At 69.0% G+C, this 47,936-nt stretch carries 43 protein-coding genes; 18 read left to right on the top strand and 25 right to left on the bottom strand.

The window, feature by feature from the left end:
• The 4 genes from ACHWVH_RS05635 to ACHWVH_RS05620 form a co-directional block, all read left to right on the top strand.
• A partial coding sequence (locus ACHWVH_RS05635) for a hypothetical protein (RefSeq protein WP_394686826.1) occupies positions 1-262 on the top strand: 262 nt, incomplete at its 5' end.
• A 131-nt stretch (positions 263-393) separates the two neighbouring features.
• Positions 394-1,209, top strand: a complete 816-nt coding sequence (locus ACHWVH_RS05630; RefSeq protein WP_394686825.1) for a L,D-transpeptidase — start codon at positions 394-396, stop codon at positions 1,207-1,209.
• Positions 1,206-2,501 carry an APC family permease gene (locus tag ACHWVH_RS05625; RefSeq protein ID WP_010341638.1) on the top strand — a complete coding sequence of 432 codons (1,296 nt, stop codon included), beginning with the start codon at positions 1,206-1,208 and terminating at the stop codon, positions 2,499-2,501. Before ACHWVH_RS05630 ends, ACHWVH_RS05625 begins: the two co-directional genes overlap by 4 nt.
• Positions 2,502-2,588: 87 nt before the next feature.
• Positions 2,589-3,086, top strand: coding sequence for a hypothetical protein (locus ACHWVH_RS05620; RefSeq protein ID WP_295926147.1), 498 nt, complete (start codon positions 2,589-2,591; stop codon positions 3,084-3,086).
• A 120-nt stretch (positions 3,087-3,206) separates the two neighbouring features.
• Here the strand turns inward: ACHWVH_RS05620 and ACHWVH_RS05615 are convergent, their stop codons facing one another.
• Positions 3,207-3,713 (bottom strand): hypothetical protein, encoded by a 507-nt coding sequence (locus ACHWVH_RS05615; protein ID WP_394686824.1) that lies wholly within the window; start codon positions 3,711-3,713, stop codon positions 3,207-3,209.
• A 170-nt stretch (positions 3,714-3,883) separates the two neighbouring features.
• On the opposite strand from ACHWVH_RS05615, the gene ACHWVH_RS05610 reads away from it, so the two are divergent.
• Positions 3,884-4,192, top strand: a complete 309-nt coding sequence (locus tag ACHWVH_RS05610; RefSeq protein ID WP_017916324.1) for a hypothetical protein — start codon at positions 3,884-3,886, stop codon at positions 4,190-4,192.
• Between the two features lie 226 nt (positions 4,193-4,418).
• On the opposite strand, the gene ACHWVH_RS05605 is transcribed toward ACHWVH_RS05610, so the two are convergent.
• The 8 genes from ACHWVH_RS05605 to tsaD all read right to left on the bottom strand — a co-directional run bounded on the left by ACHWVH_RS05605 (position 4,419) and on the right by tsaD (position 14,315).
• On the bottom strand, positions 4,419-5,561 hold the full coding sequence (locus ACHWVH_RS05605; protein ID WP_295930118.1) for a PQQ-dependent sugar dehydrogenase: 1,143 nt from the start codon (positions 5,559-5,561) through the stop codon (positions 4,419-4,421).
• A 135-nt stretch (positions 5,562-5,696) separates the two neighbouring features.
• The gene (gene yiaA, locus ACHWVH_RS05600) at positions 5,697-6,140 is read right to left on the bottom strand and encodes an inner membrane protein YiaA (protein ID WP_017908676.1); all 444 of its coding nucleotides are present in this window, start codon (positions 6,138-6,140) and stop codon (positions 5,697-5,699) included.
• A 454-nt stretch (positions 6,141-6,594) separates the two neighbouring features.
• Positions 6,595-8,769: a glycoside hydrolase family 3 N-terminal domain-containing protein gene (locus ACHWVH_RS05595; protein ID WP_394686823.1), complete on the bottom strand. Its 2,175-nt coding sequence runs from the start codon at positions 8,767-8,769 to the stop codon at positions 6,595-6,597.
• A 254-nt stretch (positions 8,770-9,023) separates the two neighbouring features.
• On the bottom strand, positions 9,024-9,965 hold the full coding sequence (locus ACHWVH_RS05590) for an alpha-E domain-containing protein (RefSeq protein WP_043094377.1): 942 nt from the start codon (positions 9,963-9,965) through the stop codon (positions 9,024-9,026).
• Positions 9,965-11,413, bottom strand: a complete 1,449-nt coding sequence (locus ACHWVH_RS05585; protein WP_010341631.1) for a circularly permuted type 2 ATP-grasp protein — start codon at positions 11,411-11,413, stop codon at positions 9,965-9,967. The genes ACHWVH_RS05590 and ACHWVH_RS05585 overlap by 1 nt, the downstream gene beginning before the upstream one ends.
• 79 nt (positions 11,414-11,492) lie before the next feature.
• Positions 11,493-12,812 carry a mechanosensitive ion channel family protein gene (locus ACHWVH_RS05580; RefSeq protein WP_043094374.1) on the bottom strand — a complete coding sequence of 440 codons (1,320 nt, stop codon included), beginning with the start codon at positions 12,810-12,812 and terminating at the stop codon, positions 11,493-11,495.
• Positions 12,809-13,162, bottom strand: a complete 354-nt coding sequence (folB, locus tag ACHWVH_RS05575; protein WP_017912042.1) for a dihydroneopterin aldolase — start codon at positions 13,160-13,162, stop codon at positions 12,809-12,811. Before folB ends, ACHWVH_RS05580 begins: the two co-directional genes overlap by 4 nt.
• 70 nt (positions 13,163-13,232) lie before the next feature.
• Positions 13,233-14,315 (bottom strand): tRNA (adenosine(37)-N6)-threonylcarbamoyltransferase complex transferase subunit TsaD, encoded by a 1,083-nt coding sequence (tsaD, locus tag ACHWVH_RS05570; protein WP_148829651.1) that lies wholly within the window; start codon positions 14,313-14,315, stop codon positions 13,233-13,235.
• Between the two features lie 122 nt (positions 14,316-14,437).
• Between tsaD and rpsU the strand changes: the two genes are divergently transcribed.
• The 4 genes from rpsU (at position 14,438) to dnaG (ending at position 18,214) form a co-directional block, all read left to right on the top strand.
• Positions 14,438-14,653 (top strand): 30S ribosomal protein S21, encoded by a 216-nt coding sequence (gene rpsU, locus ACHWVH_RS05565; RefSeq protein ID WP_003465342.1) that lies wholly within the window; start codon positions 14,438-14,440, stop codon positions 14,651-14,653.
• Positions 14,654-14,897: 244 nt separating this feature from the next.
• Positions 14,898-15,344: a GatB/YqeY domain-containing protein gene (locus ACHWVH_RS05560; protein WP_010341627.1), complete on the top strand. Its 447-nt coding sequence runs from the start codon at positions 14,898-14,900 to the stop codon at positions 15,342-15,344.
• A gap of 141 nt (positions 15,345-15,485) precedes the next feature.
• Complete coding sequence (locus ACHWVH_RS05555) at positions 15,486-16,400, top strand: YihY/virulence factor BrkB family protein (protein WP_394686822.1); 915 nt, start codon at positions 15,486-15,488, stop codon at positions 16,398-16,400.
• A gap of 71 nt (positions 16,401-16,471) precedes the next feature.
• Positions 16,472-18,214 (top strand): DNA primase, encoded by a 1,743-nt coding sequence (dnaG, locus tag ACHWVH_RS05550; RefSeq protein ID WP_295924941.1) that lies wholly within the window; start codon positions 16,472-16,474, stop codon positions 18,212-18,214.
• A 128-nt stretch (positions 18,215-18,342) separates the two neighbouring features.
• Here the strand turns inward: dnaG and ACHWVH_RS05545 are convergent, their stop codons facing one another.
• A complete protein-coding gene (locus tag ACHWVH_RS05545) occupies positions 18,343-19,515 on the bottom strand; it encodes a hypothetical protein (RefSeq protein WP_295918171.1) in 1,173 nt (390 codons plus the stop codon).
• Positions 19,516-19,757: 242 nt separating this feature from the next.
• Here ACHWVH_RS05545 and ACHWVH_RS05540 point away from each other — a divergent pair, with 242 nt between their 5' ends.
• Both ACHWVH_RS05540 and ACHWVH_RS05535 read left to right on the top strand, forming a co-directional pair.
• A complete protein-coding gene (locus ACHWVH_RS05540; RefSeq protein WP_295918168.1) occupies positions 19,758-20,747 on the top strand; it encodes a bile acid:sodium symporter family protein in 990 nt (329 codons plus the stop codon).
• Positions 20,748-20,949: 202 nt separating this feature from the next.
• The gene (locus tag ACHWVH_RS05535) at positions 20,950-22,536 is read left to right on the top strand and encodes a thioredoxin family protein (protein WP_295924935.1); all 1,587 of its coding nucleotides are present in this window, start codon (positions 20,950-20,952) and stop codon (positions 22,534-22,536) included.
• Positions 22,537-22,704: 168 nt separating this feature from the next.
• Here ACHWVH_RS05535 and ACHWVH_RS05530 read toward each other — a convergent pair whose 3' ends face one another.
• From ACHWVH_RS05530 to ACHWVH_RS05510, 5 genes are all read right to left on the bottom strand, one after another.
• Positions 22,705-24,441, bottom strand: coding sequence for a PAS domain-containing methyl-accepting chemotaxis protein (locus ACHWVH_RS05530; protein WP_295924933.1), 1,737 nt, complete (start codon positions 24,439-24,441; stop codon positions 22,705-22,707).
• An 88-nt stretch (positions 24,442-24,529) separates the two neighbouring features.
• Positions 24,530-25,423, bottom strand: coding sequence for a heme o synthase (gene cyoE, locus ACHWVH_RS05525; protein WP_017907662.1), 894 nt, complete (start codon positions 25,421-25,423; stop codon positions 24,530-24,532).
• Entirely contained in the window at positions 25,420-26,583 is a 1,164-nt protein-coding gene (locus tag ACHWVH_RS05520; protein ID WP_017914359.1) for a heme A synthase, read from the bottom strand. The genes cyoE and ACHWVH_RS05520 overlap by 4 nt, the downstream gene beginning before the upstream one ends.
• A 10-nt stretch (positions 26,584-26,593) precedes the next feature.
• Positions 26,594-27,169, bottom strand: a complete 576-nt coding sequence (locus ACHWVH_RS05515) for a hypothetical protein (protein ID WP_043094366.1) — start codon at positions 27,167-27,169, stop codon at positions 26,594-26,596.
• A gap of 27 nt (positions 27,170-27,196) precedes the next feature.
• A complete protein-coding gene (locus tag ACHWVH_RS05510) occupies positions 27,197-27,955 on the bottom strand; it encodes an SURF1 family protein (protein WP_295936378.1) in 759 nt (252 codons plus the stop codon).
• Between the two features lie 30 nt (positions 27,956-27,985).
• Between ACHWVH_RS05510 and ACHWVH_RS05505 the strand changes: the two genes are divergently transcribed.
• Positions 27,986-28,204 (top strand): twin transmembrane helix small protein, encoded by a 219-nt coding sequence (locus ACHWVH_RS05505; protein ID WP_010341612.1) that lies wholly within the window; start codon positions 27,986-27,988, stop codon positions 28,202-28,204.
• A 95-nt stretch (positions 28,205-28,299) separates the two neighbouring features.
• On the opposite strand, the gene ACHWVH_RS05500 is transcribed toward ACHWVH_RS05505, so the two are convergent.
• Genes ACHWVH_RS05500 through ACHWVH_RS05475 form a run of 6 tightly spaced genes read right to left on the bottom strand, consistent with a single transcriptional unit; the run spans position 28,300 to position 33,050 of the window.
• Positions 28,300-29,181: a cytochrome c oxidase subunit 3 gene (locus ACHWVH_RS05500; RefSeq protein ID WP_010341611.1), complete on the bottom strand. Its 882-nt coding sequence runs from the start codon at positions 29,179-29,181 to the stop codon at positions 28,300-28,302.
• Positions 29,182-29,200: 19 nt separating this feature from the next.
• Positions 29,201-29,791 (bottom strand): cytochrome c oxidase assembly protein, encoded by a 591-nt coding sequence (locus ACHWVH_RS05495; RefSeq protein WP_017914171.1) that lies wholly within the window; start codon positions 29,789-29,791, stop codon positions 29,201-29,203.
• The gene (locus tag ACHWVH_RS05490; protein ID WP_017914172.1) at positions 29,788-29,919 is read right to left on the bottom strand and encodes a hypothetical protein; all 132 of its coding nucleotides are present in this window, start codon (positions 29,917-29,919) and stop codon (positions 29,788-29,790) included. Before ACHWVH_RS05490 ends, ACHWVH_RS05495 begins: the two co-directional genes overlap by 4 nt.
• Positions 29,919-31,529 (bottom strand): cytochrome c oxidase subunit I, encoded by a 1,611-nt coding sequence (gene ctaD / locus ACHWVH_RS05485; RefSeq protein ID WP_153753398.1) that lies wholly within the window; start codon positions 31,527-31,529, stop codon positions 29,919-29,921. The genes ACHWVH_RS05490 and ctaD overlap by 1 nt, the downstream gene beginning before the upstream one ends.
• Positions 31,530-31,560: 31 nt before the next feature.
• Positions 31,561-32,553: a cytochrome c oxidase subunit II gene (gene coxB, locus ACHWVH_RS05480; RefSeq protein ID WP_152236360.1), complete on the bottom strand. Its 993-nt coding sequence runs from the start codon at positions 32,551-32,553 to the stop codon at positions 31,561-31,563.
• A 20-nt stretch (positions 32,554-32,573) separates the two neighbouring features.
• Complete coding sequence (locus tag ACHWVH_RS05475) at positions 32,574-33,050, bottom strand: DUF2244 domain-containing protein (protein ID WP_019796200.1); 477 nt, start codon at positions 33,048-33,050, stop codon at positions 32,574-32,576.
• 263 nt (positions 33,051-33,313) lie between these two features.
• Between ACHWVH_RS05475 and putA the strand changes: the two genes are divergently transcribed.
• Entirely contained in the window at positions 33,314-36,508 is a 3,195-nt protein-coding gene (putA, locus tag ACHWVH_RS05470) for a bifunctional proline dehydrogenase/L-glutamate gamma-semialdehyde dehydrogenase PutA (protein WP_394686827.1), read from the top strand.
• 141 nt (positions 36,509-36,649) lie between these two features.
• Here the strand turns inward: putA and ACHWVH_RS05465 are convergent, their stop codons facing one another.
• The gene (locus ACHWVH_RS05465) at positions 36,650-37,990 is read right to left on the bottom strand and encodes an outer membrane protein transport protein (protein WP_267102313.1); all 1,341 of its coding nucleotides are present in this window, start codon (positions 37,988-37,990) and stop codon (positions 36,650-36,652) included.
• 245 nt (positions 37,991-38,235) lie between these two features.
• Here ACHWVH_RS05465 and ACHWVH_RS05460 point away from each other — a divergent pair, with 245 nt between their 5' ends.
• Genes ACHWVH_RS05460 through ACHWVH_RS05450 form a run of 3 tightly spaced genes read left to right on the top strand, consistent with a single transcriptional unit; the run spans position 38,236 to position 40,275 of the window.
• Positions 38,236-38,928 (top strand): rhomboid family intramembrane serine protease, encoded by a 693-nt coding sequence (locus tag ACHWVH_RS05460; RefSeq protein WP_043094361.1) that lies wholly within the window; start codon positions 38,236-38,238, stop codon positions 38,926-38,928.
• A gap of 35 nt (positions 38,929-38,963) precedes the next feature.
• Positions 38,964-39,284: a DUF1820 family protein gene (locus tag ACHWVH_RS05455; protein ID WP_017908048.1), complete on the top strand. Its 321-nt coding sequence runs from the start codon at positions 38,964-38,966 to the stop codon at positions 39,282-39,284.
• Between the two features lie 4 nt (positions 39,285-39,288).
• The gene (locus ACHWVH_RS05450; RefSeq protein WP_295924921.1) at positions 39,289-40,275 is read left to right on the top strand and encodes a D-2-hydroxyacid dehydrogenase family protein; all 987 of its coding nucleotides are present in this window, start codon (positions 39,289-39,291) and stop codon (positions 40,273-40,275) included.
• Between the two features lie 66 nt (positions 40,276-40,341).
• Here the strand turns inward: ACHWVH_RS05450 and ACHWVH_RS05445 are convergent, their stop codons facing one another.
• Together ACHWVH_RS05445 and ACHWVH_RS05440 are read right to left on the bottom strand one after the other, a co-directional pair.
• On the bottom strand, positions 40,342-41,871 hold the full coding sequence (locus ACHWVH_RS05445) for a S41 family peptidase (RefSeq protein WP_394686821.1): 1,530 nt from the start codon (positions 41,869-41,871) through the stop codon (positions 40,342-40,344).
• A gap of 104 nt (positions 41,872-41,975) precedes the next feature.
• Positions 41,976-43,286, bottom strand: coding sequence for a murein hydrolase activator EnvC family protein (locus tag ACHWVH_RS05440; RefSeq protein WP_394686820.1), 1,311 nt, complete (start codon positions 43,284-43,286; stop codon positions 41,976-41,978).
• A gap of 103 nt (positions 43,287-43,389) precedes the next feature.
• Here ACHWVH_RS05440 and ACHWVH_RS05435 point away from each other — a divergent pair, with 103 nt between their 5' ends.
• Together ACHWVH_RS05435 and ACHWVH_RS05430 are read left to right on the top strand one after the other, a co-directional pair.
• Positions 43,390-44,052 (top strand): hypothetical protein, encoded by a 663-nt coding sequence (locus ACHWVH_RS05435; RefSeq protein WP_017908044.1) that lies wholly within the window; start codon positions 43,390-43,392, stop codon positions 44,050-44,052.
• 81 nt (positions 44,053-44,133) lie between these two features.
• Positions 44,134-45,876 carry a M28 family metallopeptidase gene (locus ACHWVH_RS05430; RefSeq protein WP_267097762.1) on the top strand — a complete coding sequence of 581 codons (1,743 nt, stop codon included), beginning with the start codon at positions 44,134-44,136 and terminating at the stop codon, positions 45,874-45,876.
• Between the two features lie 314 nt (positions 45,877-46,190).
• On the opposite strand, the gene ACHWVH_RS05425 is transcribed toward ACHWVH_RS05430, so the two are convergent.
• Positions 46,191-47,258, bottom strand: coding sequence for an NAD(P)-dependent alcohol dehydrogenase (locus ACHWVH_RS05425; RefSeq protein ID WP_267082660.1), 1,068 nt, complete (start codon positions 47,256-47,258; stop codon positions 46,191-46,193).
• Between the last annotated feature and the right edge of the window lie 678 nt (positions 47,259-47,936).

Below are 47,936 nucleotides of genomic sequence, written 5' to 3'. Positions count from 1 at the left end.
GGGGCATCCTGCCCCTGCCGCGAACGGCGCACATCCATGTGCGCCGCCCCTTCGGGGTTTTTCCCCGGGCCGGCCGCCGCTTCGGAAGGGAACCCGGCAAGTCAAAAGCCGGAGCAACGGCAACGGCAACGGCAACGGCAACGGCAACGGCAACGGCAACGGCAACGGCAACGGCAACGGCAACGGCAACGAGCATCTTGCTCGGTGCGGAAACAAGCAATCGAAAAAATCAGACCGACGGCGACGCGTTGCCAACGCCTAGTTCCCTGCCACCCACCGCATCGGCCAAGTCGTCGACAAGATCGCCGCACCAGCGCGCACCATCCGCCTCGCAACTGCGCTACCTTGCACTCAAGGCGCGCCCTCGCGCCCAAGTCGCCCCCGGAGATCCCCATGCCTCTGCTCCATCGATCCCCTGCCGCGCCACTACACACCAGCCGCCATCGCGCCTGGCGCATCGGCTTGGCCCTGCTGTGCGCCCTGATCGGCGCGCCCGGCATGGCAGCCGACACCACCGTGCCGGCCGTGCAGCGCGCGCAGCAACTGATCTTGGTGCTGGCGCCTGACTGGGACAGCCCGCAGGGCACCTTGCAGGCGTTCGAGCGTGATGCACAAGGCTGGCGTGCGCAGGGCAAGGCCTTCGACGTGAGCCTCGGCCGCCACGGCAGCGCCTGGGGCCTGGGCCTGCATCCGGCACAAGACGACGGCCCGCAGAAGCGCGAAGGCGATGGCCGCAGCCCGGCCGGCGTGTTCACCATCGGCGAAGCCTTCGGCTATGCGTCGCGCATCGACAGCGCCATGCCCTACCAGGCGATGCAGCAGAGCAACTACTGCATCGATGTGCCCGGATCGCCGCTGTACAACCAGATCGTCGATGCCGACAAGGTCGGCAGCGCCGCGGTGGCCGGGTCCACCGAACCGATGCGCCTGGACCTGCAACACGCCGGCGATCAGCGCTACCGCGAAGGCTTCGTGATCCAGCACAACGCGCAGGCCACGCCGGGCGCCGGCAGTTGCATCTTCGCCCACCTGTGGCGCGCGCCCGGCGCGCCCACCGCCGGCTGCACCGCGATGCAGCCGGCCGACATGCAGCGGCTGCTGGCGTGGTTGCGGCCGTCCGCCGCGCCGCTGTTCGTGCTGCTGCCGCGCAGTGCCTACCGGCGCCTGCAGACCGAGTGGGCGCTGCCGGCCGTGGAGCCGGCATCGTGAGCCAGGCACCCGCACCCGGACTGGTCCGCGCGGTCAGCCGCTGGCAGATCGTCGGGTTGTCGATCAACGACGTGATCGGCAGCGGCATCTACCTGCTGCCGGCCGCCACCGCCGCCCTGCTCGGGCCGCTGAGCCTGTGGGCGGTGCTGCTGGCCGGCGTGGCGGTGGCCCTGCTGGTGCTGTGCTACGCGCAGGCGGCCAGTTACTTCGACGAACCGGGCGGCAGCTACCTGTACGCGCGCGAGGCGTTCGGCCGCTTCGCCGGCTTCGAGATCGGCTGGATGATCTGGCTGACCCGCATCAGTTCGGCGGCGGCGCTGAGCAACGGCCTGGCCGATGCGGTAGTGCGCTTCTGGCCGGCCGCGGCCGGGGGCGGCGCGCGCCTGGCCATCGTGGTCGGCTCGCTCGGCCTGCTCACCGCGATCAACGTGATCGGGGTGAAATCGGCCGCGCGCACCGGCGTGGCGTTGGTGATCGGCAAGCTGGTGCCGCTGTTGTTGTTCGTGGCGATCGGCGTGTTCTACGTGGACTGGTCGTGGGCGTTCTCCGGCAAGACCCCGGACCCGCGCGATGTCGGCAACCTCGGCGAGGCGGCGTTGCTGCTGCTGTTCGCCTATGCCGGCTTCGAGAACATCCCGGCCGCCGCCGGCGAATACCGCAATCCGCGCCGCGACGTGCCGTTCGCGCTGATCACCATGATCGTCACTGTCACCCTGATCTATGCCGCGGTGCAGGTGGTGGCGCAGGGCACGCTGCCCAACGTGGCGCAATCGGCGACGCCGTTGGCCGATGCCGCCAGCGGCTTCGGCGGCGAAGCGCTGGCGCTGATCCTCACCGTCGGCGCCACCATCTCCATCCTCGGCACCACCAGCAACACGGTGATGCTGGGGCCACGCTTCCTGTTCGCGCTGGCCAAGGACGGCTACGGCCCGGCGTTCCTGGCGCGGGTGCATCCGCGCTTCCGCACGCCGGCCGCTGCGATCCTGCTGCAAGGCGTGCTGTCGCTGGCGTTGGCCCTGTCCGGCTCGTTCGTGCAACTGGCGCTGCTGTCGATGGTCACCCGCCTGTTCGCCTACATCGGCACCGCCGCGGCGGTGCTGGTGCTGGCACGGCGCTATCGCGACCGGCCCGGCGCGCTGCGGCTGCCGGGCGGGCCGCTGATTCCGCTGGCGGCGCTGTTGCTGGCGCTGGCACTGTTGCTCAGCGCCAGCTGGCAGAACCTGGCCGCCGCGGGCGTGGCGCTGCTGGTGGGCGCGCTGTTCTATCGGTTCCCGCGCAAGGACGCGGCATGAACGCCTTCACGCCGCCTTGCGCGCAGGTCACGCGCGGATAACCGCGGCGCCCGGACGCTGGACGCCCACCAGCGAGAGCCGCCCGCCATGAAACGACGCCGCGTCTACAGCGCTCCGGATCTGCCCACCGCCACGCGCGCACTGCAGGCCGCGCGCGGTGCCGGCCTCGACAACGACGACCTGTCGCTGGTCGCACGCGGCGACATCGAGCTGGACGCCATCCCCGACGACCGCAAGGAAGGCAAGACCGACACCGTACCGGCCGCGGCGCGCGGCGCCCTTGGCGGCGGTGCGGCCGGACTGCTGGCCGGGCTGGCGGCGATCGCGGTGCCGCCGCTGGGCATCACCCTGGCCGGCGCCGGGGTCATGGCCATCGCCGGCGCCCTGGTCGGCAGTTGGTCCTCGGCACTGGTCGGTTCCACCGTGCCGGATCCGGTGCGGCGCAACTTCGAAGAGGAAATCGAGGCCGGGCGCATCCTGGTGGTGATCGAAGGCGAGCCGGAGCTACTGGACGCCGCCGATGCGCCGATGCGCGCGGTCGGCACCACGGCCTTGCCTTACGAAGCGGCGGCTGCCGCGCACTGACATCACGCCAGCTAGGCCAGGCCTGGCGCGAGACGCTCTCCGTTGCGCAGTTCCGTACTGACGCGGTTGCACGGCCCGAAGGCCCGCCGCCATGGCGTCGTCATCGGCAGGCGCGTTTCGTCAGGCGGCTGGCGTCAGCGACCGCATGCGTACCAACAGACCCGCGGCGTACACCAGCCCATAGGCGATCAGCGCCGCGGCAATGCTCATGGTCAGCGGACTGGCGTTCTGCAGGGTCTCGGCACTGCCGCCGGCGAAGGCGCCGCTGGCCCAGCGCCAGGCCAGGCGCCCGAGCAACAGCACGCTCAGCGCGGCGCCGATCCAGGGATTTGGCGTATACCAGCGCGCGCCGTCCTGCAGCTCGATGCGGGTGTGGTGCAGGGCGAAGGCGCCCAGCGCGGCGCCGCCCACGGCGCCCAGCGCCATGCCCAGGCGCACGGCCGGCAACTGGACGGCCAGCCAGGTCAGCAGGACCGCGACCAGCAGCAGGAACCCCAGCCGCACGCCGGTGCGCCGCGGCTGCCAGGGCTGGCGGCCGAAATAGCGGCGGATGCGTCGGTAATACAGCCAGCCGACGCCGGCGGTGGCCAGGTACGGGGTCAACAAGGCGATGCCGTTGGCGGCCATGGGATTTGCCGGAAGAGAGAGGGCGTAGCGGCGGATCGTAAGCCACCCTGAGCGCCGGCGCAGCCTGCCAGAAGGCATGAATGTTTCATATCGCGATCACACCGCGCAGGGGCGGGTTTAACGCCGGCGTGGCTAGCTTTAAGCGCATTCATCGCCCACGGAGAACCATCATGAGCGTTCCGTATCAGATTCCCGGCCGTGCGCCCAACGACGAGGACCGCAACAGCGTCTCGCAGTACTGGCGCGATCGTTTCGCCGACGAGCCCTATTACAGCGAAGGCGAGCGGTTCGAGGACTACGAACCCGCCTACCACGCCGGCCACGAGGCGCGCATCCGCGACTTCAACCGCGCCTACGAGCAGGTGGAAGCGGAACTGCACCGCGACTGGGACAACAACAAGGGCTCGCAGACGCTGAGCTGGAGCAAGGCCCGCCACGCGGTGCGCCGCGCCTGGGAGCGTGCCGGCAACGGCGAATAAGGCGACACGCCACGTTCCCACCTGTAGAAGCGGCTTCAGCCGCGACAGGCTTTCTCAGTAAAGACCGTCCTCAGTAAAGCCCGTCGCGGCTGAAGCCGCGCCTACGAAGGCAGCACGGCGATGTTCCTGATCGCACCCACGCCGCCAGCACCGACGCATCGGCAGGCGCGTGCGCCCCACGCCGCTCACCCGGCAGCGGCGCAACCGCCGCTGCCGGGTGTACTCCTCAACTCTCCAGCGGCTGGAGCTTCAGCAACCGCCCACCGGCGCCATCCTCCAGCAGCCACAGCGCGCCATCCGGCCCCTGCTCCACCTCGCGGATGCGCTTGCCCATGTCGTAGCGGGCGGCCTCGCGTGCGGTCTCGCCGTTGAACTCGATCCGCACCAGCGACTGCGAGGACAGGCCGCCGATGAAGCCATTGCCGCGCCACTGCGGGAAGCGGCTGCCGTTGTAGATGACGAAGCCGGCCGGCGAGATCACCGGCGTCCAGCTCACCTTGGGCGCAGCGAATTCCGGGCGCGTGCTGTGATCGGGAATCGGGCGTCCATCGTAGTGGTCGCCATTGGACACGATCGGGTAGCCGTAATTGGCGCCGCGCTGGATCAGGTTCAGCTCGTCGCCGCCGGCCGGGCCCATTTCGTGTTCCCACAACCGGCCGTTGGCGTCGAAGGCCAGGCCGAGCACGTTGCGGTGGCCCAGCGACCACACCTGCGCAGCGACGCCGCCGCGGTTGGCGAACGGATTGTCGGCCGGCACGCTGCCGTCGTCGTTGAGGCGCACGATCTTGCCCAGGTTGCCGCTCATGTCCTGCGCCGGATCGAACTTCTGCCGCTCGCTGGAACTGATCCACAGCTTGCCGTCCGGCCCGAACGCCAGCCGATGGCCGAAGTGGCCGTTGCCGGACACCTTGGGCTGCTGCCGCCAGATCACCTGCTGTTGGGACAGGGTGCCGCCGCCGTTGTTGTCGAGCGTCAGCTTGGCGCGCATCACCGCCGCGCCGCGGGTGTCGCCGCTGCCGGGTTCGGCGTAGCTCAGGTAGACCCAGCCGTTCTTGGCGAAGTCCGGATGCGGCAGCACGTCGCCGAGACCGCCCTGGCCGCCGTACGCCACGGTGGGGACGCCGCTGACCGTGCCGGTATGGCCGCTGACCGGGTCGATGCGCTTCAACGTGCCACCCTTCTCGCTGACCAGCGCAGTGCCATCGGGCAGGAAGCTCATCGCCCACGGTTCGTTGAAGGTGGCGACCGGGGTCGCCGAGAACGGCCAGTCGCCACGCCGCTCGGCGGTCGTGTCGGCGGGGGCGGCGTGCGCCGCAGAGATCGCCAGTCCCATGGCCAGCGCGCAAGCCAAACCCAGGGGAGTTCGCATGACGTGCACCTATCGGTTGGGGTCGAATCCCGAACCTAGCAGAGCCCGCGTGCACGGCAAGCATGCCGCGGCCAAGCCGTGGTCGCGGTCACGACGGCAGCGGTCTGCCCGCCCGGGGCAGCGCGCCAGACCGGATCACTCCAGCGGAGGCGGCAGCGTCTGCCCGACGTGGCGCTTGCCGCCTTGACCGGCCCCCACCGCATCGCGGGTGTTCTTCTGCACCGCCACTGCACCGAACAGGCTAAGCGCGAAGGCCATGGCATAGAAGCCTTTCTCGCTCAGCAACAAGGTTGCATTGAACAGACCGACTGCCAACAGCACCAGCGCCGCGATCACCGAGAACCAGCAGATCGAGTAATACAACCCACTCACCGGAATGTCCTCGACGCGGTCGCGCACGCTCTTTTGCAGCGAGACCGCGGAGAACAGGCCGAACAGCAGGACCGTGAAGTAATAGCCCTTCTCGTTCAACATCATTTCGGCATTCCACAAGCCGATCAGGAACCCGCCCGTGCCCAGCAGCAACGCCCCCCAGGAGGCAGCAATAAAGGCGGCGGAGGTCTTGGGCGCAGCTTGCATGAGAAATTCCTTGTGATGAGGGAAGACCAGGATCGGCGCATGAGCGAGGCGCAGCGCGCATCCCGACAACGCAACCTGAATGCATAAGGTAGAGGAAAGCGGCGAGTTACGCACCCGATCACAGTGGATGCTGCGCCGCCCCGCCGTAGACGCCTGCAGCAGGCCGCATCGGAACGCTTCCGCAGATGCAGGCGGCGTCACGCCGCGTCCTGCATGGAAGGCCGGGAACGCAGGCCGCAGGCAGGAAGCCGACGCGACGAGTACACGCGCCCGCACCCACGACAGGCGTCCGTTGCGGCCCCATAGAGGCACGCCAGACCATGAAAGTGGCTGCAAGAGCAGCCAGCGCGCGTCCTCCGGGCGGCATGGCGCTGCCTCCGGATCAGGGCGATCCGCGCGGCCGAATCACCATCGGCGTCACGCCCACGTCGGCGACGGCTGTCGCTGCGCCGGCTCAGCCGGGCAGCAGCTCGAAGGCCACCGGCTCGCCGCTGGCCGAGGACGCGCACACCCACAGGTCGAACAGGCCCGGCTCGGCCGCGCACTGTCCGTCGCGGCCGGTGAAGGCCAGCGCGTGGCGGTCGAGGGTGAAGCGGACCTCCATGCCTTCGCCCGCGGCCAGCCGCACCTTGCGGAACGCCTTCAACTCGCGCACCGGGCGCACCCGGCTGGCGACGCGGTCGTGGATGTACAGCTGCACCACTTCCTCGCCTTCGCGCTCGCCGACATTGTCGATGCGCGTGGTCACGGTCAGGGTGTCGTCCCAGCCGACCTGGGTGAGGTCGAGCTGCGGCGTGCCGTAGGCGAACTGCGTGTAGCCGATGCCGTGGCCGAACGGATACAGCGGCGCGTTCGGCACCTCGCGCCAGCGCGACTTGAACTCGCTCATCGTCGGCAGTTCCGGCCGGCCGGTGCGCGGGTGGTTGTAGAAGTACGGCTGCTGCCCGGCATCGAGCGGGAAGCTCACCGGCAGGCGCGCGGACGGGTTGTAGTCGCCGAACAGCACGTCGGCCACCGCCGGACCGGTCTGCGTGCCCAGGTACCAGGTCACCGCGATCGCCGCGGCGTCGCGCACCGCACCCTGCAGCGCCAGCGCGCGGCCGTTGCGCAGCAGCACCACCAGCGGCGTGCCGGTAGCGGCGACCGCCTCGGCCAGCGCCTGCTGCGCCGGCGGCAGCACGATCTGGGTACGCGACTGCGCCTCGCCGCTGTAGCGCTGCGGCTCGCCAAGGGCCAGCACCACCACGTCGGCGGCGCGCGCGGCGGCCACCGCCGCCTCGATGCCGCCGTCCAGCGGCGCTTCCAGGCCGCAGCCGGGCACCACGGTCAGCGCCTGCGCGTCGGCCAGCGCGGCGCGCACGCCGGATTCCAGGGACACATAGCGGGTCTTGTCGCCGAACAGGGTCCAGCAGCCCTCGATGTTGTCGCGGTCCTGCGCGAACGGGCCGATCAGCGCGATCTTCTGGCCCTGCTTGCGCAGCGGCAGCACCGGGCCGTCGTTCTTCAGCAGCACGATCGAGCGCCGCGCCGCGTCGCGCGCCAGCGCATCGTGCGCGGCGATGTGCGACAGGTCGGCCTCGCGCGCCGGGTCCAGCGAACGGTACGGATCGTCGAGCAGGCCGATCGCCTCCTTCAGTTCCAGCACGCGGCGCACCGAGGCATCCAGCAGCGCCATCGGCACCTCGCCGTCCTCCACCAGCGACGGCAGGTGCGCGGCGTAGAAGCCGCTCTGCATGCTCATGTCCATGCCGGCCAGGAACGCCTTCTTGGTCGCGTCGCGCTCGTCGGCGGCATAGCCGTGCGCGATCAGCTCCATGTCGGCGGTGTAGTCGGAGATCACCACGCCGGGGAACTTCCATTCGCCGCGCAGGATCTCGGTCAGCAGTTCGTGGTTGGCGCTGGCCGGCACGCCGTTGATGTCGTTGAAGGAGGTCATCACGCTCAGCGCGCCGGCCTCGAAGGCGGCCTGGAACGGCGGCAGATGCACGTCGCGCAGGGTCTGCGGGGCGATGTCGACGCTGGCGTACTCCATGCCGGCGGCGACCGCGCCGTAGGCGGCGAAGTGCTTGGGCGTGGCCAGCAAGGCGTCGTCGGCGCGCAGGTCCGGCCCGTGGAAGCCGCGCACGCGCGCGGCGGCGAAGGCGCAGCCCAGCACCACATCCTCGCCAGCGCCCTCGGCGCCGCGGCCCCAGCGCTGATCGCGGGCGATGTCCACCGCCGGCGCGTAGGTCCAGTGGATGCCGGCGGCGGTGGCCTCGACCGCGGTGGCGCGCGCGGTGCGCTCGGCCAGTTCCGGCTCGAAGCTGGCGGCCTCGCCCAGCGGGATCGGGAACACCGTGCGCATGCCATGGATCACGTCCGCAGCCAGGATCACCGGGATCCCCAGCCGGCTCTCCTCCAGCGCCACCTGCTGGATGCGCCGCCCCAGTTCCGCGCCGACGCCGTTGAACAGCGAGCCGACCCGGCCGGCGCGCACCTGCTGCAGCACCTCGTCGGCATTGCGGACGTTGGCTTCCGGATTCACGTCGGGGGCGAACGGGCGCACCATGTCGGCGAAGACGCCGAGCTGGCCGACCTTCTCCTCGACGGTCATGCGGGCGATGAGCGATTCGATACGATCCGAAGCCATGGGGTCCTTTGAGAAAACGTTTACATAGCCGCCAATTCTAGCTCTGCGGCCAGTCGATGGGGCAAGTTCCGGCGCCGGAATCGCCTATTCATAAAACTGTCTACCGACCGGGGCCGACCCTGCCGCCGCGCACCATACGCCGGCGAAGGGGCGCCGCCTAGGGGGGACTGGAGGGAACGCCGGGCCCGGCCCGGCGCGGATCCGGGATCGCCGCGGCCGGCCGCTGGCGCAGCGCACAGGCCGCCCGCCTCAGCTCAGGAGCTGAAGTAGGCCTCGGCGATGGCGCTGTGCAGGTGGCCGAGGTGGGTCTGGATCTCGTCCATGAACCCGGCCGGGTTGTGCGCGGCCAGGTAGGCCGGATCGGCATTGCGCACCAGCCCGCTGATGCGCATCAGCGCGCGCTCCACCGGCGGCCGCGGCGGCATGGTCGGCAGGATGTGCTGGGCGCGGACCAGGCAGAACTGCACGCTGCGCGGGAAATCGTTGTTCTGCAGCAGGAAGCGCAGCGCCTGCTCGCCGGTGACGCGCTGGCGCACGTGGCGGCGGTACATCTGGTAGGCGGCCTGCGCGCGCAGCACGCTCATCCACTGCATGGCCTGGTAGGCCTCGCGGTCGTCGGCCTTGCGCGGGGTGATCAGGCCAGAGGCGCCGGCATCGATGATGCGCGTGGTCATGTCGGCCTGTTCGATCGCCGTGCCCAGGCGCAGGAACTGGAAGCCGATGTCGCGGCTGACGTTGGCGGTCAGCAGCCCGGACACCTTCAGGCAGGCGTCGGTCACGTGGCCCAGGAACTCCATGCGGTAACGGCGACCGACGCTGCGCTCGCCGTTGGCGTCGATGTACAGGTGCAGGTCGTTGACCGCTTCCCAGATTTCCTGCGGCAGGGTGTCGCGGATGCTGCGCAGCAGTTCGCGCGCGTACTGCACCGAACTGCGCAGCGAGGACGGATTGCGCTCGTCCAGCAGCAGGAAGCGCACCACGTCGGCGTCGCCGACGTCGTCGCCGGCATTGGGGAACCACAGCGCGAAGATCTCGCCGGCGCCGACCGTGTCGATCATCGGCCGCCAGGCGAAGCGCACCGAGCGCGGCAGGTCCAACTGCAGCAGGCTGCCCACTCCCACCAGCCGCGCGGTGGTCTCGGCGCGGCGCACGTAGCGGCTGAACCAGTAGAGGTTGTCGGCGACGCGCGAGAGCATCAGTCGAGCTCCTCGTCCAGGTCCACCACCCAGGTGTCCTTGGCGCCGCCGCCCTGCGAGGAATTGACCACCAGCGAGCCCTCCTCCATCGCCACCCGGGTCAACCCGCCGGTGGTCACGTAGACGTCCTCGCGGGACAGGATGAACGGGCGCAGGTCCAGGTGCCGCGGTGCCGGCCCGGCCTCGGTCACGATCGGCGCGGTGGACAGGCCCAGGGTCGGCTGCGCCATGTAGTTGCGCGGGTCGGCCAGGATCAGCTTGCGGAACTGCTCGCGCTGACGCGTGGTCGAGCGCGGGCCGATCAGCATGCCGTAGCCGCCGGACTCGTTGGCCGGCTTCACCACCAGTTCGTCCAGGTGTTCGAGCACGTACTGGCGGTCCTTGTCGTCGTGGCACAGGTAGCTGGGCACGTTGGGCAGGATCGGCTCCTCGTCCAAGTAGTAGCGGATCATCTTCGGCACGTAGGCGAACACCACCTTGTCGTCGGCCACGCCGGCGCCCGGCGCGTTGGCCAGCGCCACCTTGCCGGCGCGCCAGCTGCGGATCAGCCCGGCCACACCCAGCACCGAATCGGCGCGGAACGCCTCCGGATCCAGGAACAGGTCGTCGACCCGGCGGTAGATCACGTCGACCCGGCGCGGCCCGTACACCGTGCGCATGTAGGTGCAGTCGTCGTCGGCCACGAACAGGTCGTCGCCCTCGACCAGTTCGATGCCCATCGCCTGCGCCAGGTAGGCATGCTCGAAGTAGGCGCTGTTGAAGATGCCCGGGGTCAGCAGCGCGATCACCGGCTGGTCGCCCGGGCGCGGCGACAGCGCCGCCAGGGTGTCGTAGAGCTGCGCCGGGTAGTCGTCCACCGGCAGGATCGCGCTGGTCTCGAACAGCTCCGGGAACACCCGCTTGGCGACCATGCGGTTCTCGAGCATGTACGACACGCCGCTGGGGATGCGCAGGTTGTCCTCCAGCGCGTACAGGGTGCCGTCGGCGTCGCGCACCAGGTCCGAGCCGCACACGTGCGCCCACACGCCCAGAGCCGGAGTGATGCCCACGCACTGCGGGCGGAAGTTCACCGAATGCTCCAGCAGCATCGCCGGGAACACCTTGTCCTTGACGATGCGCTGGGCGCCGTAGATGTCGCCGATGAACAGGTTGAGCGCACGCATGCGCTGCTTCAGCCCGGCCTCGGTGCGCTGCCATTCGTGCAGTGGGATCACCCGCGGGATCAGGTCGAACGGCAGCGTGCGGTCGACGTTACGGCCGTCGGAGTAGACGGTGAAGGTGATGCCCATGACCCGCGCGGCGACGTCGGCGGCGAGCTGGCGTTCGGACAATTCGCGTCCACTGAGGCTGGACAGGTACTCGATGACCCGGCGCGCGGCCGGACGTGGCTGCCCGTCGGACTGGATCAGCTCGTCGAAGGTGGCCGTGCGGTACTTGCTCCAGTCCATCGCGCCCCTTGTTGCTGCGGGCCGGCGGCGAGAGGCGCCGGCATGTTGTCCCGCAACATGCCCGCAGACGTGACAGCCGTCAAGCCGCCGGCGGCGGCACGGCGTCCGGGGCGCGGCGGATCCGCGCGCTGTCCATGAACATCGCGTCGCTGGAAGCCTGGAACACGCGCAGGTCGAAATTGGGCAGGATCGCCAGCAGGTGATCGAAAAGGTCCGCCTGGATCTGCTCGTACATCGCCCAGCGGGTGTCGTTGGCGAAGCAGTACAGCTCCAGCGGCAGGCCGTTGGCGCCCGGCTCTAGTTGCCGCACCAGCAGGGTCATGTCCTGGCGCACGTGCGGGCTGGCGCGCAGATAGTGCTCGACGTAGGCGCGGAAGGTGCCGAGGTTGGTAATCCGGCGGCCGTTGATCGGCGCCACCCCACGTTCGGCCAGCGCCCCGTTCCACGCGCCGAGTTCGTCGCGCTTGCGGTCGATGTACTCGCGCAGCACGGTCAACTGCCGCATCTGCTCGATCTCGGCAGCGTCGAGGAAGCGCACACTGTGCTGGTCCAGATATAGCGCGCGCTTGATCCGGCGCCCGCCGGCCTCGCTCATCCCGCGCCAGTTCTTGAACGAGTCGCTGATCAGCTTCTTGGTCGGGATGGTGGTGATGGTCTTGTCCCAGTTCTGGACCTTGACCGTATGCAGCGCGATGTCGATCACGTCGCCGTCGGCGTTCTGCTGCGGCATCTCGATCCAGTCGCCGACGCGGACCATGTCGTTGGAACTGATGGTGACGCTGGCCACCAGCGACAGCAGGGTGTCCTGGAACACCAGAATCAGCACCGCCATCATCGCGCCCACGCCCGACAGCAGGATCACCGGCGACTTGTCGACCAGCACCGACACCATCAGCACCGCCGCGACCACGCCGAGCACGATCTTGAGCAACTGCATGTAGCCCTTGATCGGCTTGTTGTGCGCGTCCGGGCGCCGTTCGTAGACGTGATTGAGCAGGTCCAGCACGCGCGACAGGGCCAGCGCCACGGTCAGCACGATGAAGGCGGCGCAGACGTTGCGCACCACGCTGACCATCGCCGCCGGCAGGTGCGGCACCGCGCCGATGCCCAGCGACAGCACCAGCGCCGGGATCACGTTGGCCAGGCGCGGGATCACGCTCAGCTTCACTTCCTTGTCGCTGAGCACGGTGGCGCGCAGCGCCCGCCGCAGCCCGCGCAGCAGGATCCGCTTGGTCACCCAGTTGGCCAGCCACGCCGCCAGCAACAGCGCCACGATCACCATCGCGTCGTAGGCCCAGGGATACGGCGCCAGGGTGTGCTGCAGGTCGGCGAAGAAACGCGCGCCGGGCAGCGCCGCCGGCGCGGCGCTGGCGAATGGCAGCGATGCCTGCGTGCTCATGCGCGGCTGCGCTCGATGATGACCCCCACTGCCTGCGCTCCGCGCACCGCGCCCGGCTTGCTCAGCTTCAGCCGCAGCCACTGCACGTCGAATTCTTGCAGCACCGCTTCCGCGCAGCGCTCGGCCAGCGTCTCGACCAGCCCGTAGCCGGACTGCTCGACCAGTTCCACCAGGCGCTTGCTCACCGCCTTGTAGTTGAGCGTGTCGGCGATGTCGTCGCTGGCCGCGGGCTTGCGGTTGTCGAAGCCCATTTCCAGATCGAAGCGCAGCGTCTGCCGGATCCGCCGCTCCCAATCGTAGATGCCGATCAGCGCGTCGATTTCCAGACCTTCGATGAAGACTTTATCCATGGGGAGCGGGGAATGGGGAATAGGGAGTGGGGAATGGTAAGAGCAGAGGCAAAAGCGGCGCGTGAGCCGCTCACGATTCCCGATTCTCCATTCCCGATTCCCGACTTGCCGCCAATGGCGGCAAGTCCGCCATGTCCCAGCGCGGCGTCACCTGCACCGCGGACGCGGTGTCGTGCAGGCCGGCCTGCAGGCGCAGGGCGCCGGCGAAGGCGATCATCGCGCCGTTGTCGGTGCACAACGCCGGGCGCGGGAAGCAGGCACGGCCGCCACGGGCCTGCGCCATCGCCTGCAGCTTGGCGCGCAGGCGCAGGTTGGCGCCGACGCCGCCCGCCACCACGATGGTGTCGCTGCCGGCCGCCTCCAACGCGCGCTCGCACTTGATCGCCAGCGTATCCACCACCGCGTCCTCGAAGCCGCGGGCGATATCGGCGCGCACCGCGTCGGACTGGTCGCTGTCGCGCCAGGCCAGCAGCACCTGGGTCTTGAGCCCGGAAAAGCTGAAGTCCAGGCCGGGCCGGTCGGTCATCGGCCGGGCGAAGCGAAAGCGCCCCGAGGTGCCCTGCGTGGCCAGCGCCGCCAGTTGCGGGCCGCCCGGATACGGCAGCCCCATCAGCTTGGCGGTCTTGTCGAAGGCCTCGCCGGCGGCGTCGTCCAGGGTCTCGCCGAGCAGGCGGTAGCGGCCGATGGCCTCCACCGCGATCAGCTGGGTGTGGCCGCCGGAGACCAGCAGCGCCACGAACGGCGGCGCCGGCGCGCCGTGCACCGGGTCCGGATCCTCCATCAGCGGCGCCAGCAGGTGGCCTTCCATGTGGTGCACGCCGATCGCCGGCACCTCCAGCGCCCAGGCCAGGGCGCGGGCCACGCCGGCACCGACCAGCAGCGCGCCGACCAGGCCCGGGCCGGCGGTATAGGCCACCCCGTCCAGGTCGCGCACCTGCAGGCCGGCCTCGGCCAGGGTCTGGCGGATCAGCGGCAGCAGCTTGCGCACGTGGTCGCGGCTGGCCAACTCCGGCACCACCCCGCCGTACTCGGCGTGCAGGGCGATCTGGCTGTACAGCGCATGCGCACGCAGCGCGGCCGCCCCGGAGCGGGTGGTGTCGTAGACGGCGACGCCGGTTTCGTCGCAACTGGATTCGATGCCGAGCACGTTCATGGGGTGCATTGTGCGGCCGAATCGGCGGCAGGCCAAACGGGGTGCTTGCAGCCGCGAAATCTGTCGCTATAATGTGCGGCTCGCCGGGCCTGACCCGGTCACCATTGTGTCCCGGAGATTCCATGCCCAGCGTTAAAGTCCGCGAGAACGAGCCCTTCGAGTTTGCGCTCCGTCGCTTCAAGCGCACCTGCGAAAAGGCCGGCGTGCTGGCCGAAACCCGCAAGCGCGAGTTCTACGAAAAGCCGACCCAGGAACGCAAGCGCAAGGCCGCTGCCGCGGTGAAGCGCCAGCTGCGTCGCACCTCGCGCGACGTCACCAAGCGCCAGCGTCTGTACTGAGGATCGCGGCCTGCGGTAGCGGGATGTGCCGGTTTCGGCATCCGCTACGGTAAGCCCACGAAGCCGGCACGCGCAAGCGTCGCCGGCTTTTTGTGCGTCTTCCGCCTTGGCCAGGCGCTCCGCCCCCGCGCGGGCATCGGCCCCATCCCTGTCCCTCGGCACCCGCGTGCCGCTTCGGCCACGGCCTGCGCCAGCGCGCTTGCCTAGAATGCCCTTTCCCTTTTTCTCTCCTGTGGAGCCCCTCATGACCCTCAAGCAGCAGCTCACCGACGACATGAAGGCCGCGATGAAGTCCGGCGACAAGCACAGCCTGGGCGTGATCCGGCTGATCAACGCCGCGATCAAGCAGAAGGAAGTGGACGAGCGCGTGGAGATGGACGACGCCGCGGTGATCGCGGTGATGGACAAGATGGTCAAGCAGCGCAAGGACTCGGTGAGCCAGTACCAGGCCGCCGGCCGCGACGACTTGGCCCAGGTGGAGCGCGAGGAGATCGTGGTGATCGAGCGCTACCTGCCGAGCAAGATGGGCGAGGCCGAGATCGTCGCCGCGATCCAGGCGGCGAAGGCGCAGACCGGCGCCGCCAGCCCGGCCGACATGGGCAAGCTGATGGCCGTGCTCAAGCCGATGCTCGCGGGCAAGGCCGACATGGGCCAGGTCTCGGTGCTGGTCAAGCAGCAGTTGGCCGGCTGACCGCACCGATGCGTTAGCGCGCGCGGCGGGCTTCACCCGCCTTTCGGCGACGGGCTGCTACAACGCCGGCAAGCCCGCGCCCCCTTCTGCGCGCAGTGCGGGACCGGCGTTGCGACGCCGCGCGCCGAAGGTCCCGCGCCCATGTCCATGCCCCTGTCGTCCGATCGCCTGCACAAACATCTCGACCGCCTGCAGCAGAGCCTGCCGGCCGCGCTGGTGCGGCGCTTCGTCGAGATCGACGTGATGACCCAGGCGGCGTCGCTGTCGTTCTACGCGCTGCTGTCGCTGGCGCCGCTGCTGGTGCTGCTGCTGTGGCTCACCGCCTCGCTGTATCCGCAGGCGCAGGAGGCGTTGATCGCGCAGATCGGGCAACTGGCCGGGCACGGCGCGCGCGAGGTCGCGCAGACGGTGATCGACAACGCCAAGAACCAGCCCAGCGTGGGCTCGCTGGCGGGGCTGTGGAGCACCCTGTTGCTGTTCGTCGGCGCCACCGCGGTGTTCGCGCAGTTGCAGAACGCGCTGAACCTGATCTTCCGCACCGACAAGCAGCGCCTGGACGGCCTCATGGCCTGGCTGAAGAAGCGCGTGTTCTCCTTCGGCGTGGTATTCGCGCTGGGCTTCCTGCTGCTGATCTCGATGATCCTGACCACCGTGCTGCAGGTGGTGTTCGCGCGGATGCCGTCGCTGCTGCCGGCGGTCGGCTACGTCTCGACCCTGGCGATCTACGTGCTGGCCTTCGCCGTGCTCTACCACTACCTGCCCGACCGCCGCGTGGAATGGCGCCAGGCCATCATCGGCGGCGCGATCACCGCCTGCCTGTTCGTGGCCGGGCGCTACGCGATCGGCCTGTACATCGCCACCGCCGCGCCCGGCAGCGCCTACGGCTCGATGGGCGCGCTGGTGATCCTGCTGGTGTGGATCTACTACGCCACCGTGGTGTTCTTCGTCGGCGCGCTGATCACCGCGGTGATCGACGAGCGGCTGCGCTCGCACAGCAAGCTCGTCGCGGCCGGGATCGACCCGCGCAGCGCTGCGCAGGCACCGCCGGCGCCCTGACCGCACGGTGCTGAACCACACGCAGGCCGCGCGGCCAGCGTGACGGCGCACGCGCGTGGCATCCTATGCGGATGGCCCGCATCCCCGACGCATTCATCGACGACCTGCTCGCACGCACCGACATCGTCGAGGTGATCGGCACGCGCGTGCCGCTGAAGCGCCAGGGCAAGGAGTACGCGGCGCGCTGCCCGTTCCACGACGAGCGCTCGGCCTCATTCACGGTGTCGCCGACCAAGCAGTTCTACCACTGCTTCGGCTGCGGCGCGCACGGCACCGCGATCAGCTTCCTGATGAACTACGACCGCCTCGAATTCCTCGACGCGGTCGACGAGCTGGCCAAGCGCGCCGGCATGGAGATCCCGCGCGACGCCCAGCAGCGCGGTGCCGCCCAGGCCGCCGGCGACGACCATCGCGACCTGTACTCCGCGCTGGAAGCGGCGGCCAAGTTCTTCCAGCGCCAGTTCGACGGCAGCGAGAAGGCGCGCGCCTACCTGGACGGCCGCGGCGTGGACGCAGAGAACCGCGCGCGCTTCCAGATCGGCTACGCCCCGGACGGCTACAGCGCGCTCAAGGACGCGCTGGGCACCGACGAGCGCCGGCTCAAGCTGCTAGACCGCGCCGGGCTGTTCTCCAAGAACGACCGCGGCCACGTCTACGACAAGTTCCGCGACCGGGTGATGTTCCCGATCTTCGACCGCCGCGGCCGGGTCATCGCCTTCGGCGGCCGCGTGCTCGACAAGGACGACGGCCCCAAGTACCTGAACTCGCCGGAGACCGCGCTGTTCCACAAGGGCCGGGAACTGTACGGCCTGTGGCAGGTGCGCCAGGCCAACCAGAAGATCGAGCGGCTGATCGTGGTCGAGGGCTACATGGACGTGGTCTCGCTGTTCCAGTTCGGCGTCACCCAGGCGGTGGCGACGCTGGGCACCGCGACCACGCCGGACCATGCCGAACTGCTGTTCCGCAACGCGCCGGACGTGTTCTTCTGCTTCGACGGCGACGCCGCCGGCCGCCGCGCCGGCTGGAAGGCGCTGGAATCGGTGCTGCCGCGGATGAAGGACGGACGCCAGGCGTTCTTCCTGTTCCTGCCCGATGGCGAGGATCCGGACACCATCGTGCGCAAGGAAGGCGCCGCGGCCTTCGACGCGCGCCTGGTCCAGGCCACGCCGCTGTCGCAGTTCTTCTTCGACGAACTCTCGCGCGAGATCAACCTCGGCACGCTCGACGGCAAGGCGCGCCTGGCCGAACGCGCGCGGCCGATGCTGGCGCAGATTCCCGACGGCGCCTTCGGCGACCTGATGCGTCAGCGCCTGGCCGAACTCACCGGCATCGGCGCCGCCGCACCGGCAGTCGCCACGGCCGCGGCGAGCCGGCCGCCGCCGCGCGCGCCGCGCCCGGCGCACAAGCGCAGCCTGGTCCGCGAGGGGATCGTGCGCCTGCTGCAGGCGCCGTCGCTGGCGCTGGACCTGCCGCCGCCCTACCCGTTCGCCGGCCTGCGCCTGCCCGGCATCGAGCTGATGATCGAACTGCTGCAGATCGTGCATGCGCGCCCGGAGATCACCACCGGCGCCCTGCTCGAACACTTCCACGAACGCGAGGAACTGGCCGCACTGCAGAAGCTGGCGGTGCAGGAGATCGCCGGCGAGACCGCCAGCTGGCGCCAGGAACTGCACGACGTGGTCGTGCAGCTGGAAAAGCAGACGCTGCAGCAGCGCCTGGACGAACTGCAGGCCAAGCAGCGCGCGCAAGGGTTGGACGAGACCGACAAGTACGAGCTGCGGGAACTGTTGAAGGCGCGTGCGGGGCTGCATTGAGTCTGGCGGCAGACGCAGTCGCCGCCACCAGGCCTTGCGTTGCATTCCATGGGGCTATCGCCACCGCGACACGATTGGCCATTCTAGGCAATCGTGTCGCGGCAGCGTTCGCGCCGAGCTTGCGCTATTCAGGACTGCGCCAGAGCAGATGCACCGCTTTTCGCTTGAAGCCGCAAAAGCAGCGCATACAGTTCCGCGTCCTCGTCCATTTCCAATGTCAGCAGCTCCTGCGGCGGCGGCAATACCGGTTTGATGTGGGGCGCAATCAGCGAGGCGTAGGCTTTGGTGTGCTGGTTTTTCGCCTCGATCATGAATCCCAAGGCGGTAGTCGGGACAGCGCCCGGTGTGCCGAGAAGTTCTTGATTGGGGATTTGCTTGTAGCTGATCTTGGACAATTCCGCATTCGCTATCGCTTTTTTGACTTCTTCATCGATCAGCGGTATCGGCTTGTTCCCGTAAAGCGTGCTTATCTGCGCGAGCATCCCGGTATCCCAGGCATGCGGCACCACGTCGTAGGAGTTCCAGACATCGCGATTCCACACCCGATAGCCATCGCCGGTCGTCGGCGGCAACGTCGTATTGAAAAGCTCGGCGAAGGCGGCATTGCCTGGCGTGGCACCGGCGGTCGGGTAGCAATAGACTGCCTTGCTTCCGTCCAGCCAGTGGTTGCTCTTGAGCCAGGTCGCCACGGTCGGCGACAGCGCACCACCCAGGCTATGGCCGGCGAAGATCACGGTCGCGCCGCTGCTCGCGACGTTTTTCAGGAACGTCGCCAACGTATCGCCTTGAGATGCGGGCGTATCGCCTTGGGATTTCACAGATGAAGGACTCGCCATGTTCAGCAAACGCCAGACGCCTAGCGCGGTACCCAGCGAAATGACGGTATTGGTCTCGGTCGGCGACGAAAGCGGAACCGGCTCGGTGTGTGCGGTGGGATCGTAGTTCGAGAAGTCCACCACCTGGTTGACCCCGAAATCTTCCATGTACCAGTCGTAATGCGAGATCGGATTGGTGGCGGCAATCGCTACGACATAGACGTCTCCGGCAAGACTGCCCAAGTTGCTCGACTTGGCCACGTACATGGCATTGTCCGAGACCTTCGAACCATCCGCTTGCCAGACCTGCGGCCCCCACACCAGTTCCCAATTGCCGATTGTCTGCTGTGCTACCGGAGACGCCAGCGTCGCCAGGATGGTCTTTTGATAGTCCTTCTGTAGCTGTTCCGCTGAGCCGAATCTGAAGCTGACCCAATTGGCCAAGCTCGAAAGCGCAAACACGGTCTGGTACTGATCGTATTGCATGTGCGTGCTCCTGATCCCTGGAGAAGCGGGAGGCGATTGCGCACGCGTGGCGCGCCATCGTGCCCGACGCGCTCCCCCACTCGGACGGGCAAAGGCAATCTAGCAAGCCACCGATGCGCGCATCCGCCGGAAACGACCGACACCGCAACATGTCTGCGAGTTGTCTACGCGGTGCATCCTGATTCGCGTGCGGGCGCCATACTTTCTAAAATGCACCACTCCCCCCCGCTCTACCTTCCCCCATGATCAAGTCCTGGCTTGCGCGCCTGCGCATCGAACCCTTCACCCTGGCGTTGCTGTGCACGGTGCTGCTGGCCTCGCTGCTGCCGGTGCAGGGACGCGCGGCGTCGGTGATGGACGTGGTCACCGATCTGGCGATCGCCGCGCTGTTCTTCCTGCATGGCGCGCGGCTGTCGCGCGCGGCCATCGTCGCCGGCGCATTGCACTGGCGCCTGCACCTGACCATCTTCGCCGCCACCTTCATCCTGTTCCCGCTGCTGGGCCTGCTGTTCAAGCCGCTGTCGCACTGGCTGCTGACCCCGGACCTGTACATCGGTGTGCTGTTCCTGTGCACGCTGCCGTCCACGGTGCAGTCGTCGATCGCCTTCACCTCGATGGCCGGCGGCAATGTGCCGGCGGCGGTGTGCAGCGCCTCGCTGTCGAGCCTGCTCGGAGTGTTCCTGACGCCGCTGCTGATGGGCGTGCTGACCGACGCGCAGAACGCCATGTCCAATCCGCTGGAGGCGATGGGCAAGATCATGCTGCAGCTGCTGGTGCCGTTCGTCGCCGGCCATCTGCTGCAGCGCTGGATCGGCGGCTGGGTCGAACGCCGCCGCGCAGTGCTGCGCTACACCGACCAGAGCACCATCCTGCTGGTGGTGTACACCGCGTTCAGCGCCGCGGTGGTCGAAGGCCTGTGGCGCAAGACGCCACTGCCGGCGCTGCTCGGCGTCGCCGTGGTCGGCGTGGTGCTGCTGGCGCTGGCGATGGCGTTGATCACCTTCGGCGCACGGCGCCTGGGCTTTTCCCGCGAGGACGAGATTCCGATCGTGTTCTGCGGCTCGAAGAAGAGCCTGGCCACCGGCGTGCCGATGGCCAAGGTACTGTTCGCCAGCGGCAGCCTCGGCGCGATCGTGTTGCCGGTGATGATCTACCACCAGATCCAGCTGATCGTCTGCGCGGTGATCGCGCAACGCTACGCGCGCGCGGCGAAGGCAGAAGCGACCGGCTAGCGGCGAACGGCAAGGGGCGGTCGCGGGCGCCGGCCGGCACGCCGCGCCGACGCGGGCCGCAAGCGCGTGTCATGCGCCGCGCAGCACCTGCACGGGCGGCATATGCAGATGCGCAGCCGGCATGAGCGATGACGGCAACGGCTGCGTACAGTAGACGGCCGGCACGGCCGGCGCCGTGTCCCCCTCCCCTCCCGGTGCCCCCATGAGCCGCATGTTCCGCCGTTCCGCGACGATCTCCGCCAGCCTGGCCGCGCTGCTGGCGCTGAGTGCCTGCCAGCAACCGCCCGCGCCTGCCGCGCCCAAGGCCGCCCCAGCGGCGCCTGCCGCCGACAGCGCCGGCATCGCCTGGCGCGAGGGCGACGTCGACGACGCCTTCGCCGAAGCGCGCGAACACGACAAGCCGGTGCTGCTGTACTGGGGCGCGGCCTGGTGCCCGCCCTGCAATCGGCTCAAGGCCACGCTGTTCAAGGACCCGGCGTTCATCGCCCGCACCCGCGCCTTCGTCGCGGTGCATCTGGACGGCGATTCGGAAGGCGCGCAGGCCTGGGGCGAGCGCTTCGGCGTCAAGGGCTATCCGACCATCATCGTGCTGCGCCCGGACCGCAGCGAGATCACCCGCCTGGCCGGGGACAGCGATACCGTGCGCCTGGCCGAGGCCCTGCGCGTGGCCGCGACCCGCACCACCACTTCGGCGCAGTTGCTGCAGCAAGCGCTGAAGGCGCCGGCCACGCTCAGCGCCGACGACTGGACCCTGCTCGGCGAATACGGCTGGGCGGTGGATGCGGCGCAATTGGTCAAGCCGGGTCAGGCCGCCGACGTGCTCACGCGGCTGGCCGCGGCCGCGCCGCAGCCGGCCTTGCAGCGCCGTTTCGCGTTGCTGGCGCTGGCCGCGCAGGATCCGGCCAAGGCTGCCAAGGTGGATGCCAAGCACCGCGCCGCCGACCGCGAATTGCTGCAGGCGGTGCTGGCCGACCCGGCCGAGGTGCGCGCAAACCGCAGCACGCTGACCTATGCGGCGCGCGAGCTGGTGCAGGCCGCGGCCAGCGATGCCGCCGAGCGCAGCACGCTGTCGGCCGCGCTGACCCATGCGCTGGACCAGGTCTACGCCGACAGCAGCCTGCCGATCAGCGATCGCCTGGACACCGCTGCCGCGGACATCGCCCTGGCGCGGTTGGCGCAAGGCCAGCCGGCCGAGGCCGGCGACGGTCCGCATCCGCCGCTGCCGCCGGCGGTGGTCGCCAAGGTGCAGCAGCGCGTGCACTGGGCCGAGCAGGCCGCCAGGACCGACTACGAACGCCAGTCAACGATCAGCAGCGCCGCCGGCCTGCTGGACGCCGCCGGCGACAGCGCCGGTGCCGAACAACTGCTGCTGGCCGAGCTTCAGCGCAGCAAGACCCCGTACTACTACATGCCGGAACTGGCCGGCCTGGCCGAGGCGCGCGGCGACAAGCAGACGGCGCTGTTCTGGCTGAAGAAGGCCTACGAGAGCGCGCAAGGCCCGGCCACCCGCGTGCAGTGGGGCGTACTCTATGTCGATGGGCTGGTCCGGCTGCAGCCGGACAATGCGGCCGCGATCGAGGCGGCCGCCGGACAAGTGATTGGGGAGTTGGCCGGCCAGCCCGACGGCTATCACCAGCGTACCCGGCAGCGTTTCGACACCCTGGCCAAGACCCTGCAGACCTGGAGCAAGGGCCACGACGGCAGCGCGGTGCTCGCGCGGCTGCAGCACAAGATGCAGCAAAGCTGCGGCAGCCAGGAGGGCGACGGCTGCCAGCATTGGCTGGGGTGAGGGCGCAAGGCGCGCCACCGGCCGCATCACGCTTCCACGCGAGCAAGACCGCTGCACCGGCGCCGTCGCAGTCCCGGCATCGGCACTGCGACGTTGCAACGCGGCGCGCAGGCGGTCGCAACCGCCTTGCGTTGGCGGCGCGCGAAACGCGCGCGCCGCCGGCTCCGGTCAGGCCGCCACGCGGACCGGCGCCACCGGCTGACCGGCGCCCTGGCTGCCGGGGCGTCGGCCGCTGCCGGTATGCGCATTCAGGCCTTGCGCCTGCCCTTCCAGCGCGCGCGCGGCTTCGGCCATCTTTTCCACCAGCGCCGCGTTCTGCTGCGTGGCGGTATCCATCTGCACCACGATCTGGTTGACCTGGCCGATGCCGGCGCTCTGCTCGCGGCTGGCGCCGGCGATGTCGGTCATGATGCGCTGCACTTCGCGCACCGAGCCGAGCAGTTCCTCCATGGTGGCGCCGGCGCGTGCGACCAGCGCCGAGCCGCGATCGACCTGCTCGCTGGAACCGGCGATCAGGCCACGCACTTCCTTGGCCGCATCGGCGCAGCGCTGGGCCAGGCTGCGCACTTCGGTGGCGACCACGGCGAAGCCGCGGCCCTGCTCGCCGGCGCGCGCCGCTTCCACCGCCGCGTTCAAGGCGAGGATGTTGGTCTGGAAGGCGATGCCGTCGATCACGCTGATGATGTCGGCGATCTTGCGCGACGCGCTCTCGATGCCGGCCATGGTCTGGACCACGTCGCGCACCACCTCGCCGCCGCGCTGGGCGACGTCGCTGGCGCCGTCCACCAGGCGGTTGGCGTGGCCGACGTGCTCGACATTGCGCTGCACGGTGCCGGTGATCTCTTCCATCGAGCTGGCCGCCTCTTCCAGCGCCGCGGCCTGCTGCTCGGTGCGCCGGGCCAAGTCGCTGTTGTCGTCGACCATCTCCGCGGCGGCCGTCTGCAGGGTGTGCGCTGCTTCGCCGAGCTGGCGCGCGGCGTGGATGTCCAGCAACGCGCCGACCGCGCGCAACGGGGTGCCGTCGGCGGCGCGCTTGGTCAGGCCACGCGCGCGGAACCAGCGGTACTCGCCGTTCTTCAGCTGCAGGCGGTATTCGATGTCGAAGCCCGTGCGACCGGTGCGGTCGTTGAGGTGCGCGGCGAACGCGTTGAGCGCGAGCTGCGCGTCTTCCGGATGCAGGCGCGAGGACCAGCTGTCGAGCACGTTGGGGAACTCGGCCTCGGAGGCGAAGCCCAGCAGCGAACGGAACTGCGCCGACCACCAGAACTCGTTGGACGGATTGATCGGATCGCCGGCGACCACGCTCATGTCCCACAGGCCGTCGTTGAGCATGTCCGCGCCCAGCTCGAAGCGGGTCAGCACCACGTCCAGGAACGCCTCGCGCTCGCGCCGCTCGGTGATGTCGGTGAGCGCGCCGGCCACCCGCAGCGGTAAGCCCTGGGCGTCGCGCTGGGTGGTGCCGATCGCGCGGAACCAGCGGTACTGGCCGTTCTTCAGCTGCAGGCGGTAGTCCACGTCGTACGGAGTCTGGCCGCTGCGGTCGCCCAGGTGCTTTGCGAACGCGTCCAGCGTGGCCTGCTTGTCGTCCGGATGCAGGCGCGAGGCCCAGCTGTCGAGCACGTTGGGGAAGTCGAGCTCGGAGGAGAAGCCCAGCATCGCGCGGAACTGCGAGGACCACCAGAATTCGTTGGCGGGGTTGACCGGATCGCCGGCGATCACCCGCATTTCCCACAGGCCGTCGGTGGTCGCCTTGGTGACCATGTCGAAACGGACGTGCATGTCGTCCAGATTGGCGAGGGCACTGTCGGCCTGCGCACGGGCGCGGTCACGGTTGGCCTCGGCCTCGCGCAGGCGCTCGGTCAGTGCCTGCAGCTTCGCCGCGTCTTGCTTGCTCTTGCCCCACATACGTGTCTCCGCGGCTCTGCCGATTTTGGTCGTTCGCACGGTAACGACCTCGACCGGCAACACTTGAGCGGGGGGCTGAACGCGCGGTTCAGGCGATCCAGTGATCGACCAGCAGGAACGCGAACAGCGCCATCAGGTACACGATGGAGTAGCCGAACATGCGCATCGAGAACATCTCGTCCGGCGGATCGAGCATGCGCCAGGCGTACCAGAGGAACACCGCGTCCAGCACCAGGGTGCCGCCGAGGTAGAACACCCCGCTCATGCCCACCGCCACCGGCAGCAGCGTCACCACCACCAGCAGCACCGTGTACACCAGGATCTGCCGGCGGGTATGCGCCACGCCATGGGTGACCGGCAGCATCGGGATCGAGGCCTTGGCGTAGTCGGCGCGGCGGAAGATCGCCAGCGCCCAGAAGTGCGGCGGCGTCCACACGAAGATGATCAGCACCAGCAGCGAGGCATAGGCCCAGTCCCACTGGCCCTGCATGCCGGTGATCGCGGCCCAGCCCAGCAGCGGCGGCGCCGCGCCGGCCAGGCCGCCGATGACGATGTTCTGCGGCGTGGTGCGCTTGAGGAACACCGTGTAGATCACCGCATAGCCGATCAGCGAGGCGAAGGTCAGCACCGCGGTGATCCAGTTGACCCACACCACCAGCACGGTCATCGACAGCGCCGTCAGCAGGGTGGCGAACAGCAGCACCTGCCACGGCAGCACCTTGCCCACCACCAGCGGACGCCAGGAGGTGCGCGCCATCTGCGCATCGATGCGCGCGTCCAGCAGCTGGTTGATCGCCGCCGCCGCCGAGGCCGCCAGCCAGATGCCGAAGAAGCCGAGCAGGCCGGTGCGCACCTGCGCCCAGGTCGGCAGCCCCGGGATCGCCAGGCACATGCCGACCAGGGCGGTGAACACGATCAGCGCCACGACCTTGGGCTTGGTCAGGTCCCAATAGTCGCGCCAGTGGACGCGGTGCGCGCTCATTGCGGCGCCCGCAAGCGCGCCAGCAACGACACCAGCACGAACAGCAGCGCCACCGCGCCGGCGTTGTGCAGCACCGCCACCGGCAGGGGCAGCGCCAGCTTGACGTTGAGGATGCCCAGGCACACCTGCGCGACCAGCAGCAGCGCCAGCGCCGCGGCCCAGCCGCGCATGCCCGGCGTGCGGCTCAGGCGCCAGCTCAGCCACAGCAGGTAGGCCGCCACCACCATCGCCATCATCCGGTGCGCCATCTGGATGGCGATGCGCGCCGCGCCGTCGAGCACGCCGCCTTCGTAGTCCACGCCGATGCCACGCCACAGGGTGAAGCCCTCGCGGAAATCGTGCGGCGGCCACCACTGGCTGACGCAGCGCGGGAAGTTGTCGGCCGACCAGCTGCCGCCGCCGCAGGCCAGCGCCGCGTAGTTGGCGCTGACCCAACCGCCCAGCGCGATCTGCAGCACCAGCACCGCCACGCCCAGGCGCAGCAGCCACTTCAGGCGTGGCGCATCGGCCAGGGTGATCGGCAGGTGGGTGGCGCGCCAGGCCATCCATACCAGCAGCGAGAACATCAGCAGGCCGCCCAGCAGGTGGCCCATCACCACGATCGGCTTGAGCAGCAGGGTCACCGTCCACATGCCCAGCAGGGCCTGGAAGATCACCACCGACAGGGTCAGCACCGCGGCACGGGCCAGGTCGTCGTTGGACCAGCGCAGCGCCGCCAGCAGCAGGATCGCCTCGCCGCCGACCGCCACCAGCATCGCCAGCCCCGGCCAGCCGGACATGTACAGCGGGATCGACAGCGCCACCAGCGCCGCCGCCGTGACGATCTGGGCGATGCCGAGCCGGCGCCGCCGCGCCGCCAGCAGCGACAGCACCAACACTTCCACGCCCAGCGCACCGGCCAGGAAGCGATGGATCTGCTCGCGCCAGGCCTTGTGCGTCTCCAGCGGCCGGATCTTGCTGGCGGCGTGGGTATCGGCTTCGGCACTGGTCTGCGGCCAGGTGATGCGCCCGTAGCAGGTCGGCCAGTCCGGGCAGCTCATGCCCGCATCGGACAGGCGCACGAACGAGCCGAACATGATGGTGCTGGCGGTGAACAGCGCCGCCAGCCAGGCCATGCGGTGGAAATGCCGGAACAGCGCCGGGCGCGCGAACAAGGTCATAGGAAGCGGCTCACAGGAGTTTCAGCAGTTTCGCCAGGTCCGCGCGCAACCCGGCCGGGTCGAACCCGGGGGCATAGCGCAGCACCACGAAACCGTTCGGATCGATGACGTAGACCGGCACCCCGCCCGCATCGCGCACCCGCGGCAGCGCCGCCAGCAGCGCCGGATCCGCGCGCAGCGCCTGCACCTGCGGCAGGGCCTGGGCGGCGGCCGGCGGCGTGCCGATCCACAGGATCTGCACGTGGTCGGCATCGTGGCCGAACAGCTGCCAGACCTTGTCCAGATCGCGCGCCAGCGCCTCGCAGGCGCTGCCGCAGTCCGCCGGCGGCGCCAGCGCGATGCGCCACAGCCGCCGCTGCGGCTCCCAGGCGTAGACGCGGCCGTCGGCCAGCCGCGGCTGCAGCGCGCGCAGGTCGGCCGGCGGCTGCAGCAGTTCGCCGTGGTTGCGGCTGGCGGCCGGCTGCCAGCCGGAAAAGCGCAACGCGCCGGCGACCAGCATCGAGCCGAAGAACAGGACGAACAACACGATCAGCGGCCAGCGGCCGCGTGCGGCCGCCGGGCGCGGGGCCGGGGTGGGAGCATTCATGCCGGGGATTTTCTCATGCGCGCGCGCTCAGCGCCCGCCCCGTCCCCTGCGCACGCGCCAGCTGAGCAGCGCCGCGGTGACCAGCACCGCCAGCGCCAGGCCGAACCATTGCACCGCGTAACCCAAGTGGCGCTCGGGCGGCAGCGTGTTCGGCAGCAGGTCCAGGTCGCGCGGATAGCCCAGCGGCAAGGCCGGATCCAGGCGCAGCACCTGCGACAAAATGTCGCGGCGGCCGAGTGCCTCGCCGATCGCTCCCGGCTCGATGCGCATCGCCAGCCAGCGCTGCGGCGACGGCGCCGCCACCAACGCCGGACCCAGGGCCAGTCCATGCGACGGTGCCGGTCCGAGCAGACCGACCAGCGTGTAGCGACCGTGCAGCGGTGCCGGCGCCGGCAGCGCGCGATCGGCCGGCAGCGGCAGCCACCCCAGTTCCACCAGCAGCGGCGCCGCCGCGCCGTCGGCCAGGAACGGCTGGTACACCTTGACCCCGCTGCGGCCCTGCCGCAGCTGGTTGTCGAGCAGGATCTGCCCGGGCAGGAAGCGGCCGGCACCATGCACCCAGCGCAACTGGCCTGGCGGCGTCGCACGCAGCGCGTCGGCCAGCGTCTGCGGACGATCGCGCACATGCGCCGCCTGCGCCAGCAAGGCCTGCTTCTCGTGCATGCGCTGCAACTGCCAGCGGCCGAGCATGCAAAAGCACACCGCCACCGCCAGCGCGACGCTCCAACCCAGCCACAGCGGCATGCGCCGGCGCGCACCCACGCGCGAGGCAGCGGCGAGGGTCATAATGCGGACACACCATGCGCCGAGACGCCCATGAACGACTCGCTGAAGACTTTGCTGATCGTCGCGTTCCTGCTGCTCATCCTGTGGAACCTGGGCGCCGGCCTGTACTACCTGTTGGTGGACCGCGGCCAGAGCAAGCGCACGGTGAACGCGTTGACCTGGCGCATCGGCCTATCGGTGTGCCTGATCCTGCTGGTGATCCTGGGCATCTACACGGGAGTGATCAAGCCTCACGGACTTGGCCGCTGAGAAGCCGGGAATGGGGAATCGGGAAAAGAGAATCGGCAAAGCGGGAGCGCAAGCGAAAGCCGCTCTTGCGATTCCCGATTCCCTATTTCCAGCAGTCAAAGCACATAGACGAACAGGAACAGCGCCAGCCACACCACGTCGACGAAGTGCCAGTACCACGCCGCCGCTTCGAAGGCGAAGTGGTTGTCGCGGCTGAAGTGGCCGCGGCTGATCCGCAGCAGCATCACCAGCAGCATGATCGTGCCCAGCAGCACGTGCGCGCCGTGGAAGCCGGTGAGCATGAAGAAGGTCGAACCGTAGATGCCCGAGCCCAGGGTCAGGTTGAGTTCCTTGTAGGCGTGCATGTACTCCTCGGCCTGGAAGTACAGGAAGGTGCAGCCCAGCGCCACGGTCAGCGCCTGGAACACCATCAGCCGGGTGCGCTGGCCGGCCTTGAGCGCGTGGTGGGCGATGGTCAGGGTCACGCCGGAGCTGAGCAGGATCAGCGTGTTGATCAGCGGCAGGCCCCAGGCCGGAATCGTCTGGAACTGGCCGCCGATGCCGCCCGGGCCGTTGGTCGGCCAGGCGGCGGAGTAGCCGTCCCACAGCAGCGCGTTGGTCATCACCCCGTCGCCCTCGCCGCCCAGCCACGGCAGGATGAAGGTACGGGTGTAGAACAGCGCGCCGAAGAAGGCGCCGAAGAACATCACCTCGGAGAAGATGAACCACACCATGCCCATGCGGAACGACACGTCGACCTGGCGGTTGTAGTGCCCGGCGATCGATTCGCGGATCACATCGCCGAACCACATGAACAGCGTCGCCACCAGCATCGCGATGCCGGTGAAGAAGGTCCACTTGCCCCAGGACGCGTCGTTGAGCCAACTGGCCACGCCGATCATGGTCACGAACATCGCGATCGAGCCGATGAACGGCCAGCGGCTCTGGCTGGGCACGTAGTAGGCGTTGGCGGTGGCGTCGGTGCTGGGCTGGGCCATGGCAGGCATTCCGGTCGGGTCAGGGAGCCGCGCGCGCGGAACCGGCCAGTTTCGGCGATCCCAGTTCCGCGCTCAGCGCATCGTTCTTGTAGAAGGTGTAGGACAGGGTGATGGTGCTGATGTCGCTGGGCAGGTTGGGATCGACGATGAAGCGCACCGGCATGTCGCGCTTCTCGCCGGCCTGCAGGGTCTGCGCGGTGAAGCAGAAGCACTCGGTCTTGGTGAAGTAGCCGGACGCGCGTGCCGGCGCCACCGATGGCACCGCACTGCCGACGATGGCGTGCGCGCCATCGTTGTGCGCGTAGTACAGCGCCTCGTTGAGTTCGCCCGGCACCACCTGCATGGTCAGCTGCTCCGGATGGAACGACCAGGGCAGCTTGGAGTTCACCCCGCCATCGAACTGCACCGTGACCGTGCGCTTGCCCGCGAGCGGTTTGCCGGCCTGCGGCCCTTCGCCGGGGCCGCGCTCCAGGCGCACGCCGAACACCTTCTCGCAGGCGATGCGGTACAGCGGCACCAGCGAGAAGGTCAGCACGAACACCGCCAGCGCCACGCCGACCAGCTTGAACAGCCCGGCGCTGCTGTGCACCCGCGGCGCTGGCGCGTTCATCGGCCCAGCACCCCCGAGAGGACGAAGGCGACGTAGATCGCCAACGCCACCGCGCCGACCACCAGCGCGGTGCGCACCGCACGTTTGCGGCGCAGGACCAGGTCGTCGAGCGGCGGTTGCGCGGTCATCAGTGGCTGATGTCGTCGTGGGCCAGATCGCCGGGCTTGAGCACCGGCGGCAGGGTGAAGGTGTGCGCCGGTGCCGGCGACGGCACCGTCCACTCCAGGCCGCGCGCGCCTTCCCACGAACGCGCTTCGGCGCGCGCGCCATTGCGCAGCGACGCCAGCAGGATGCCGGCCATCAGGAACGGAGTGACGAACATGCCGAACGCACCGATCGAGCTGACCAGGTTCCAGTCGGCGAACACCACGTTGTAGTCGGGGATGCGCCGCGGCATGCCGGCCAGGCCGAGGAAGTGCTGCGGGAAGAACAGCAGGTTGACGAACAGCATCGTCCACCAGAAGTGGAACTTGGCCCAGGCCTCGTTGTACATGCGCCCGGTCCACTTCGGCCACCAGTAGTACACCGCCGCGATCAGCGCGAACACCGCGCCGGTGACCAGCACGTAGTGGAAGTGCGCGACCACGAAATAGGTGTCGTGGTACTGGAAGTCGGCCGGCACGATCGCCAGCATCAGCCCGGAGAAACCGCCGATGGTGAACAGGATGACGAAGGCGATGGCCCACAGCATCGGCGACTCGAAGGTCATCGAGCCCTGCCACATGGTGCTGACCCAGTTGAACACCTTCACCCCGGTGGGGATGGAGATCAGCATGGTGGCGAACATGAAGTAGATCTCGCCGCCCAACGGCATGCCCACGGTGAACATGTGGTGCGCCCAGACGATGAAGCTCAGGAACGCGATCGCCGCGATCGCGTAGACCATCGCCTGGTAGCCGAACAGTGGCTTGCGGCTGAAGGTCGGGATGATTTCGCTGATCACGCCGAACGCCGGCAGGATCATGATGTAGACCTCGGGATGCCCGAAGAACCAGAAGATGTGCTGGTACATCACCGGGTCGCCGCCGCCGGCGGCGTTGAAGAACGAGGTGCCGAAGAACTTGTCGGTGAGCAGCATGGTCACCGCGCCGGCCAGCACCGGCATCACCGCGATCAGCAGGAACGCGGTGATCAGCCAGGCCCAGCAGAAGATCGGCATCTTCAGCAGGTCGATGCCCGGCGCGCGCATGTTGAGCACGGTGGCGATGATGTTGATCGCGCCCATGATCGAGCTGATGCCGGCGACGTGGATGGCGAACACCGAGAAGGCGACGTTGTAGCCGCCCTGCAGCATCAGCGGCGGATACATGGTCCAGCCGCCGGCCGGCGCGCCGCCGGGCAGGAACAGGGTCAGCAGCAGCAGAGTGAAGGCCACCGGCAGCAGCCAGAACGACCAGTTGTTCATGCGCGGCAGCGCCATGTCCGGCGCGCCGATCTGCAGCGGGATCATCCAGTTGGCCAGGCCGACGAAGGCCGGCATCACCCCGCCGAAGATCATCACCAGCGCGTGCACGGTGGTCATCTGGTTGAAGAACTCGGGCTTGACGAACTGCAGGCCCGGCTGCGCCAGTTCGGCGCGGATCACCACGCTCATCGCCGCACCGATGACGAACATGGTGAAGCTGAAGAGCAGGTACAGCGTGCCGATGTCCTTGTGGTTGGTGGAGAAGAACCAACGCTCGACGAAGCTCTGCTGATGCCCGTGCTCGTCGTGGTGATCGACTGCCGAATGGGCCATGGCGGCTACCTCAGAAAAGGAATGCTGGAGATCAGGCGGCTTGCACGATCAGGTGCGAGTCGGAACGAGGACGCGACAGCCGCGCCTGCGGCGGCGGTGCCGGCGCCTGGGCGTCGGCGGGCGCGGCAGCGGGTTCGGCGGAGGCCGGCGCAGCAGCCGGGGCCGCCGCCGGCGTGGCGGGCGCGGGCGCAGCGGCGGGCGCCGGCTTGCGCGATGCCAGCCACTTCTGGAAGTCCTGCTTGCTCACCGCCTCGACCACGATCGGCATGAAGCCGTGGTCCTTGCCGCACAGTTCGGCGCACTGGCCGCGGTACACCCCGGGGGTGTCGATGCTGGTCCAGGCCTCGTTGATGATCCCGGGGATGGCGTCCTGCTTCCAGCCCAGCGCCGGCACCCACCAGGCGTGGATGACGTCGTCGGCGGTGATGACGAAGCGCACCTTGGTGTTCACCGGGAGCACCAGCCGGTTGTCCACGTCCAGCAGGTAGTGCGGGTCGTGCTCGGCCGTCGGCACCGCGCCGCTCTGCCGCAGGCGGTCGGAACTGCGCGCCAGGCGGCTGGTGAACGAGACGTTCTCGCCCAGGTATTCGTAGCGCCACATCCACTGGTAGCCGGTGACCTTCACCGTCATCTCGGCATCGCGGGTGTCGTACATCGCGATCAGCTTGGCCGTGGCCGGCCAGGCCATCACGATCAGGATCAGCACCGGGATCACGGTCCACACGATCTCGGCCTTGGTGTTGTGGCTGAACTGCGCCGGCACCGCGCCCTTGGACTTGCGGAACTTGAAGATCGCATAGGCCATCGCGCCGAACACCAGCACGCCGATGACCACGCACACCCACAACGCGACCATGTGCGCGTCGTAGGCGTTGCGCGCGCTCTGGGTGACGCCCCTGCCCATGTTGAGCTGCCACGGCTTGGGATCGGCCGATTGCGCCCACGCCAGCGGTGCTGCCATCGCCGCCGCCAACGCCATCCCGCCCCTGACCGCCTGTTGCACCCACCCGCCGCGTTGCTTCATTGCCTAGACCCCTTGGAGCGTCATCGGTTGCGGCCGGTCACGGCCGCGAGCAAGCCTTCCAGGGTCTGCGCCAGTTGCCGGCGTTCGTCGGGGCCGAGGAATTCGCCGACCCGGACCTGCTTGCCGCTGGATGCCAGCACCACCCTGTCGTCGCCTTCGATCCGCAACCGCACCCAATGCGGGTGGGCGCGGAACGCCGGCGTTCCTGCATTCGGACGGGTCACTTCCACGCAGGCCGGACCCACCCGGATATCCTCTTCGCGCTCGCCGCCACGCCACGACCAATGCAGCGCGAGCGCCACCACGATGCTGTGCAACAGGGCGAACGCAGGCGCGAACACATTGCCGGCGAGCCACCCCAGCCCAGCCACGGCCCACATCGCACCGGCCAGTGCGACGAACAACAGAACGAATTGCCGGGCATTCAACGCCCGCGGCGGTCGCAGCCGCAGCTGCGTACCCGACCCCTCCGGAGAAAACGGAAACATTTCGATCATGTCGAACCGCCGCTTCCGAACCGCTCGTGCCCGAGCCGCGAGCACGCCTGGATGGTAGCCCCCGGCCTGCGCGGCGGCAAGCGCGCGTTCACCACAAAAAATGCTGTAGCGCAACAAGATGTGCGTTCAGCCTGGACGCGCCCGCCATCGCCGTGGCGATGCCGGCAACCCCCTGCGCGTGCAGGCGCTGACATAAAATAGCGGGCTCTGTCCCTGGCCTTTCCCGCATGAACGCTCTGCCTGGCGCCGGCTCTGTCCCGGCGATGCCGTCCGCGTCTCCTTCGCCCTTGCTGTCCCCCGAACTCCCGCCCGCGCCGCAGGCCCTGCGCGCGGCGATCACCGCCGCCTGGCTCAAGGACGAAGCCGAACACGTACGCGAACTGCTCGAGCAGGCGCGCCTGCCCGCGGCCGACCAGGCCAGGGTGCAGGCGCTGGCCGCCGACCTGGTCACCCGGGTGCGCGCCCGCGCCCAGGACCAGGGCGCGATCGAGGCCTTCATGCGCCAGTACGACCTCGGCAGCGAGGAAGGCGTGCTGCTGATGTGCGTGGCCGAAGCGTTGCTGCGCATCCCCGACCAGGACACCGCCGACAAGCTGATCCGCGACAAGCTCGGCGATGCGGACTGGAAGAAGCACATGGGCGAGAGCGACTCGATCCTGGTCAATGCGTCGACCTGGGGCCTGATGCTCACCGGCAAGCTGGTGCAGATCAACGACCTCACCCGCGCCGACGTGTCCGGCGCGTTCAAGCGCCTGATCGGCCGCGTCGGCGAGCCGGTGATTCGTCTGGCGGTGCGCCAGGCGATGAAGATCATGGGCCATCAGTTCGTGATGGGCCGGACCATCGGCGAGGCGCTGACCCGCTCGAAGAAGGGCGACAACGCCCACTACCGCTACTCGTTCGACATGCTCGGCGAAGGCGCGCTGACCATGAAGGACGCGCAGCGCTACCTCGACGCCTACCGCCAGGCGATCCACGCCATCGGCAAGCATTTCGCCGCGCAGCGCCAGCAGGGCGGCGGCAAGGACGCGGTGTTCGCCGCACCCAGCATCTCGATCAAGCTCTCGGCGCTGTATCCGCGCTACGAGCACGCCAAGCGTGCGCGGGTGATGGCCGAACTGGTGCCCGGCGTGCTGGAACTGGCGCAACTGGCCAAGTCCTATGGCATCGGCTACACGGTCGACGCCGAAGAAGCCGACCGCCTGGAACTGTCGCTGGACATCATCGAGGCCACCTTCTCCGATCCCTCGCTGGACGGTTGGGAGGGCTACGGCCTGGCGGTGCAGGCATACCAGAAGCGCACCCCGTACACGATCGATTTCCTCGCCGACCTGGCGCGCCGCGTCGGCCGCCGCATCCCGGTGCGCCTGGTCAAGGGCGCCTACTGGGACGCGGAGATCAAGCGCGCGCAGGTCGAGGGCCACCCGGGCTATCCGGTGTTCACCCGCAAGCAGAACACCGACGTGTCCTACCTGGCCTGCGCCAAGCGCCTGTTCGCGCACAGCGATGCGCTGTATCCGATGTTCGCCACCCACAACGCGCAGACCATCGCCGCGGTGCGCGCCATCGCCGGCGGCCGCGACTACGAGCACCAGAAGCTGCACGGCATGGGCGACGACCTCTACGCCGAGGTGATCCCCGCCGACCGCCTCGGTGTGCCCTGCCGCGTGTACGCGCCGGTGGGCTCGCACGAGGACCTGCTGCCGTACCTGGTGCGGCGCCTGCTGGAGAACGGCGCCAACTCCAGCTTCGTCAACCGCATCACCGACGAAGACGTGGCCATCGAAGACCTGATCCGCGATCCGGTCGAAGCCGTGTCCGCGTTCGCCTCCATCCCGCATCCGAAGATTCCGCTGCCGGTCGATCTGCTGCGCAGCCAGAACCACAACAGGAAGAACTCCATGGGCGCCAATCTCGCCAACGACAACGATCTGCGCGCGCTGGCCGACCAGCTCAACACCGCGCTCAAGCCCTGGCAGGCCGCGCCGCTGGTGCCCGGCGCGGTGATCGCCGGCGACGCCCTGGCGGTCGCCAACCCGGCCGACCATCGCCAGATCGTCGGCCACTGGAAGCCGGCCGATGCCTCCACCGTGGAGAAGGCGCTGAGCAACGCCGCGGCCGCCTACCCGGCCTGGAACCGCACCCCGGCCGCCAGCCGCGCCACCATTCTCGAACATGCCGCCGACCTGCTGGAAGCGCGCATGCCCGAGTTCATGGCGCTGTGCGTCAAGGAAGCCGGCAAGACCCTGCCCGACGGCGTCGCCGAAGTGCGCGAGGCGGTGGATTTCCTGCGCTACTACGCCGGCCAGGCGCGCGCGCAGTTCGGTGCGCCCGAGCGCCTGCCCGGGCCGACCGGCGAATCCAACGAACTGCAGCTGCACGGCCGCGGCGTGTTCGTGTGCATCAGCCCGTGGAATTTCCCGCTGGCCATCTTCCTCGGCCAGGTCGCCGCGGCGCTGGCCGCCGGCAACAGCGTCATCGCCAAGCCGGCCGAGCAGACCAACCTGGTCGGCCATGCCGCGGTGAAGCTGCTGCACGAAGCCGGCGTGCCGGAGGCGGTGGTGCAGTTCCTGCCCGGCGACGGCGCCACCGTCGGCGCCGCGCTGACCCGCGATCCGCGCGTGGCCGGCGTCGCCTTCACCGGCTCCACCGAGACCGCGCGCGCGATCAACCGTGCGCTGGCCGCGCGCGATGCCGCCATCGGCGTGCTGATCGCCGAGACCGGCGGCCAGAACGCCTTCATCGCCGACTCCTCGTCGCTGCCGGAAGCGGTGGTCAAGGACGCGATCTCCAGCGCCTTCATCTCCGCCGGCCAGCGCTGCTCGGCCGCACGCGTGCTGTTCGTGCAGGACGACATCGCCGACAAGGTGATGACCATGCTGGCCGGTGCCATGGCCGAGCTGAAGGTCGGCGACCCCGGCCTGCTGTCCACCGACGTCGGCCCGGTGATCGATGCCGATGCGCTGCAGATTCTCACCGACCACGCCGCGCGCATGGACCGCGAAGCGCGCGCGATCGCCGTGGCCGCCACCGACGCCGCTACCGCCCACGGCAGCTTCTTCGCCCCGCGTGCCTACGAACTGCAGTCGCTGGCGCAGTTGCAGCGCGAGATCTTCGGCCCGGTGCTGCACGTGATCCGCTGGAAGGCCGACCAGCTCGACGCGGTGATCGACCAGATCAACGCCACCGGCTACGGCCTGACCCTGGGCGTGCATTCGCGCATCGACGAGACCATCGAGCGCATCGCCTCGCGCGTGGCGGTGGGCAACGTCTACGTCAACCGCAACCAGATCGGCGCGGTGGTCGGCGTGCAGCCGTTCGGCGGCCAGGGCCTGTCCGGCACCGGCCCCAAGGCCGGCGGCCCGCACTACCTGCTGCGCTTCGCCACCGAGAAGGTGGTGACGGTCAACACCACCGCCGCCGGCGGCAACGCCTCGCTGCTGACCCTGGGCGACTGACCGGCCCGCTTCGGCGCAGCGTTCCGCCCGGAACCTGCGCCGAGCGCAGCCTGCCGCAGCGCGCGCCATGCCGCCGCGGACAGGCATAAAAAAAGCCCCGCCGAAGCGGGGCTTTTTCGTGGAACTGCGAAGCGCCTGCGATCAGAACTTGTAGTTGACCGAGGCCGCCAGCACGTTGCCGCTCACGTCGTAGTCGCCGACCAGGCGGTTGCCGGTGGCGCTGGTGGTGGCGATGCTCGGGTCGTTGGTGAACAGGTGGGTGTAGCCGAAGCTGTACTCGGCCTGCTCGGACGGCTTCCAGGTCAGACCCAGCGAGACCCACTTGCGGCTCGCGTCCGGCACGCGCACGTCGCGGTGCTGGTCGGTGGTCGGGGTCTGGTCGTAGGCCAGGCCGCCACGCAGGGTCAGCGTGTCGCTCATGCGGTAGTCGGCGCCCAGCGACACGAAGGTGGTGTCGCGGTACGAGAAGTCCAGCACGCTGTCGGGCTGGTTGGAGGCGAAGTCGACGGTGACCTTGTCGAACTTGCTCCAGGCGGTGCGGGTGACGTCGGCCATCACCGTCCACTGCTCGTTGATGTCGTGGGTGAAGCTGGCGGTGGCGCTGGCCGGCAGCTTGACCGTGGCGCGGCCCTTGGTGTCGACGAAGGTGCCCGGCGCGGCGAAGGCCAGCACGGTGGCGGCATTGCCCGGCACGGTGAAGTCGGCGTCGCCGTCGGTGATCTTGTGCTCGACCTGCGAGCGGTAGCTGAAGCCGATGTGGGTGTGCTCGTCGACGCTGAACAGGCCGCCCAGGGTGAAGCCGACCGCGGTGTTGTCGCCCTTGATGCGCGAGAAACCGTCGGCGCTGCCCGGCGCGAAGCCCGGCACGCGGCGCGAGGCCAGGACGGTGCCGAAGTCGATGGCGTTGGTCAGTTCGATGTCCAGGCGCTCGGCGAACACGGACGCGCCGAAGGACACGTACGGGTTGACGTCGTAGGAGAAGGCGAAGTTCAGGTCGATCGCCTGCAGCTCGGTCTTCACGCCGTTGTAGCGGCCGACCCAGTCGCGGTCGTATTCGGTCTTGAAGCCGAACGGCACGGTCAGCGAGGTGCCGAAGTGCATGTTGTTGTTTTCGCCGAACGGCATGTGGAAGTACGCGGCCGGAACCGGCGCGATCATGCCGGCATCGCCGCCACGGCCACCGGAGATCGGCTGGCCATTGGCGTAGGTGCCGCCGTTGCCCTGGTACTTGGCCGAGAACTGGATGGCGCTGACGTCGGCCTGGAACACCTTGCCGTCGAGCTGGCGCATGCCGGCCGGGTTCACGGCGATGATCGAGGCATCGCCGGGGGCGCTACCGGAGCCGGCGAAGGCGCGGCCCAGACCCTTGGCGCTGTTCTCCTTGAGCTGGAACGCGGCGCCGTGCGCCTGGCCCATGGCCAGCGCGCCGACGATGCCGACGGCCAGAGCGGTGAAACGGACGAACTGGGTTGCGTTTTGCATGGCTAGCTTTCTCCGGAAGACGAGTGTCTGTGTTCGCGCCTGCGCCTTCCCGGGCCGGAATGGTCCAGGAATGCGCGCCGGAGTCCCCTCCCGACATACGACGCCGTATGCGAGTATACCCCGCACCGTTAACTAAACAATAACGACATGATGCGTTCAGCTTCGTGTGGAGTCGGCGTGCGTTCAGCCGGATGAAGTCGTTATCGTGGCGTCCCTGGCGGTCTCCGGCTCCCCCGTTCCCTCGCATGTTCGTTTCCATCCCCTCCCGCGAACGCACCACGCTGCGCTGGGCCACACCGTTGTTGTTCGCGGCGATGTGGCTGGCCTTCCTGTGGTCGATCAGCCGCCCCGACGAGGCGCGCGCGACCCTGTGGCTGGACTGGGGCGCGCTCTCGGCCGGGGTGGGCAGCCCGCGCGACTGGCTGGCCACGGTGCAGGACGGCAGCGTGCTGCGCCTGTTCACCGCGCTGTTCCTGCACGCCGACTGGTCGCACCTGCTCGGCAACCTGGTGTTCCTGCTGATCTTCGGCCTGCCCGCCGAACGCGTGCTGGGGCCGTGGCGGTTCCTGCTGCTGTTCCTGGGCGGCGGGGCGATTTCCAACCTGGCCGCGGTGTTCGCGGTCGGCACCCCGGACCGGGTGATCATCGGCGCCAGCGGCGCGGTCTCGGCGCTGATCGGCACCTACCTGGCGCTGTTCCCGCGAGCCAAGCTCGGCGTGGTGCTGCCGCTGGGGCTGTTCCTGGAATTCGTGCGCGCCCCGGCCTCGCTGCTGATCGGCACCTGGGCGGCGCTGCAGGTGGTGTTCGCCTACATCGGCCCGGCCTTCGGCATGGTGGCGTGGTCGGCGCACCTGGCCGGCTTCGCCTTCGGCATGATCTACGGGCTGTACGTGCGCGCGGCGATCGCGCGGCGGCTGCGCAAGCGCAAGGGCTTCTGAGCCGCCTGCGGCAACGGCGCCCGTATACTGCGCGCATGTTCAAGCATCTGTACAAAGTGACCTTCCTCAACCACGGCAAGGTCTACGAGCTGTACTGCCAGCACGTGGGCAGCAGCCATCTGTGGGGCTTCACCGAGATCGGCACGCTGGTGTTCGACGTGCACGACGGGCTGGTGATCGATCCCACCGAGGAACGCCTGCGCGAGGAGTTCGGCGACACCAAGACGCTGCATCTGCCGATGCAGAGCATCGTGCGCATCGAGGAAGTGGAGAAGAAGGGCCAATCGACGATCCGCGACGCGGCCACCGGCGAGAAGGTGGTCACGCCGTTCCCGATGCCCGGCAAGCCACGCTGAGCCGATGCGCATCCTGATCGCCGACGACTATCAGGATGCGGTGCGCCACCTGCCCTGCTTCGCGCGGCTGCAGGCGCACAACGTGCGGGTGCTGACCGCGCTGGCGCCCGACCGCGAGACCTTCGTTCGCCACGCCGCCGAGGCCGAGGCGCTGGTGCTGATCCGCGAGCGCACCCGCATCGACGCCGCCCTGCTGGCGCGCCTGCCGAAGCTGCGCCTGATCAGCCAGACCGGGCGGATCGGCGAACACATCGACCTGGCCGCCTGCACCGCGCGCGGCGTGGCCGTGGCCGAAGGCGTCGGTTCACCGTTGGCACCGGCGGAACTGACCTGGGCGCTGCTGATGGCCGCCAGCCGGCGCCTGCCCGCTTACCGCGATGCGCTGCGGGCCGGGCACTGGCAGGCCACCGGCGATGCGCAGCTGGGCCGCAGCCTGGACGGACTGACCCTGGGCATCTGGAGTTACGGCAAGATCGGCCGCCGCGTCGCCGCCTACGGCCGCGCCTTCGGCATGCGCGTGCAGGTATGGGGGAGCGAGGACAGTTGTGCGCAGGCGCGCGCCGACGGCTTCGCGGTCGCCGCCAGCCGCGAGGCGTTGTTCGCCGAGAGCGATGTGCTCAGCCTGCATCGCCGGCTGGTCGCGGCCACCCGCCACCAGATCGGACTGGACGACCTGCTGCGGATGAAACCCGATGCGCTGCTGGTCAACACCAGCCGTGCCGAACTCATCGCGCCCGGCGCGCTGCTGGCCGCGCTGGACGCCGGACGCCCGGGACAGGCAGCGCTGGACGTGTTCGAACAGGAGCCGGTGCTGGATCCGCGGCATCCGCTGCTGCGGCATCCGCGGGTGCTGGCGACGCCGCACCTGGGCTACGTCGAACAGGGCAGCTACGACCTGTATTTCGGCGCCGCCTTCGACAACGTGCTGGCCTTCGCCGCCGATGCGCCGCAGCGGCTGGCCAATCCAGAGGTCCTCAGCATCGCCGACTGAGCGGCTGGCCACCGCCGCCGCGCAGCGGCCACGCCGCGCGCGATGGCGAGGCGGGCCGCCGTCGGCTCAGGTACCGGAGGCCGGCGCAGGCCCGTTCTTGTCGGAGCCGTTCTTGTCGGAGCCGTTCTTGTCGGACTCGGGCTTGGCAGGCTCGGGCTTGGCAGGCTCGGGCTTGGCCGGTTCCGCCGCCGGCTGCTTCGCCGGGGCTGCCTTCGGCGCCGCGCCCGCAGGCTTGTGCGCCGGCTTGGCCTTGCCCTTGCCGGCCGGTGCCGCCGCGGCCGCCCGCGCCACCGCGCCGGGCTGCTTCAGTTCGGCCAGCGCCTGCGCGATCGGGCCATCGCCCGGGAGCACGTCGCCGGCGGTGTAGCCCTCGGCGCCCTCGTCGTCGCCATGCAGGTGGCCCGGCAGGGTCGCTTCGCTGTAGTCGGCGATCGCCGCCGGCTTGTCGGCATCGTCCGCGCTGGCCTCCGGATGCAGCACCACGTCGGGCACGATGCCGCTGGCCTGGATCGACTTGCCGCTGGGGGTGTAGTACCGCGCCGTGGTCAGCTTGACCGAGTCGCCGTTGTCCAGCGGCAGCACGGTCTGCACCGAGCCCTTGCCGAAGGTGCGGCTGCCGACGATGCGCGCGCGCTTGTTGTCGCGCAGCGCGCCGGCCAGCACTTCCGAGGCGCTGGCCGAACCGGCATCCACCAGCACCACCATCGGCGCGCCGTTGAGCAGGTCGCCGGGGGTGGCGTCGAACTTGGAATCGCTGACCGAGATGCGCCCGCGGGTGCTGACGATGGTGCCCTTGTCGAGCACGTCGTCGGCCACCTGCACCGCCGCGGTCAGCAGGCCGCCCGGATTGCTGCGCAGGTCCAGCACCAGGCCGCGCAGCTTGCCGCCGGCCTGCGCCTGCAGCTGCTGCAACTGCTTGTGGAAATCGGCGCCGGTGTCGGCCTGGAAGGTGCTGATGCGGATATAGCCGTAGCCCGGTTCGAGCATGCGGCTGCGCACGCTGGCCACGCGGATGGTCTGCCGGGTCAGGGTCACGTCGAACGGCTTGGCGACCTTGTCGCGGGCGATGGTCAGTACGACCTTGCTGCCCGGCTCGCCGCGCAGCGGCTCCATCGCCTTGACCGCGCTGATCGGCTTGCCGTCGATGGCGATGATGATGTCGCCCGAGCGCAGGCCGGCGCGCGCGGCAGGCGTGTCGTCGATCGGCGAGACCACCTTGAGCGTGTTGTCCGGCAGCTGCAGCAACTCCACGCCGATGCCGTCGTAGGCGCCGCTGGTCTGCTCGTCGAAGGCTTCGGCGTCTTCCTTGCTGAAATACGTGCTGTGCGGATCCAGGTCCAGCAGCAGGCCGCGGATGGCGGACTGCATCAGCTTCTTGTCGTCGACCGGATCGACGTAGGCTTCCTTCACCGCGTTGTAGACCGCCACGTAGCGGCGGATCTCGTCCAGCGGCACCTTGGCACTGGCCGATTCGGTGGAATCCGGATCGTCGGCGCTGGCCGCCGGGGCCGTGGGCGTCTGCGCCTCGGCGCGTTGCGCCATCGACGGCAGCGGCGCCAGAGCGAGCAACAGGGCTGCGGACAGGACTACGCGCATGAAGCACTCCGATTGGGGAAGACCCGCACCGTGCACGGCGCGGTTGTCCGGATTATGCGCGAAGCCGAGCTAAATTCGCGTTGAACGCGCCGCAGCCGCGTGGCTCAGCGGCGCTGCAGCCACGACGATGGATCCACCGGCTGGCCATTGCGGCGCAGTTCGAAGTACAGCGCCGGGCGCCCCTGGCCGCCGGAATTGCCGACCTTGGCCACCGCATCGCCGCGCTTGACCTTGGCGCCCGCGTCGCGCAGCAGGGTGTCGTTGTGCGCGTACAGGCTCATGTAGCCATTGCCGTGGTCCACGATCAGGATCATGCCGTAGCCGGTCATCCAGTCGGAGAACACCACCGTGCCGTCGGCGACCGCGGTGACGGTGCTGCCGGCGGGCGCGGCGATCAGCACGCCGCTGCTGGTACGCCCATCGGGCAGCCTGCCGCCGTAGCGCGCGATCAGGTCGCCCGACAGCGGCCAGCCCAGGCCACCGACCTTCAGCGGCGGCGCGGAGGCGACCACCTTGGGCGGTATCTTGCCGCCGCCACGCCCGGCCTTCGCCGCGGCCTTGGCCTGCGCCGCCTGTTCGGCCGCCTCGCGTCTGGCCGCGGCGCGGCGCTCGGCCTCGGCGCGGGCGGCGGCGGCACGCAGGTTGGCGAGCAGGGTTTCCAGCGCCTTGGCGTCCTGGCCCAGCGCCTTTTCGCGTTCGCTGCGGTCCTGGTAGCGCTGGTCCAGTTCCGAGACCACGCTGGCGCGCTGCTTGCGGTCGCGCTGCAGCGCCTGGGCCTGTTCCTGCTGGCGGCGCTGGGCCTCGCTCAGTTGCTGCTTCTGTTCGACGACCTCGCGCTGCACCTGTTCCAGCGCCTGCAGCTCGTGGGTCAAGGTCGCGATGCGCTGCGCGCGCTCGCGCTGCAGATAACGGTGATAGGCCAGCAGGCGGTTGGCATCGGCCACGCGGTCCTGCGCCAGCAGCAGCTTCAGCGGCGCATTGCCGCCGATGGCATAGGCCGCCCGCAGCAGCTGCGCCAGTTCGGCGCGCTGGCGCGTCAAGCCACTGCGCAGGCCATCGCGCTTGCGCTCGAGCTCGGCCAGGGTCTGCTGGTGCCGCTGCAGTGCCTGTTGCGTCTGCGCCAGGCTGCGGCCGGTGACGGCGACCTTTTCGTCGGCCTCGCGCAACTGGCGTGCGGCGTCGCCGCGCTTGCCTTCCAGTTGCCGGCGCTCCTCGGCCACGCTCTTCAGCTCGCTGCGCACCTTTTCCAGGCGCTTCTCGGCCTCGCGCGGATTCTGCGCCGCGGCCAACCCGGCGGTCAGCAGCCACGCCACCGCCAGCAGGCTGCGCAACGGCCCGCGCCATTGCACGGGCGCACGCCGCTCGGCCGCGCGGGGCGCGGCGGAATGCGATGGGACAGGCGCGGCTGCGGGCAAGCGAGGGTCCAGTGACTTCAGGCAGGTGTGGATTGTAGCGAAGCGTGTTGTGATCGCCCCACGATTGATTGCGGCCGCATCGCCGGCGCCCGGGAGGTGAAGGATGAAACGCATGCATCTGGCGGTTGTGCTGGCGCTGGCCCTGACGGCCGGCCCGGCGTTCGCGGGCGAAGGCATCAGCAAGGTCAACGGCAGCATCACTGCCGACGCCGGCAAGCAGTACGGCGATCTGGAAACGGTCAACGGCAGCATCACCGTCCAGTCCGGCGCCCAGGTGGGCAGCGTGGAAACGGTCAACGGCAGCGTCAAGGTCGCCGACGGCGCGCAGACCAAGGGCTTGTCCACGGTCAACGGCGGCATCACCCTCGGCGAGCGCGCACAGGTCGCCGGTTCCATCGAAACCGTCAACGGCGGCATCTTCGTCGACCGCGGCGGCCGCGTCGGCGGCGGCATCGAGAGCGTCAACGGCAGCATCGGCCTGGTCGCCACGCAGTTGGACAAGGGCATCGAGACGGTCAACGGCGACATCACCGTCGGCCACGATTCGCATGTCGGTGGTGGCATTTCGATCAACAAGCCCAGTTTCAGCATGTCGTTCAAGCCGACGCGCAAGCCACGGGTCATCGTCGGCCCGCGTGCGGTGGTGGACGGCCCGCTGCGCTTCGAGCGCGAAGTGACCCTGTACGTGCATCGCAGCGCCAAGACCGGGCCGATCACCGGCGCCACCGCGCTGCCCTTCGACGGCGACACCGCGCCGAACAACTGAGCCATGCCGCGACGACGCGCCCGCCCGGGCGCGTGCGGCTTGCCTATAGAATCCGGGGTTCCCTCGCCATCAGGAGCCCCCATGTCCCGCAAGCTCGTGCTGTGCCTGGCCGCAGCCGCGGCGCTGACCGCGTGCAAACGCGAAGCGCCTGCCCCGGCCGCCGACACCGCGCCACCGGCCGCGGCGCCCGCACCCGCTGCGGCGCCCACGCACGCGTTCTCCACCGGAATCGCACCGGCGGACTTCGCGGAACTGGTCAAGACGCTGTCCTCCGATGCCTTCGAAGGCCGCGGTCCGGGTACGCCTGGCGAAGACAAGACGGTCAGCTACATCCGCGACCAGATGCAGCGCATCGGCCTGCAACCGGGCAACGGCGACAGCTGGTTCCAGGACGTGGCGATGACCGAGACCACCGCGGCGCCGGGCACCACGCTCACCATCGCCCACGACGGCGCAGCACGGCAGCTGGCCTTCGGCACCGACATGGTGGTGGGCACGCGCACCGGCCAGCCCGAGGTCAAGCTCGATGGCAGCGACATGGTCTTCGTCGGCTACGGCGTGGACGCGCCGGAGCAGAAGTGGAACGACTATGCCGGCCAGGACTGGAAGGGCAAGACCGTGGTGATGTTCGTCAACGACCCCGGCTTCCACACCGGCGATGGCAGCCTGTTCGAAGGCAAGCGCATGACCTACTACGGGCGCTGGACCTACAAGTTCGAGGAAGCCGCGCGCAAGGGCGCCGCCGCCGCGTTGATCGTGCACGACACGCCCGGTGCCAGCTACGGCTGGGACGTGGTCAAGAACTCCTGGTCCGGCGCGCAGTACGACCTGCCGGCGAAGGACGATCCGGAGCCGCGCATTCCGGTGCAGGGCTGGCTCACCGCCGAGGCGGCCAAGCAGCTGTTCGCCGATGCCGGCCTGGATCTGGCGCAGGCCTACAAGGACGCCAGCAAGCGCGGCTTCAAGCCGATCCCGCTGAAGGCCAAGCTCTCGGTGGACCTGAAGAGCACCATCGCCGAGAAGACCTCGCGCAACGTGGTCGGCGTGCTGCCCGGCAGCAGCCGCGCCGACGAAGCGGTGCTGTACATGGCGCACTGGGATCACCTGGGCAAGCACGAGGGCGAGCCCGGCGACAACATCTACAACGGCGCGGTCGACAACGCCACCGGCGTGGCCGGCATCCTGGAAATCGCCGAGGCGTTCGCGCACCAGCAGCCCAAGCCCGAGCGTTCGGTGGTGTTCCTGGCGGTGACGCTGGAGGAATCGGGGCTGCTCGGTTCCAAGTACTACGTGGCGCATCCGACCTTCCCGCTGAACAAGATCGCCGGCGTCATCAACCTCGATGCGATGCCGGTGGACGGGCGCGCCAAGGACCTGGTGGTCAACGGGTTCGGCAGCTCCCAGCTGGAAGACCTGCTCAAGCCGATCGCGGCCGCGCAAGGCCGCGTGCTGCACGCCGAAGACGCGCCGCAGAGCGGGTTCTACTTCCGTTCGGATCACTTCAACTTCGCCAAGGCCGGCGTGCCGGCGCTGTACATCGACGGCGGCGAAGACCTGGTCGACGGTGGCATCGAAGCAGGACGCCGTGCGGCAGCCGAGTACGCCAAGCGCTATCACACGCCAGCCGACGAGTACGACCCGGCGACCTGGAAGCTCGATGGAGTGATGGACGACCTGCAGGCGGTGTACGGCGTTGGCAAGGAACTGGCCGCCGGCGACAGCTGGCCGAACTGGTACGCGGACAATCCGTTCAAGGCCGCACGCGACAAGATGATGGGCAGGCCGACGTCGTTGCCCGCGGCCGAGCCTGCCGCCGGCAAGTAGGCGGCGGCTTCCTTCGTGTCATGGCAGCGGCGCTTCGGCGCCGTTGTCGTCTCTACCCGCATCGGTCGCGCGGCGCACCGGGCATCGTCGCTGCCACCACCTCGTGCAAATCGCTTACCGCACGCAGCGGTGCGCGGTTGCCGGACGTCTTCCGAGCGCCTCGAATGCCGATCAGAAGCCCACGCGTAGAGCACTTCGGCCGCGACGAGAGCTACCGCTACAGAAACGCCCGGGCATGCGCTGCCCGGGCGTTCATGGGATGACGATGACGCATGACGTGGCCGCGGCGGCTGACCGCCACGGTCGCCGTCGGCTCAGGCCGCTTGCTTGGCCTGCCCCAGGCTGGCCATGTCGATGACGAAGCGGTACTTCACGTCGCCCTTGAGCATGCGCTCGTAGGCCTCGTTGATCTGCGCCATCTCGATCGTTTCGATGTCGGACACGATGCCGTGCTTGGCGCAGAAATCCAGCATCTCCTGCGTTTCGCGAATGCCACCGATCAGCGAACCGGCCAGCTGGCGCCGCTTCATGATCAGGTTGAACACCGTCGGCGACGGATGCGGCTCGGCCGGCGCGCCGACCAGGGTCATGGTGCCGTCGCGCTTGAGCAGGGTCAGGAACGCATCCAGATCGTGCGGGGCCGCGACCGTGTTGAGGATGAAATCGAAGCTGTTGGTGTGCGCTGCCATCTCCTCGGCGTTCTTCGACACCACCACCTCGTTCGCGCCCAGGCGCAGTGCGTCCTCGCGCTTGCCGGCCGAGGTGGTGAACAGCACCACGTGCGCGCCCATCGCGTGGGCAATCTTCACGCCCATGTGCCCGAGGCCGCCCAGCCCAACGATGCCGACCTTCTTGCCCGGGCCGACCTTCCAGTGATTCAGCGGGGAATACGTGGTGATGCCGGCGCACAGCAGCGGCGCAACCGCCGCCAGTTGCTCGGCATCGTGGCGAATATGCAGCGTGTATTTCTCGTCGACCACGATGTGATCGGAGTAGCCGCCATACGTGTTCTCGCCGCCGAACATCGGACCGTTGTAGGTGCCGACGAAGCCGTTCTCGCAGTACTGCTCCTCGCCATCGGCACAGGAAGCACAATGCCGACAGCTGTCGACCATGCAGCCGACACCGGCAAGATCGCCGACCTTGAAGGCACTGACCTGGTCGCCCACCGCGGTGATGCGACCGACGATTTCATGGCCCGGCACCGACGGGTACTGGGTGTTGTGCCACTCGTTGCGGGCGGTATGCAGATCCGAGTGGCAGACGCCACAGTAGAGGATCTCGATACTGACGTCGTGCGCACCGAGCGCACGGCGCTCGAAGGTGAACGGGGTCAGCGGCTGATCGGACGCCTTGGCGGCGTATCCATTGGCTTGGCTCATGGGGAAGGCCTCGTGGTGGGTGAAAGGGGCCGAAGGGCGGTGCGCATGTAGAGCAATCGATGCCTACGCGGTCGCCTGAGGTGGAAAAGTCTAAGCGGCGGGGCATGAAAGGCACGCATCGCCACATGGAACGGTGCGATGCGCCTCGTCAAAACGCCTCACCGAGTGCGGACTGGCGCACATGTTCGGCTGAACGCCAATGCACTTGACGGTGACATTTGGACGCGCCGACCGGCATTCATCGGCAGATTGCACGTGAGCGGATCTGCAATCGATGAGAAACGCGCACCAGGAAGTGCGCGTAATGCGTCCAATGACCAGTCACAGGATCACCTACATGCTCTGTCCACTTTGGACGCAGAGTCGGTTCGATCGTGCACTAGGCCTTGGCAGGCAGCTGTTGTAGGCCGGGTTGCCGCTTATCGACAACAGACGCCCAGGAGGCCGTGGAAGAACCGAGCCCCTCTCCCGCCGGGAGAGGGGTTGGGGTGAGGGTACGGGGCGCAGCACCTGGGCGGCATGTCGCCGCGGGGCGTGCGCCCGGCCTTCCATCGCCTGGGCGCGTCGTGTTGGTTTTTCGCACGCGCAATAAAAAATCCCCGTCCTTGTGGGACGGGGATTTGGGGTAAAGCCCCTGGCGATGACCTACTCTCGCATGGCTTGAGCCACACTACCATC

Source organism: uncultured Xanthomonas sp. (assembly GCF_964278005.1).
Taxonomy (GTDB): domain Bacteria; phylum Pseudomonadota; class Gammaproteobacteria; order Xanthomonadales; family Xanthomonadaceae; genus Xanthomonas_A; species Xanthomonas_A sontii.
This window is presented reverse-complemented; position numbering and strand designations above follow the sequence as displayed.

Bases quoted from the DNA above. Each gene is read 5' to 3' on its own strand.
- ACHWVH_RS05630 (WP_394686825.1), top strand. From the start codon at position 394: ATGCCTCTGCTCCATCGATCCCCTGCCGCGCCACTACACACCAGCCGC.
- ACHWVH_RS05620 (WP_295926147.1), top strand. From the start codon at position 2,589: ATGAAACGACGCCGCGTCTACAGCGCTCCGGATCTGCCCACCGCCACG.
- ACHWVH_RS05615 (WP_394686824.1), bottom strand. From the start codon at position 3,713: ATGGCCGCCAACGGCATCGCCTTGTTGACCCCGTACCTGGCCACCGCC.
- ACHWVH_RS05610 (WP_017916324.1), top strand. From the start codon at position 3,884: ATGAGCGTTCCGTATCAGATTCCCGGCCGTGCGCCCAACGACGAGGAC.
- ACHWVH_RS05605 (WP_295930118.1), bottom strand. From the start codon at position 5,561: ATGCGAACTCCCCTGGGTTTGGCTTGCGCGCTGGCCATGGGACTGGCG.
- yiaA (WP_017908676.1), bottom strand. From the start codon at position 6,140: ATGCAAGCTGCGCCCAAGACCTCCGCCGCCTTTATTGCTGCCTCCTGG.
- ACHWVH_RS05595 (WP_394686823.1), bottom strand. From the start codon at position 8,769: ATGGCTTCGGATCGTATCGAATCGCTCATCGCCCGCATGACCGTCGAG.
- ACHWVH_RS05590 (WP_043094377.1), bottom strand. From the start codon at position 9,965: ATGCTCTCGCGCGTCGCCGACAACCTCTACTGGTTCAGCCGCTACGTG.
- ACHWVH_RS05585 (WP_010341631.1), bottom strand. From the start codon at position 11,413: ATGGACTGGAGCAAGTACCGCACGGCCACCTTCGACGAGCTGATCCAG.
- ACHWVH_RS05580 (WP_043094374.1), bottom strand. From the start codon at position 12,812: ATGAGCACGCAGGCATCGCTGCCATTCGCCAGCGCCGCGCCGGCGGCG.
- folB (WP_017912042.1), bottom strand. From the start codon at position 13,162: ATGGATAAAGTCTTCATCGAAGGTCTGGAAATCGACGCGCTGATCGGC.
- tsaD (WP_148829651.1), bottom strand. From the start codon at position 14,315: ATGAACGTGCTCGGCATCGAATCCAGTTGCGACGAAACCGGCGTCGCC.
- rpsU (WP_003465342.1), top strand. From the start codon at position 14,438: ATGCCCAGCGTTAAAGTCCGCGAGAACGAGCCCTTCGAGTTTGCGCTC.
- ACHWVH_RS05560 (WP_010341627.1), top strand. From the start codon at position 14,898: ATGACCCTCAAGCAGCAGCTCACCGACGACATGAAGGCCGCGATGAAG.
- ACHWVH_RS05555 (WP_394686822.1), top strand. From the start codon at position 15,486: ATGTCCATGCCCCTGTCGTCCGATCGCCTGCACAAACATCTCGACCGC.
- dnaG (WP_295924941.1), top strand. From the start codon at position 16,472: ATGGCCCGCATCCCCGACGCATTCATCGACGACCTGCTCGCACGCACC.
- ACHWVH_RS05545 (WP_295918171.1), bottom strand. From the start codon at position 19,515: ATGCAATACGATCAGTACCAGACCGTGTTTGCGCTTTCGAGCTTGGCC.
- ACHWVH_RS05540 (WP_295918168.1), top strand. From the start codon at position 19,758: ATGATCAAGTCCTGGCTTGCGCGCCTGCGCATCGAACCCTTCACCCTG.
- ACHWVH_RS05535 (WP_295924935.1), top strand. From the start codon at position 20,950: ATGAGCCGCATGTTCCGCCGTTCCGCGACGATCTCCGCCAGCCTGGCC.
- ACHWVH_RS05530 (WP_295924933.1), bottom strand. From the start codon at position 24,441: ATGTGGGGCAAGAGCAAGCAAGACGCGGCGAAGCTGCAGGCACTGACC.
- cyoE (WP_017907662.1), bottom strand. From the start codon at position 25,423: ATGAGCGCGCACCGCGTCCACTGGCGCGACTATTGGGACCTGACCAAG.
- ACHWVH_RS05520 (WP_017914359.1), bottom strand. From the start codon at position 26,583: ATGACCTTGTTCGCGCGCCCGGCGCTGTTCCGGCATTTCCACCGCATG.
- ACHWVH_RS05515 (WP_043094366.1), bottom strand. From the start codon at position 27,169: ATGAATGCTCCCACCCCGGCCCCGCGCCCGGCGGCCGCACGCGGCCGC.
- ACHWVH_RS05510 (WP_295936378.1), bottom strand. From the start codon at position 27,955: ATGACCCTCGCCGCTGCCTCGCGCGTGGGTGCGCGCCGGCGCATGCCG.
- ACHWVH_RS05505 (WP_010341612.1), top strand. From the start codon at position 27,986: ATGAACGACTCGCTGAAGACTTTGCTGATCGTCGCGTTCCTGCTGCTC.
- ACHWVH_RS05500 (WP_010341611.1), bottom strand. From the start codon at position 29,181: ATGGCCCAGCCCAGCACCGACGCCACCGCCAACGCCTACTACGTGCCC.
- ACHWVH_RS05495 (WP_017914171.1), bottom strand. From the start codon at position 29,791: ATGAACGCGCCAGCGCCGCGGGTGCACAGCAGCGCCGGGCTGTTCAAG.
- ACHWVH_RS05490 (WP_017914172.1), bottom strand. From the start codon at position 29,919: ATGACCGCGCAACCGCCGCTCGACGACCTGGTCCTGCGCCGCAAACGT.
- ctaD (WP_153753398.1), bottom strand. From the start codon at position 31,529: ATGGCCCATTCGGCAGTCGATCACCACGACGAGCACGGGCATCAGCAG.
- coxB (WP_152236360.1), bottom strand. From the start codon at position 32,553: ATGAAGCAACGCGGCGGGTGGGTGCAACAGGCGGTCAGGGGCGGGATG.
- ACHWVH_RS05475 (WP_019796200.1), bottom strand. From the start codon at position 33,050: ATGATCGAAATGTTTCCGTTTTCTCCGGAGGGGTCGGGTACGCAGCTG.
- putA (WP_394686827.1), top strand. From the start codon at position 33,314: ATGCCGTCCGCGTCTCCTTCGCCCTTGCTGTCCCCCGAACTCCCGCCC.
- ACHWVH_RS05465 (WP_267102313.1), bottom strand. From the start codon at position 37,990: ATGCAAAACGCAACCCAGTTCGTCCGTTTCACCGCTCTGGCCGTCGGC.
- ACHWVH_RS05460 (WP_043094361.1), top strand. From the start codon at position 38,236: ATGTTCGTTTCCATCCCCTCCCGCGAACGCACCACGCTGCGCTGGGCC.
- ACHWVH_RS05455 (WP_017908048.1), top strand. From the start codon at position 38,964: ATGTTCAAGCATCTGTACAAAGTGACCTTCCTCAACCACGGCAAGGTC.
- ACHWVH_RS05450 (WP_295924921.1), top strand. From the start codon at position 39,289: ATGCGCATCCTGATCGCCGACGACTATCAGGATGCGGTGCGCCACCTG.
- ACHWVH_RS05445 (WP_394686821.1), bottom strand. From the start codon at position 41,871: ATGCGCGTAGTCCTGTCCGCAGCCCTGTTGCTCGCTCTGGCGCCGCTG.
- ACHWVH_RS05435 (WP_017908044.1), top strand. From the start codon at position 43,390: ATGAAACGCATGCATCTGGCGGTTGTGCTGGCGCTGGCCCTGACGGCC.
- ACHWVH_RS05430 (WP_267097762.1), top strand. From the start codon at position 44,134: ATGTCCCGCAAGCTCGTGCTGTGCCTGGCCGCAGCCGCGGCGCTGACC.
- ACHWVH_RS05425 (WP_267082660.1), bottom strand. From the start codon at position 47,258: ATGAGCCAAGCCAATGGATACGCCGCCAAGGCGTCCGATCAGCCGCTG.